This is a genomic window from Silvania sp., from assembly GCF_051656365.1.
In the GTDB taxonomy this organism is placed as follows: Bacteria; Pseudomonadota; Gammaproteobacteria; order Enterobacterales; family Enterobacteriaceae; genus Enterobacter; species Enterobacter hatchlandensis.
On record NZ_JBOGBT010000003.1, the window covers coordinates 1 to 57,671 of the forward strand.

At 55.6% G+C, this 57,671-nt stretch carries 51 protein-coding genes (1 of these 51 running past the window's edge); 16 read left to right on the forward strand and 35 right to left on the reverse strand.

Going from position 1 to position 57,671, the window contains the following annotated elements; translation table 11 throughout:
- Positions 1 to 212 precede the first annotated feature (212 nt).
- Entirely contained in the window at positions 213 to 773 is a 561-nt protein-coding gene (gene gmhB / locus ACRDD5_RS00255; RefSeq protein WP_271282354.1) for a D-glycero-beta-D-manno-heptose 1,7-bisphosphate 7-phosphatase, read from the reverse strand.
- A gap of 187 nt (positions 774 to 960) precedes the next feature.
- On the opposite strand from gmhB, the gene metN reads away from it, so the two are divergent.
- From metN to proS, 6 genes are all read left to right on the forward strand, one after another.
- Entirely contained in the window at positions 961 to 1,992 is a 1,032-nt protein-coding gene (metN, locus tag ACRDD5_RS00260; RefSeq protein ID WP_438675549.1) for a methionine ABC transporter ATP-binding protein MetN, read from the forward strand.
- Positions 1,985 to 2,638 (forward strand): methionine ABC transporter permease MetI, encoded by a 654-nt coding sequence (locus ACRDD5_RS00265; RefSeq protein WP_271282356.1) that lies wholly within the window; start codon positions 1,985 to 1,987, stop codon positions 2,636 to 2,638. The genes metN and ACRDD5_RS00265 overlap by 8 nt, the downstream gene beginning before the upstream one ends.
- 39 nt (positions 2,639 to 2,677) lie before the next feature.
- The gene (gene metQ / locus ACRDD5_RS00270) at positions 2,678 to 3,493 is read left to right on the forward strand and encodes a methionine ABC transporter substrate-binding lipoprotein MetQ (RefSeq protein WP_271282357.1); all 816 of its coding nucleotides are present in this window, start codon (positions 2,678 to 2,680) and stop codon (positions 3,491 to 3,493) included.
- A 107-nt stretch (positions 3,494 to 3,600) separates the two neighbouring features.
- Entirely contained in the window at positions 3,601 to 4,005 is a 405-nt protein-coding gene (rcsF, locus tag ACRDD5_RS00275) for an Rcs stress response system protein RcsF (protein ID WP_271265912.1), read from the forward strand.
- Positions 4,002 to 4,709, forward strand: a complete 708-nt coding sequence (gene tsaA, locus ACRDD5_RS00280; RefSeq protein ID WP_438675550.1) for a tRNA (N6-threonylcarbamoyladenosine(37)-N6)-methyltransferase TrmO — start codon at positions 4,002 to 4,004, stop codon at positions 4,707 to 4,709. The genes rcsF and tsaA overlap by 4 nt, the downstream gene beginning before the upstream one ends.
- Positions 4,710 to 4,821: 112 nt before the next feature.
- Positions 4,822 to 6,540 carry a proline--tRNA ligase gene (proS, locus tag ACRDD5_RS00285; RefSeq protein ID WP_438675551.1) on the forward strand — a complete coding sequence of 573 codons (1,719 nt, stop codon included), beginning with the start codon at positions 4,822 to 4,824 and terminating at the stop codon, positions 6,538 to 6,540.
- A gap of 40 nt (positions 6,541 to 6,580) precedes the next feature.
- Here proS and nlpE read toward each other — a convergent pair whose 3' ends face one another.
- From nlpE to ACRDD5_RS00300, 3 genes are read right to left on the reverse strand one after another with little or no spacing between them, the layout of a single operon-like run.
- Complete coding sequence (gene nlpE, locus ACRDD5_RS00290) at positions 6,581 to 7,279, reverse strand: envelope stress response activation lipoprotein NlpE (RefSeq protein WP_438675552.1); 699 nt, start codon at positions 7,277 to 7,279, stop codon at positions 6,581 to 6,583.
- A gap of 24 nt (positions 7,280 to 7,303) precedes the next feature.
- Positions 7,304 to 7,726 (reverse strand): alternative ribosome rescue aminoacyl-tRNA hydrolase ArfB, encoded by a 423-nt coding sequence (arfB, locus tag ACRDD5_RS00295; RefSeq protein ID WP_438675553.1) that lies wholly within the window; start codon positions 7,724 to 7,726, stop codon positions 7,304 to 7,306.
- On the reverse strand, positions 7,723 to 8,268 hold the full coding sequence (locus ACRDD5_RS00300; protein ID WP_271282362.1) for a YaeQ family protein: 546 nt from the start codon (positions 8,266 to 8,268) through the stop codon (positions 7,723 to 7,725). Before ACRDD5_RS00300 ends, arfB begins: the two co-directional genes overlap by 4 nt.
- Positions 8,269 to 8,466: 198 nt before the next feature.
- Here ACRDD5_RS00300 and ACRDD5_RS00305 point away from each other — a divergent pair, with 198 nt between their 5' ends.
- Positions 8,467 to 8,667, forward strand: a complete 201-nt coding sequence (locus ACRDD5_RS00305) for a YaeP family protein (protein ID WP_271282363.1) — start codon at positions 8,467 to 8,469, stop codon at positions 8,665 to 8,667.
- Positions 8,654 to 8,914: a Rho-binding antiterminator gene (gene rof, locus ACRDD5_RS00310; protein WP_271265919.1), complete on the forward strand. Its 261-nt coding sequence runs from the start codon at positions 8,654 to 8,656 to the stop codon at positions 8,912 to 8,914. Before ACRDD5_RS00305 ends, rof begins: the two co-directional genes overlap by 14 nt.
- 28 nt (positions 8,915 to 8,942) lie before the next feature.
- Here rof and tilS read toward each other — a convergent pair whose 3' ends face one another.
- From tilS to rpsB, 20 genes are all read right to left on the reverse strand, one after another.
- The gene (gene tilS, locus ACRDD5_RS00315) at positions 8,943 to 10,235 is read right to left on the reverse strand and encodes a tRNA lysidine(34) synthetase TilS (protein WP_438675568.1); all 1,293 of its coding nucleotides are present in this window, start codon (positions 10,233 to 10,235) and stop codon (positions 8,943 to 8,945) included.
- Between the two features lie 62 nt (positions 10,236 to 10,297).
- On the reverse strand, positions 10,298 to 10,687 hold the full coding sequence (locus tag ACRDD5_RS00320; RefSeq protein WP_438675554.1) for a VOC family protein: 390 nt from the start codon (positions 10,685 to 10,687) through the stop codon (positions 10,298 to 10,300).
- A gap of 59 nt (positions 10,688 to 10,746) precedes the next feature.
- Positions 10,747 to 12,885, reverse strand: a complete 2,139-nt coding sequence (locus ACRDD5_RS00325; RefSeq protein ID WP_271282366.1) for a lysine decarboxylase LdcC — start codon at positions 12,883 to 12,885, stop codon at positions 10,747 to 10,749.
- Between the two features lie 101 nt (positions 12,886 to 12,986).
- A complete protein-coding gene (accA, locus tag ACRDD5_RS00330) occupies positions 12,987 to 13,946 on the reverse strand; it encodes an acetyl-CoA carboxylase carboxyl transferase subunit alpha (RefSeq protein WP_271282367.1) in 960 nt (319 codons plus the stop codon).
- A 12-nt stretch (positions 13,947 to 13,958) separates the two neighbouring features.
- Positions 13,959 to 17,441, reverse strand: a complete 3,483-nt coding sequence (dnaE, locus tag ACRDD5_RS00335; protein WP_438675555.1) for a DNA polymerase III subunit alpha — start codon at positions 17,439 to 17,441, stop codon at positions 13,959 to 13,961.
- A 33-nt stretch (positions 17,442 to 17,474) separates the two neighbouring features.
- On the reverse strand, positions 17,475 to 18,071 hold the full coding sequence (gene rnhB / locus ACRDD5_RS00340; protein ID WP_271282369.1) for a ribonuclease HII: 597 nt from the start codon (positions 18,069 to 18,071) through the stop codon (positions 17,475 to 17,477).
- Positions 18,068 to 19,216 (reverse strand): lipid-A-disaccharide synthase, encoded by a 1,149-nt coding sequence (gene lpxB, locus ACRDD5_RS00345; RefSeq protein WP_438675556.1) that lies wholly within the window; start codon positions 19,214 to 19,216, stop codon positions 18,068 to 18,070. The genes rnhB and lpxB overlap by 4 nt, the downstream gene beginning before the upstream one ends.
- Positions 19,216 to 20,004 carry an acyl-ACP--UDP-N-acetylglucosamine O-acyltransferase gene (gene lpxA / locus ACRDD5_RS00350; RefSeq protein WP_271282371.1) on the reverse strand — a complete coding sequence of 263 codons (789 nt, stop codon included), beginning with the start codon at positions 20,002 to 20,004 and terminating at the stop codon, positions 19,216 to 19,218. The genes lpxB and lpxA overlap by 1 nt, the downstream gene beginning before the upstream one ends.
- 3 nt (positions 20,005 to 20,007) lie before the next feature.
- Entirely contained in the window at positions 20,008 to 20,463 is a 456-nt protein-coding gene (gene fabZ / locus ACRDD5_RS00355) for a 3-hydroxyacyl-ACP dehydratase FabZ (protein ID WP_006817227.1), read from the reverse strand.
- 102 nt (positions 20,464 to 20,565) lie between these two features.
- Positions 20,566 to 21,591, reverse strand: coding sequence for a UDP-3-O-(3-hydroxymyristoyl)glucosamine N-acyltransferase (lpxD, locus tag ACRDD5_RS00360; protein ID WP_271282372.1), 1,026 nt, complete (start codon positions 21,589 to 21,591; stop codon positions 20,566 to 20,568).
- Between the two features lie 3 nt (positions 21,592 to 21,594).
- Positions 21,595 to 22,089, reverse strand: coding sequence for a molecular chaperone Skp (skp, locus tag ACRDD5_RS00365; RefSeq protein ID WP_271265929.1), 495 nt, complete (start codon positions 22,087 to 22,089; stop codon positions 21,595 to 21,597).
- A gap of 118 nt (positions 22,090 to 22,207) precedes the next feature.
- Entirely contained in the window at positions 22,208 to 24,625 is a 2,418-nt protein-coding gene (bamA, locus tag ACRDD5_RS00370) for an outer membrane protein assembly factor BamA (RefSeq protein WP_271282373.1), read from the reverse strand.
- A 31-nt stretch (positions 24,626 to 24,656) separates the two neighbouring features.
- The gene (gene rseP, locus ACRDD5_RS00375) at positions 24,657 to 26,009 is read right to left on the reverse strand and encodes a sigma E protease regulator RseP (RefSeq protein WP_271282374.1); all 1,353 of its coding nucleotides are present in this window, start codon (positions 26,007 to 26,009) and stop codon (positions 24,657 to 24,659) included.
- Positions 26,010 to 26,020: 11 nt separating this feature from the next.
- Entirely contained in the window at positions 26,021 to 26,878 is an 858-nt protein-coding gene (cdsA, locus tag ACRDD5_RS00380; RefSeq protein ID WP_438675557.1) for a phosphatidate cytidylyltransferase, read from the reverse strand.
- A gap of 12 nt (positions 26,879 to 26,890) precedes the next feature.
- Complete coding sequence (gene ispU / locus ACRDD5_RS00385) at positions 26,891 to 27,649, reverse strand: (2E,6E)-farnesyl-diphosphate-specific ditrans,polycis-undecaprenyl-diphosphate synthase (protein ID WP_271282376.1); 759 nt, start codon at positions 27,647 to 27,649, stop codon at positions 26,891 to 26,893.
- 188 nt (positions 27,650 to 27,837) lie between these two features.
- The gene (gene ispC / locus ACRDD5_RS00390) at positions 27,838 to 29,034 is read right to left on the reverse strand and encodes a 1-deoxy-D-xylulose-5-phosphate reductoisomerase (protein ID WP_271282377.1); all 1,197 of its coding nucleotides are present in this window, start codon (positions 29,032 to 29,034) and stop codon (positions 27,838 to 27,840) included.
- A 94-nt stretch (positions 29,035 to 29,128) separates the two neighbouring features.
- Positions 29,129 to 29,686 carry a ribosome recycling factor gene (gene frr, locus ACRDD5_RS00395; protein ID WP_271282378.1) on the reverse strand — a complete coding sequence of 186 codons (558 nt, stop codon included), beginning with the start codon at positions 29,684 to 29,686 and terminating at the stop codon, positions 29,129 to 29,131.
- 170 nt (positions 29,687 to 29,856) lie between these two features.
- Entirely contained in the window at positions 29,857 to 30,582 is a 726-nt protein-coding gene (gene pyrH, locus ACRDD5_RS00400; protein WP_271265935.1) for a UMP kinase, read from the reverse strand.
- A gap of 151 nt (positions 30,583 to 30,733) precedes the next feature.
- Entirely contained in the window at positions 30,734 to 31,585 is an 852-nt protein-coding gene (tsf, locus tag ACRDD5_RS00405) for a translation elongation factor Ts (protein ID WP_271282379.1), read from the reverse strand.
- 119 nt (positions 31,586 to 31,704) lie between these two features.
- Positions 31,705 to 32,430, reverse strand: a complete 726-nt coding sequence (rpsB, locus tag ACRDD5_RS00410; protein ID WP_271282380.1) for a 30S ribosomal protein S2 — start codon at positions 32,428 to 32,430, stop codon at positions 31,705 to 31,707.
- A 320-nt stretch (positions 32,431 to 32,750) separates the two neighbouring features.
- Here rpsB and map point away from each other — a divergent pair, with 320 nt between their 5' ends.
- The 4 genes from map (at position 32,751) to ACRDD5_RS00430 (ending at position 37,638) form a co-directional block, all read left to right on the forward strand.
- Positions 32,751 to 33,545: a type I methionyl aminopeptidase gene (map, locus tag ACRDD5_RS00415; protein ID WP_271282381.1), complete on the forward strand. Its 795-nt coding sequence runs from the start codon at positions 32,751 to 32,753 to the stop codon at positions 33,543 to 33,545.
- 62 nt (positions 33,546 to 33,607) lie between these two features.
- Positions 33,608 to 36,283 (forward strand): bifunctional uridylyltransferase/uridylyl-removing protein GlnD, encoded by a 2,676-nt coding sequence (glnD, locus tag ACRDD5_RS00420; protein ID WP_438675558.1) that lies wholly within the window; start codon positions 33,608 to 33,610, stop codon positions 36,281 to 36,283.
- A 29-nt stretch (positions 36,284 to 36,312) separates the two neighbouring features.
- On the forward strand, positions 36,313 to 37,137 hold the full coding sequence (gene dapD, locus ACRDD5_RS00425) for a 2,3,4,5-tetrahydropyridine-2,6-dicarboxylate N-succinyltransferase (protein WP_271282383.1): 825 nt from the start codon (positions 36,313 to 36,315) through the stop codon (positions 37,135 to 37,137).
- A 111-nt stretch (positions 37,138 to 37,248) separates the two neighbouring features.
- Positions 37,249 to 37,638 carry a DUF3461 family protein gene (locus tag ACRDD5_RS00430; RefSeq protein WP_012016111.1) on the forward strand — a complete coding sequence of 130 codons (390 nt, stop codon included), beginning with the start codon at positions 37,249 to 37,251 and terminating at the stop codon, positions 37,636 to 37,638.
- A 78-nt stretch (positions 37,639 to 37,716) separates the two neighbouring features.
- On the opposite strand, the gene cdaR is transcribed toward ACRDD5_RS00430, so the two are convergent.
- From cdaR to dgt, 3 genes are all read right to left on the reverse strand, one after another.
- Positions 37,717 to 38,874 (reverse strand): DNA-binding transcriptional regulator CdaR, encoded by a 1,158-nt coding sequence (gene cdaR / locus ACRDD5_RS00435; RefSeq protein ID WP_271282384.1) that lies wholly within the window; start codon positions 38,872 to 38,874, stop codon positions 37,717 to 37,719.
- 156 nt (positions 38,875 to 39,030) lie between these two features.
- Positions 39,031 to 40,470, reverse strand: coding sequence for a serine endoprotease DegP (gene degP / locus ACRDD5_RS00440; RefSeq protein WP_438675559.1), 1,440 nt, complete (start codon positions 40,468 to 40,470; stop codon positions 39,031 to 39,033).
- 130 nt (positions 40,471 to 40,600) lie between these two features.
- Complete coding sequence (gene dgt / locus ACRDD5_RS00445) at positions 40,601 to 42,115, reverse strand: dGTPase (RefSeq protein WP_438675560.1); 1,515 nt, start codon at positions 42,113 to 42,115, stop codon at positions 40,601 to 40,603.
- 83 nt (positions 42,116 to 42,198) lie between these two features.
- Here dgt and mtnN point away from each other — a divergent pair, with 83 nt between their 5' ends.
- From mtnN to ACRDD5_RS00460, 3 genes are read left to right on the forward strand one after another with little or no spacing between them, the layout of a single operon-like run.
- Entirely contained in the window at positions 42,199 to 42,897 is a 699-nt protein-coding gene (gene mtnN, locus ACRDD5_RS00450) for a 5'-methylthioadenosine/S-adenosylhomocysteine nucleosidase (protein ID WP_438675561.1), read from the forward strand.
- Complete coding sequence (gene btuF / locus ACRDD5_RS00455) at positions 42,890 to 43,690, forward strand: vitamin B12 ABC transporter substrate-binding protein BtuF (protein ID WP_438675562.1); 801 nt, start codon at positions 42,890 to 42,892, stop codon at positions 43,688 to 43,690. Before mtnN ends, btuF begins: the two co-directional genes overlap by 8 nt.
- A 16-nt stretch (positions 43,691 to 43,706) precedes the next feature.
- Complete coding sequence (locus ACRDD5_RS00460; protein ID WP_271282389.1) at positions 43,707 to 44,330, forward strand: TRIC cation channel family protein; 624 nt, start codon at positions 43,707 to 43,709, stop codon at positions 44,328 to 44,330.
- A 94-nt stretch (positions 44,331 to 44,424) separates the two neighbouring features.
- Here ACRDD5_RS00460 and erpA read toward each other — a convergent pair whose 3' ends face one another.
- The gene (gene erpA, locus ACRDD5_RS00465) at positions 44,425 to 44,769 is read right to left on the reverse strand and encodes an iron-sulfur cluster insertion protein ErpA (protein WP_271282390.1); all 345 of its coding nucleotides are present in this window, start codon (positions 44,767 to 44,769) and stop codon (positions 44,425 to 44,427) included.
- Positions 44,770 to 44,848: 79 nt separating this feature from the next.
- On the reverse strand, positions 44,849 to 46,225 hold the full coding sequence (gene clcA, locus ACRDD5_RS00470) for a H(+)/Cl(-) exchange transporter ClcA (protein WP_438675563.1): 1,377 nt from the start codon (positions 46,223 to 46,225) through the stop codon (positions 44,849 to 44,851).
- 177 nt (positions 46,226 to 46,402) lie between these two features.
- Between clcA and hemL the strand changes: the two genes are divergently transcribed.
- Entirely contained in the window at positions 46,403 to 47,683 is a 1,281-nt protein-coding gene (gene hemL / locus ACRDD5_RS00475) for a glutamate-1-semialdehyde 2,1-aminomutase (protein WP_271282392.1), read from the forward strand.
- Between the two features lie 108 nt (positions 47,684 to 47,791).
- Here hemL and fhuB read toward each other — a convergent pair whose 3' ends face one another.
- From fhuB to hrpB, 6 genes are all read right to left on the reverse strand, one after another.
- The gene (gene fhuB, locus ACRDD5_RS00480; protein WP_438675564.1) at positions 47,792 to 49,774 is read right to left on the reverse strand and encodes a Fe(3+)-hydroxamate ABC transporter permease FhuB; all 1,983 of its coding nucleotides are present in this window, start codon (positions 49,772 to 49,774) and stop codon (positions 47,792 to 47,794) included.
- Entirely contained in the window at positions 49,771 to 50,658 is an 888-nt protein-coding gene (fhuD, locus tag ACRDD5_RS00485; protein ID WP_418939606.1) for a Fe(3+)-hydroxamate ABC transporter substrate-binding protein FhuD, read from the reverse strand. The genes fhuB and fhuD overlap by 4 nt, the downstream gene beginning before the upstream one ends.
- Entirely contained in the window at positions 50,658 to 51,455 is a 798-nt protein-coding gene (fhuC, locus tag ACRDD5_RS00490) for a Fe3+-hydroxamate ABC transporter ATP-binding protein FhuC (protein WP_438675565.1), read from the reverse strand. The genes fhuD and fhuC overlap by 1 nt, the downstream gene beginning before the upstream one ends.
- A 56-nt stretch (positions 51,456 to 51,511) precedes the next feature.
- Positions 51,512 to 53,767: a ferrichrome porin FhuA gene (fhuA, locus tag ACRDD5_RS00495; RefSeq protein WP_438675566.1), complete on the reverse strand. Its 2,256-nt coding sequence runs from the start codon at positions 53,765 to 53,767 to the stop codon at positions 51,512 to 51,514.
- 236 nt (positions 53,768 to 54,003) lie between these two features.
- Positions 54,004 to 56,541 (reverse strand): bifunctional glycosyl transferase/transpeptidase, encoded by a 2,538-nt coding sequence (gene mrcB / locus ACRDD5_RS00500; RefSeq protein WP_271282397.1) that lies wholly within the window; start codon positions 56,539 to 56,541, stop codon positions 54,004 to 54,006.
- Between the two features lie 97 nt (positions 56,542 to 56,638).
- Positions 56,639 to 57,671, reverse strand: part of the annotated coding region (gene hrpB / locus ACRDD5_RS00505; RefSeq protein ID WP_438675567.1) for an ATP-dependent helicase HrpB (this coding region is incomplete at its 5' end). The annotated region continues 293 nt past the right edge of the window; 1,033 of its 1,326 annotated nt are in view.

Sequence of the window (57,671 nt, forward strand, 5' to 3'; positions counted from 1 at the left end):
CTCACCGTTGCGAGGTGGCGTATATTACGCTTTCCTCTTTCAGAGTCAAGCGTTTATTTTCGCTTTTCTCTTCAACCGAACCGGCTGTTTGTGTGAAGTGATTCACATCCGCCGTGTCGATGGAGGCGCATTATAGGGAGTTCTCCGGCGCTGACAAGCGGAAAAAGACAAATTTATTTCAACCGCTCATCTTTTCGCCATAACGCCTGCTTTTACTGCTTTTTAAGGGTTGCCGGCAGCTCTGCCAGGCTATTAATCACCCAATCAGCTGCGTTTTCTGCTTCGGGCGTGACGGGTTTACCTGTGCGCACCAGAACTTTATGCCCAATACCTGCCGCAGCTGCTGCCTGCATGTCTTCCAGTTTGTCGCCCACCATATAGGAAGCGCTCATATCTATATCAAGAAACTCCTGAGCAGAGATGAACATGCCCGGATGCGGTTTACGGCAATCGCACGTCTGGCGATACTCTTCAACTGTGCCCTGCGGGTGATGCGGACAATAATAGATACCATCCAGGTCGACACCACGATCGGCCAGCGACCAGTCCATCCATTCAGTCAGGGTCTCAAACTGCGCTTCGGTGAATTTACCGCGTGCAATGCCCGACTGATTGGTCACCACCACCAGCGCATAGCCCATCTCTTTTAATTCACGCATGGCTTCTATTACGCCATCAATGAATTCGAATTCATCTATCTCATGCACGTAACCATGATCGACATTAATCGTGCCGTCACGATCGAGAAAAATTGCGGGTACTGATTTCGCCACCGGTTTGCTCCTGAAAAGGGGTGTCTTCGTAGTATCTCATGAATCACTGCGCAATAAAGTGCTCATCACACAGAGTTGGATTGATTTAGACGTCTGGATGCCTTAACATCCATTTTGTTGACGGTCATCGCCCGTATCAGGCAGCAGAAAATGCCACGACTCACTTACAAACGATAAAAATAATCTAATGATTAAACTTTCGAATATCACCAAAGTGTTCCAGCAAGGGAACCGTACCATTCAGGCGTTGAACAACGTTAGCCTGCATGTTCCGGCTGGGCAGATTTATGGCGTCATTGGCGCCTCAGGTGCAGGTAAAAGCACACTCATTCGTTGCGTTAACCTGCTCGAACGTCCAACCGAGGGCATCGTCCAGGTTGATGATCAGGACCTGACCAGGCTCTCCGAAACCGAATTAACCAAAGCCCGCCGTCAGATTGGCATGATTTTCCAGCACTTTAACCTGCTGGCGTCCCGCACCGTATTTGGCAATGTTGCCTTACCGCTGGAGCTGGACAACACGCCAAAGGACGAAATCAAACGTCGCGTGACAGAGCTGCTGGAGCTGGTCGGTCTGAGCGATAAGCATGATGTCTACCCGGCAAACTTATCCGGTGGGCAAAAACAGCGTGTCGCGATTGCACGCGCACTGGCAAGCAATCCAAAAGTCCTGCTGTGCGATGAAGCCACCAGCGCGCTGGATCCGGCCACTACCCGTTCGATTCTGGAACTGTTGAAAGACATTAACCGTCGTCTGGGGCTGACCATCCTCCTTATTACCCATGAAATGGATGTCGTCAAACGCATCTGTGACTGTGTGGCAGTGATCAGTAACGGTGAGCTGATTGAACAAGACACCGTCAGCGAAGTGTTCTCGCACCCGAAAACCCCGCTGGCGCAGCAGTTTATCCAGGCCACACTGCATCTGGATATTCCGGAAGATTATCAGGCACGTTTAAAAAGCACCCCGGAAGCCGACAGTGTTCCGATGCTGCGCATGGAATTTACCGGTAAGTCCGTGGATGCGCCGCTGCTGTCTGAAACCGCCCGTCGCTTCAACGTGAACAACAACATTATTAGCGCGCAGATGGATTACGCCGGCGGCGTTAAGTTCGGCATCATGCTGACAGAAATGCATGGCACGCAACAGGACACGCAAGCCGCTATCGCCTGGCTGCAGGAACATCATGTAAAAGTAGAGGTACTGGGTTATGTCTGAGCCAATGATGTGGTTGCTGGCGCGCGGCGTATGGGAAACGCTGGCGATGACCTTTGTATCCGGCTTTTTCGGTTTTGTGATTGGTTTGCCGGTAGGCGTGCTGCTGTATGTCACCCGCCCGGGTCAAATTATTGAGAACGCCAAACTTTATCGCACCCTCTCGGCGCTGGTGAACATCTTCCGTTCCATCCCCTTCATTATTCTGTTGGTGTGGATGATTCCGTTTACGCGCGTTATTGTGGGCACGTCTATTGGCCTGCAGGCAGCAATCGTTCCTCTGACCGTGGGTGCGGCGCCCTTTATTGCCCGTATGGTTGAGAACGCGCTGTTAGAGATCCCAACGGGTCTGATTGAGGCTTCACGCGCAATGGGTGCTACGCCGATGCAGATTGTACGTAAGGTCTTACTGCCAGAAGCCCTGCCGGGTCTGGTGAATGCGGCAACCATTACACTGATTACCCTGGTGGGTTACTCTGCAATGGGCGGTGCGGTAGGTGCAGGTGGTTTAGGTCAGATCGGCTATCAGTATGGCTATATTGGCTACAATGCTACCGTCATGAATACCGTTCTGGTGCTGCTGGTCGTGCTGGTTTACCTCATTCAATTCTCTGGCGATCGCATCGTCCGGGCTGTTACGCATAAATAACGTTACACAATATAAACTCAACGAGTTAAGGATAAAAACATGGCGTTTAAATTTAAGACCTATGCAGCGTTAGGCGCGCTGATCGGCTCTCTGGCTCTGGTGGGTTGCGGTCAGGACGAAAAAGATCCAAACCACATTAAAGTGGGCGTTATCGTCGGTGCGGAACAGCAGGTTGCAGAAACGGCTGCGAAGGTAGCCAAAGAGAAGTATGGCCTCGACGTTGAGCTGGTAACCTTTAACGATTACGTTCTGCCTAACGAAGCGCTGAGCAAAGGCGATATCGACGCCAACGCCTTCCAGCACAAACCGTACCTGGATCAGCAGATCAAAGATCGCGGCTACAAGCTGGTCGCAGCAGGAAACACCTTCGTCTATCCGATTGCGGGCTACTCCAAAAAAATCAAATCCGTCGATGAACTGCAGGACGGTTCTCAGGTTGCCGTTCCGAACGATCCAACCAACCTTGGTCGTTCCCTGCTGCTGCTGCAGAAAGTGGGCCTGATCAAACTGAAAGACGGTGTTGGCCTGCTGCCTACCGTTCTGGACGTGACCGAGAACCCAAAAAATCTGAAAATTGTTGAACTGGAAGCGCCGCAACTGCCGCGTTCTCTGGACGATGCACAGATCGCACTGGCGGTTATCAACACGACCTACGCCAGCCAGATTAACCTGACCCCAGCGAAAGACGGTATCTTCGTGGAAGACAAAGACTCCCCGTACGTAAACCTGATCGTTACCCGTGAAGACAATAAAGATGCCGAAAACGTGAAGAAATTCGTTGAGGCGTATCAGTCTGATGAAGTTTATCAGGAAGCGAACAAAGTCTTTAACGGCGGTGCAGTTAAAGGCTGGTAATCTGACCTTTGTGTAATATCATTCAGGACGGGCGTTAGCCCGTCTTGTCATTTATGCAGGCAACTGATTCAATAGCTGACGATTTGATTATTCACTGAGGAATTACTATGCGTGCTTTACCGATCTGTCTTTTAGCACTGATGCTGAGCGGCTGTTCCATGCTAAGCAGATCTCCTGTTGAACCTGTTAAAAGCACAGCAACCCCGCCTAAAGCAGAGCCAGAGAAACCGAAAGCGCCGCGCCCTGCGCCCGTCAAAATCTATACCAATGCCGAAGAGCTAGTGGGTAAACCTTTCCGCGACCTCGGTGAAGTCTCAGGCGATTCTTGCCAGGCCAGCAATCAGGACTCTCCTCCGAATATCCCAACTGCGCGTAAACGCATGCAGGTGAATGCCTCTAAAATGAAGGCTAACGCCGTCCTGCTGCACAGCTGTGAAGTGACCAGCGGTACGCCAGGCTGCTACCGTCAGGCCGTTTGCGTAGGTTCAGCCCTTAACGTCTCGGCGAAATGAGCGCTTTCCAGTTCGAGCAGATAGGCGTTATCCGTTCTCCCTATAAAGAGAAGTTTGCCGTGCCGCGCCAGCCAGGTCTGGTGAAAAGCGGCGGTGGCGAACTTCACCTGATAGCGCCTTATAATCAAGCCGATGCCGTGCGCGGACTGGAAGCGTTTAGCCACCTGTGGGTACTGTTTATCTTTCATCAGACCATGGCAGGTGGCTGGCGTCCCACCGTGCGCCCGCCCCGTTTGGGCGGTAACACCAGAATGGGCGTCTTTGCCACGCGATCGACCTTCCGGCCGAATCCGGTCGGGATGTCGCTGGTCGAGTTAAAAGGCATTCGCTGTCAGAAAGATCAGGTAATCCTTGAGCTTGGCAGCCTGGATCTGGTCGACGGCACGCCGGTGGTGGATATCAAACCTTACCTGCCCTTTGCCGAAGCCTTACCGGATGCCCGCGCAAGCTATGCCCAGCAGGCACCGCAGGCGGACATGCCGGTGTACTTTACCGATGCGCTGACCGCACAGTTCGCGCTGCTGGAAAAGCGCTACCCTCGCCTGCAGGATTTTATCGTCGATGTCCTGGCGCAAGATCCCCGTCCGGCCTACCGCAAAGAGGAAGAAGCCGGGAAAACCTACGCCGTTCTGCTGCTGGATTTTAATGTTCGCTGGCGCGTCACCGGGGCAGGCTTCGAAGTGTTTGCCCTGGAAGCGCAGTAATTTTATTGTCCTCTCTTTTGGCATCATGGCCACACTGGTAAACTAAACCACTTTTTTTGTGTCAGGCTGACCTGTCAGCCTGTTCCAATCGTCGAAATGGAACCGTAACAACATGCGTACTAGCCAATATCTGCTCTCCACTCTGAAGGAGACGCCTGCCGACGCCGAAGTCATCAGCCATCAGCTGATGCTGCGCGCCGGGATGATCCGCAAGCTGGCCTCCGGGTTGTATACCTGGCTGCCGACCGGCCTGCGCGTCCTGAGAAAAGTCGAAAACATCGTGCGTGAAGAGATGGATAACGCCGGTGCCATTGAGGTGTCCATGCCTGTGGTTCAGCCTGCTGACCTGTGGGTTGAGAGTGGCCGCTGGGAGCAGTACGGCCCGGAATTGCTACGCTTTGTTGACCGTGGCGAGCGCCCGTTTGTCCTTGGCCCGACTCACGAAGAGGTGATCACCGACCTGATTCGTAACGAGCTGAGCTCTTACAAGCAGCTGCCGCTGAACTTCTATCAGATCCAGACTAAATTCCGCGACGAAGTACGCCCTCGTTTTGGCGTCATGCGTTCCCGTGAATTTGTGATGAAGGATTCATACTCCTTCCATACCTCACAGGACTCGCTGCAAGAGACCTATGACAAGATGTACGACGCGTACAGCAAAATCTTCACCCGCATGGGTCTGGATTTCCGTGCAGTGCTGGCCGACACCGGCTCCATCGGCGGCAGCGCGTCCCATGAATTCCAGGTTCTGGCGCAGAGCGGCGAAGACGATGTGATCTTCTCCGACACCTCCGACTACGCGGCTAACATCGAGTTTGCCGAAGCGCTGGCACCAAAAGCGCCACGCGCAGCGGCTACCCAGGAGATGACCCTGGTTGATACGCCAAACGCCAAAACCATCGCCGAGCTGGTTGAGCAGTTCAATCTGCCGGTTGAGAAAACCGTTAAAACCCTGCTGGTGAAAGCGGTTGAAGGCAGCAGCTACCCGCTGGTTGCCCTGCTGGTGCGTGGCGATCACGAGCTGAATGAAGTGAAAGCAGAAAAACTGCCGCAGGTTGCCAGCCCGCTGACCTTCGCGACCGAAGCGGACATCCGCGCGGTAGTGAATGCCGGCCCAGGCTCTCTCGGCCCGGTTAATCTGCCTGTTCCGGTGGTTATCGACCGTACCGTTGCCGCGATGAGCGATTTCTCTGCCGGTGCGAACATCGACGGTAAACATTACTTTGGCATTAACTGGGATCGCGACGCGGCGACGCCAGAAGTGGCCGATATCCGTAACGTGGTCGCAGGCGATCCAAGCCCGGATGGCCAGGGCGTGCTGCAGATCAAACGCGGCATCGAAGTCGGTCACATCTTCCAGCTGGGCACCAAGTATTCCCAGGCGCTGAACGCAGCGGTACAAGGTGAAGACGGTCGTAACCAGACACTGACCATGGGTTGCTACGGGATCGGGGTTACGCGCGTCGTAGCTGCGGCAATCGAGCAGAACCATGACGAGCGCGGGATCGTCTGGCCGGACAACATTGCACCGTTCCATGTGGCGATCCTGCCAATGAACATGCACAAGTCCTACCGCGTGCAGGAGCTGGCAGAGAAGCTGTACAGCGAACTGCGTGCGCAGGGTATCGAAGTGCTGATGGACGACCGTAAAGAGCGTCCGGGTGTGATGTTTGCTGATATGGAACTGATCGGTATTCCGCATACCGTCGTTATTGGCGACCGTAATCTCGATAATGAAGAAATCGAGTACAAATACCGTCGCAACGGCGAGAAGCAGATGATCAAAACCAGCGAAATCCTTGATTACCTGGTGAAAGCCATCAAGGCATAAGCCGCAAAAAACCCCGCTGATGCGGGGTTTTTTATATCAGCTATTTGCTGTCGCAGTTTTTGCCGGGCTCAAAGCGAGCATCTCTGTCTGGCACCAGCGTTTTAACGCTTTCTCCGCTATCCGGATTCGGCTCCAGAGTAAAATGGCCGTTTACCGTCAACAGCACCGGTTTGCTATCACTGCCACGCGCCGCCGCATAATCCCGTTCCAGCTGAGCGTTATTGGTCACGCTCACCTTTTTACCGGTCATACAGTCGGTGAATATCGCAGCATCCGCCATATAGAAATACATCCCCCGCATCGCCATCGACGTGGACGGCAGCGCAGCGGTCACTGGTTCAAGCGTGTAGTTCAGCTGCGAATCAATAGGATTACCTTCCCGATCCAGCATCTCCAGCGCCGCGCCTTTAGCCCGGAAATAGTGTTTCTCGCCATCGGTCGCCGTCAGCACCAGCTTATCAGCCGTTCGCGCCCAGCTGCCATAAGTGGCAAAAGAGGATGGGGCTTTTGCGCCCTGATAATGCTGGTTCATTACCCAGGTACCGTCTTTTTCCAGAAACAGCGAGGTTTCAATCCCTTCACAATCGGCACAGGGCAATACACCGCGCCAGCTTTGCTGCATCGGCTTTAACGCTTCCATCTGACCTGACGCCAGCGCCTGCACTTCCGTACGGTTATGGCATCCCATCAGGACCAACAGCGCACCTGCTGCCATCACTGAAAATATCGCTGTTTTCACCCTAAATTCCTTATCTATTCCCGACTAATCCTGTGGGCGGCGCACTTTGCCACGCAGCGACTTCACCGTCGATTTCTGCGATTTCGAGGACAGGCGACGCTCTTTTGATGCACGTGTCGGACGGGTTGCCCGACGACTTTTTTGTACCGTCGTTAACTCTTGTATTACCGCCGCCAGCCGGGAAAGCGCCGCTTCACGGTTCATCTCCTGGCTGCGGTACTCCTGCGCCTTAATAATAATCACCCCATCGCTGGTGATGAGATGGTGGCTGGCGACCAGCAGACGTTCTTTATAATACTCTGGCAGGCTGGATGCCCGAATGTCAAAGCGCAGATGGATAGCCGTTGAGGCTTTATTCACATGCTGCCCGCCCGCGCCCTGTGCACGGATCGCTGTAATCTCGACCTCGCTATCAGGAAGGGTGACCGTTCGGGACAGGACAATCATGAACGTGACTGCCAGGCTTCAAGATGAATTTCCAGATTATTCTCAGCATCCGATAACCAGATGGCGCCGTCCTGGATCGTTGCCTGCAGGATCATGGTCCGCCCGGCAAATGCGCTCAGCTGAGCCAGCTGTTCATCATCCAGATACCAGACCGACAGATTGGAGAACTGCGCGCATTTGTTCTTGTGCTGTTGCCACCAGATTTCCGCCGCGCGGCTGTTATAGGCAAACAAGGCCACTTCACCCGACTGGGTGCAGGCTTTCTTGATCCGCCGCTCATCCGGCAGGCCGAGCTCAATCCAGAGATCAATCCCCAGATGATCGTTAAGCTGCCAGGCTTCCGGTTCGTCTTCCGCACTCAGCCCACGGGTGAATTGCAGCCGCTCGTTGGCATACTTAATCCATGCCAGCAGGCGCAGCATCATGCGCTCCTGGGTTTCAGAGGGGTGACGCGCCAGCGTCAAAGTCGCATCCAAAAACTGGTTGCGATCTAAATCCGCCACATTGACCGTGGCTTTGTAAATTGTCGCTTTAAGCGCCATCAGAGAACTCCTTTCGAATCAGGTGCGCATTGTAGCGAAATATCAATAAAAAGGCTGTTATCGCCTCGCGAATGTCTGCGACATCAAGCTGCTGATATTGCTTAAATGAGTATGGTATAGTCACCTTGCTAAACCGAGTTTATCTTCGTAGGCTTAAGGGTATCTCACAGTAAAGTCAGTGCGCTGGCAGGAGGGGATGTGAATAATTATTGTGAGCTAATTCGCAAACGGTATGCGGAAATTGCCAGCGGCGATCTGGGGTATATCCCTGATGCGTTGGGCTGTGTATTGAAAGTTCTGAATGAAGTCGCATCGGATGATACGCTTTCAGAGTCGATCAGAGAAAAAGCGGCATATGCTGCTGCGAATTTACTGGTGAGCGATTATGTCAATGAATGATACCTATCAACCCATCAATTGTGATGACTATGACAACCTCGAACTTGCCTGCCAGCACCATTATATCCTGGCGCTGGCACTTAAAGATGGCGAGGTTCTGAAGGCGAAGGCGAGCGATCTGGTCTCCCGTAAAAACGTGGAGTACCTGGTGGTGGAAGACGGCGGCGCAACGCGCGAACTGCGTCTCGATAAAATTGCCAGCTTCAGTCATCCCGAAATCGGCACCGTCGTGGTGAGCGAGTCCTGATGTGTGTGACGGGCGGCCCTGCTGCCCGTTACGCTTTCCACTCCAGCTGTACGCCCTTCCCCGTCTCAGCCACGCCATCCAGAGTCACGAACGTCCCTGCCGCAGCCACCAGCGTCTCGCCGTAAAACAGCAGCGGCGTGGTATCGCGCAGCCAGGGTGCAACGTTCAACTCCTGCCAGATTTTTTTAATCTTACGCCCACCGTTCCGCCCGACGATGTGCAACGTCCCGCTGGCACGAAAACGCACCGTGACCGGCTCATCGGGCTGAGGCAGACGCAGATTACCACCCGCCGTGAGGGACAGTGTTCCCAGCCCCTGCGGTAACATCAGCGGCTCGAGCGGGTGTTGCCAGGCAATAACCCGGTCGGCCAGCGATGGCTGGCATTTCACCCACCACAGCCGATCGCGAAAACGTCTGATTTCAGCCTCACCGGAACGCAGGCGCGGGGCGGCATCTTCCCGGGCCAGCGCCACTTCGTCCCAGAGACGGTTCAGCAGCGCGCGCGAGGGCATCAGTGCCCCATGCGTAGCAATCCAGCGCCGAAGAATGGCCGCCCGACGCACGGCACTCATTGTCCGCAGCGGTGCAATAGCCAGCGACCCGTCGTCAGAGAGTAATGACGCCAGCTCCTCGGCCAGCAGTTCATCCAACAGCTGTTCCTGCTCTGCGCAGAGTTCGGCACTGCGGGTGGTGGCTTGCGCAAAATGCGGCCAGCGTGCGGTCAGCAGCGGCAGCACGCGCAGGCGCAGAAAATTGCGGTCATAACCATCATCCTGATTGCTTTCATCCTCAATCCAGCGCAATCCCTGACACTGCGCCCAGTCCAGGAGCGATGCACGCGTCTCGCTGAGCAATGGGCGAAGCTGTTCGGTACCAGCAAAACGTGCCCGCGCAGGCATGCCCGACAGTCCTGCCGGGCCGCTGCCGCGTTTAAGCGCCAGCAGGAAGGTTTCGCACTGATCGTCCAGATGCTGCGCCGTAACCAGCGCTTCGTCAGGTAACAGCGCATCGTGAAAAGCGGCATAGCGCGCTTTCCGCGCCTGCGCCTCAATGCCCAACCCCTCTTCGGCCAGCGTCACCCGCACCACAATCAAGGGGATATTCCATTCGCGGCAGAGGGTTTCGCAGTGGCTGGCCCAACTGTTGGCGTCCGGGCTCAGGCCGTGATGAATATGAATAGCACGCAGCTCGAGGCCTGGCTCCTGTTCTCGCATACGCATCAGGCGATGCAGCAGCACGGTGGAATCCAGCCCACCGCTAAACCCCACCAGCAGACGGCGGTACGGGTCGATAGCGTGATGAAGATCGGGTGTGGTCATCGTCATTGTTTATGCAGGAAGATGCCCGGCAAATTACCGGGCATTGCGACGAGAGGCAAGCGTTACTGCTGATACAGCTCCAGCGGCAGGCCATCCGGATCGTTGAAAAAGGTGAAGCGCTTATCGGTAAACGGATCGATGCGAATGGCTTCGCATTTTACGCCATGCGCTTCAAGATGCAGCACCGCCTCGTCGATGTCATCTACGCTGAAGGCAAGGTGACGCAGACCGCAGGCTTCCGGCCGGGACGGGCGCGCCGGCGGGAAAGGGAAAGAAAACAGCTCAATAACATACTGGCCGTTCAGCGCCAGATCGCCCTTCCAGGAGTCGCGCTCTTCGCGATAAAACTCACTCTGCAGAGTAAAACCCAGCGTATCGCAGTAGAACGCCTTACTGACGGCGTAGTTGGTCGCAATAATTGCAATATGGTGAACCTGCTTTAAACCCAGCATAGCCTCTCCTTTTTAGTGTGCCTGAACGGTATATCTGAAAGCCCTTAGCGCGCAAGCGGTCACTGCGCTTTTAGGACCCTTACCCGGTAGATGCCGTTTTCGTCGCGTTTTGCGCCGTGAATATCCGTTTCGAAGCCTGGATAATGGCGGCCAATAGAGCAAAGCATCAACAGAAAATCGAGCACCGCCCGGCTCTGTTCGGTGATCATCTCTCCAGGCATCAACAGCGGTACGCCCGGGGGGTAAGGCAGGATCATATTAGCGGAGATCCTGCCCACCAGATTTTCCAGTTCCACCGTTTCGACATCACCCCGCACCTGACGCTGCCAGGCTTCGTGCGGGGTGAGCTTCATCTCCGGCAGGACGTCAAAGGCCTGCAACATCAGGCGCGGCAGATCGTGCTGGCGGATCAGGCGGTGGATCCCTTGCGCCAAATCCTGGATGCGCATATTGCGGTAATAATCAGGATCCTCGGCATACAGATCCGGCAGCATATTCCTGACCCGTAAATTAAGATCGTACGCGCGCTTGAACTCCATCAGCCCACGCAGCAGACCCATCGCCCGGGTCTTATCGATGCCGATACTGAACAGAAATAGCAGATTGTAAGGGCCAGTTTTTTCTACCACCACGCCGCGTTCATCGAGGAATTTCGCCACCAGCGCCGCCGGGATCCCCTCGTCACTCATCACCCCCTGCTCGTCCATGCCCGGCGTCAGGATCGTCACTTTGACCGGATCGAGGAACATATGATCCGCATCGGCATCGCGAAAGCCATGCCAGCTCTCTCCCGGCGCCACCGGCCAGCACTCGGCTTCTTCGATATCGTTCGGCTGCCAGATATCGAAGAACCAGCCGTCGGCTTCATCCTTGAGGCGCTGCACCTCTTTACGAAAATGCAGAGCCCGTTCAACCGAGCGATTGATCAGCCGTTTACCCGGATTACCGCGCAGCATCGCCGCCGCGGTTTCAATCGAGGCCACCAGAGGATAGCTCGGTGAAGTGGTGGTATGCATCATAAAGGCTTCGTTGAAGGTCTCTTCATCGTAGTCACCCTTAATGTGGATCAGCGAGGCCTGCGAAAAGGCCGCCAGCATTTTGTGCGTAGACTGGGTTTCAAAGAACACTTTTCCCGGTACCCGCTCGCCGCTCATCCCGCTTTTCCCGGCATAAATCGGGTGGAAATTGGTGTAAGGCACCCACGCTGAGTCAAAATGAATGGAGGGAACATCCAGCGTTTGTTTCACCCAGTTAGTGTTATACAGCAGGCCGTCGTAGGTGGAGTTGGTGATCACCGCATGCACCGGCCAACTCGCCCCGGGAACCGAGGCCACTTTATCTTCGATGGCAGCATGAGAAAATTCACGCCGTGGGATCCCGCCGAGAATGCCCAACGCGTTACGCGTGGGTGATAGCCAGAGCGGAATTACGTCGCTCATCATCAGCAGATGGGCCAGCGATTTGTGGCAGTTGCGGTCAATCAGCACCGTACTCCCGACCGGAGCAGCATACATGCCGACAATCTTGTTCGATGTCGAGGTACCGTTGGTGACCATGTAGCTCTGCTCCGCCCCAAAGGTGCGCGCAATGTACTCCTCTGCCTCCAGATGCGGGCCGGTATGATCCAGCAGCGATCCGAGCTCGGTGACCGAGATCGACACATCCGCTTTTAACGTATTCCCACCAAAGAAATCATAAAACAGGCACCCCACCGGACTTTTTTGATAGGCGGTGCCCGCCATATGGCCCGGCGTACAGAAGGTATATTTCCCCTCTTTGACGTAGGTGAAAAGCGCGCGGGTAAACGGCGGCGTGATGTTATCCAGATACTCGCCGGTATATTGCTGAATGCGGGTCGCAATGTCGTCCGCTACACCCAGTGAATACTCGAAAAACCACAGCGCCATGCGCATATCGTGCGCGCTGACATCCATCGTGGAATGGGTATTGATAAAGGCATACAGCGGCAGGTATTCATTGAGTCGATTAATATCGCTGCACAGCTCCAGATCGTACTCGTCCCAGTCGAAAATGACGCCGCAGATACGCGGATTATGTTCGATGAATTTCAACAGATCGGCACTGTTCTGCGGCCAGATGAGTTGATAACCACGTGAAGCTAACGCCTGCTCCAGCTCCTTGATGGGTTCGTCTTTATAAAAGACGCCGTGCGGCCCCATAATGGCAATGATGTTCACGGTATACCTCCTTTAAAAACATTCACTAAGCATAGTTGAGGTAAACGTCAGACATAAAAAAAGCCGCAACAGTGTGCGGCTTTTTGAGATTAATGCGCGGCTTACGCGTAGCCGTAGCTCATCAGACGGTGGTAACGACGGTTAAGCAACTCTTCTTTGTTCAGCACGTCGAGGTCGGCGAGATCCGCCAACAGCTGTGCTTTCAACGACGCAGCCATAACTTCTGGCTTACGGTGTGCACCACCCAGCGGTTCTGGAATGATAGAGTCGATAAGCTTCAGCTCTTTCAGACGCGGAGCAACAATGCCCATCGCTTCTGCAGCCAGCGGGGCTTTATCGGCACTTTTCCACAGAATGGACGCACAGCCTTCCGGGGAGATAACGGAATAGGTGCTGTACTGCAGCATATTCACTTTATCGCCCACGCCAATCGCCAGTGCGCCACCGGAGCCACCTTCACCGATAACGGTGCAGATAACCGGTACGCTCAGACGTGACATTTCGCGCAGGTTGCGGGCAATCGCTTCGGACTGGCCGCGCTCTTCAGCCCCCACGCCTGGATAAGCTCCCGGCGTGTCGATGAAGGTGATGATTGGCATGTTGAAACGCTCGGCCATCTCCATCAGACGCAGTGCTTTACGGTAACCTTCCGGAGCTGGCATCCCGAAATTGCGGCGAATTTTTTCTTTGGTTTCGCGCCCTTTCTGGTGGCCAATGATCATCACCGGACGACCGTCGAGACGCGCAATACCGCCGACAATAGCTTTATCGTCGGCATAGGCACGGTCGCCTGCCAGTTCGTCGAACTCATCAAATGCCAGGCGGACATAATCCAGGGTGTACGGACGCTGAGGATGGCGCGCCAGTTGGGCAACCTGCCATGCGCCAAGATCGGCAAAGATTTTGCGCGTCAGTTCTACGCTTTTTTCACGCAGACGATGCACTTCTTCGTCGATGTTAATATCCAGTTTTTCATCCTGACGGCTCACGGCGGTCAGAGAATCGATTTTCGCTTCCAGCTCTGCAATCGGCTGTTCGAAATCAAGGAAATTCAGACTCATAGTATTCCTGTATTAGTCAAACTCCAGTTCCACCTGCTCCGAACCAATAAGGCCACGGAGATCGTTGAGTAAACGATCGCTCGGAGAGACGCGCCACGTTGCACCAAAGCGCAATCGCGCACGTGCATCCGCCCTCTGATAGTAGAGATGTACTGGAATGGTCCCCGAACGATGGGGTTCCAGAGACTGACGGAGTCGGTTTAAAAGCTGGTCATCAATTTGCCTGTCCGTCAGCGAGATAGCAAGCCCGCGAGCATATTTTTCCCGGGCTTCGTCAATATCCATCACTTCACGGGCCATCATTTTAAGCCCGCCACTGAAGTCATCAAAGCTGACCTGTCCGCTGACGATAAGTATGCGGTCGTTTTCCAGCAAATGCTGGTATTTTTCCAGTGCTTCCGTGAATAACATCACTTCCAGCCGCCCGGAGCGGTCATCCAGCGTACAGATACCGATACGATTGCCGCGCTTGGTGACCATAACCCTCGCGGCAATGACGAGCCCAGCCGCCGTGGTCATTTTACCACGTTCGGTCGGATGCATGTCTTTAAGCCGATAGCCGCCGACATAACGCTCAATTTCTTTCAGATACTGGTTGATCGGGTGTCCGGTCAGATACAAACCTAACGTTTCACGCTCGCCTTCCAGTACCGTATGTTCTGGCCACGGTTGGCAATTGGCATAGGATTGCTCGATTTGTTCCGGCTCATCTGCCAGCACGCCAAACATATCCGCCTGACCAATGGCTTCGGCTTTAGAGTGTTGGTCGGCCGCCTTCAGGGCATCGGCCAGCGAGTTCATCAGCGCAGCGCGATGCGGCCCCAGGCGGTCGAACGCCCCGGACATAATCAGCTTTTCCAGAACCCGACGATTAAGCTTTTTGATATCGGTTCGCGCACACAGGTCGAACAGCTCGCGGAAATAACCGCCCTGGTTACGCGCTTCGATAATAGCTTCGATGGGACCTTCGCCCACGCCCTTAATCGCGCCAATGCCGTAAACAATTTCCCCGTCGTCATTCACGTGGAAGTGATACTGACCCGAGTTAATATCCGGCGGCAGGATTTTGAGCCCCATGCGCCAGCACTCATCGACCAGACCGACCACCTTCTCGGTGTTGTCCATATCGGCGGTCATTACCGCGGCCATAAACTCGGCCGGGTAGTGCGCTTTCAACCACAGCGTCTGGTAAGAGACCAGCGCATAGGCTGCGGAGTGCGACTTGTTAAACCCGTATCCGGCAAATTTCTCTACCAGATCGAAGATTTTCATCGCCAGTTCGCCATCAACGCCGTTTTTCTTTGCCCCTTCTTCGAAGGTACCGCGCTGCTTGGCCATCTCTTCCGGCTTTTTCTTACCCATTGCACGGCGCAGCATATCCGCGCCGCCAAGGGTGTAACCGGAGAGTTCCTGGGCGATCTGCATGACCTGTTCCTGGTACAGGATGATGCCATAGGTCGGTTCCAGTACCGGCTTCAGGCATTCGTGCTGCCACTGAACATCCGGATAGGAGATCTCTTCCCGCCCGTGCTTACGGTCGATAAAGTTGTCCACCATCCCCGACTGCAGCGGGCCCGGACGGAACAGGGCCACCAGGGCGATCATATCTTCGAAGCAGTCAGGCTGCAGACGTTTAATCAGATCTTTCATGCCGCGGGATTCAAGCTGGAATACCGCCGTGGTTTCCGAGCGCTGCAGCATGTCGAAGCTTTTCTTGTCATCCAGCGGGATCGCCGCGATATCAATCGGCTCCAGGCCCTGTTTGGCGCGGCGCGGGTTGATCATCTTCAGCGCCCAATCGATGATGGTAAGCGTACGCAGGCCAAGGAAGTCGAACTTCACCAGACCGGCATATTCCACATCGTTCTTGTCGAACTGGGTGACCGGATGCGACCCGGTTTCGTCGCAGTACAGCGGCGCGAAATCGGTAATTTTCGTTGGCGCGATCACCACCCCACCGGCGTGTTTACCGGCGTTACGGGTGACCCCTTCCAGCTTGCGCGCCATGTCGATCAGCGCTTTAACTTCTTCGTCTGCTTCGTAGATTTCCGGCAGCTGCGGCTCAGCCTCAAAGGCTTTCGCCAGCGTCATGCCAGGATCGGGCGGCACCAGCTTGGAAATGCGATCCACAAAGCCGTACGGATGACCCAGCACGCGGCCCACATCGCGAATAACCGCTTTCGCCGCCATCGTACCGAAGGTAATAATCTGCGATACCGCGTCGCGGCCGTACATCTCGGCCACGTGATCGATTACCTGGTCGCGTTTCTCCATGCAGAAGTCGACGTCGAAGTCGGGCATTGAGACACGTTCCGGGTTCAGGAAGCGTTCAAACAGCAGGTCAAATTCCAGCGGATCGAGATCGGTAATTTTCAGCGCGTAGGCCACCAGCGATCCCGCACCCGAACCACGCCCAGGTCCTACCGGTACGCCGTTGTCCTTCGACCACTGGATAAACTCCATTACGATCAGGAAGTAGCCCGGGAATCCCATCTGGTTGATAACCTGAAGTTCAATCTCCAGACGTTCATCGTAAGGGGGGCGCTTCTCATTGCGTTCAGCTTCATCCGGGAACAAAAATTCGAGACGATCTTCCAGCCCTTCCTTCGATTTCAGGACCAGGAAATCTTCCGTCGTCATTTCACCGGTCGGGAACTGCGGCAGGAAGTACTCACCCAGACGGACGGTCACGTTACAGCGTTTGGCAATTTCTACGCTGTTTTCCAGCGCTTCCGGAATATCGGAAAACAGCTCGCACATCTCGTCTTCGCTGCGCATGTACTGCTGCGGCGAATAGTTACGCGGTCGCTTCGGATCGTCGAGGGTAAACCCATCGTGGATAGCAACGCGAATTTCGTGCGCATCAAAATCGTCGGCATTGATAAAGCGCACATCGTTAGACGCCACTACCGGTAAGCCGCGCGCCTCTGCAAGCGCAACGGCGCCATGCAGATAGTTCTCTTCATCCGGGCGACCAGTACGGATCAACTCCAGATAGAAGCGATCCGGGAAGTACTGTTGATAAAAATCGACGCACTGTTCCGCCAGAGCCATGTTGCCGCGCAGCAGACACCTGCCGACGTCACCCATTCTGCCGCCGGAGAGCAGCAGCAGTCCTTCGCTCAACTCCGCCAGCCATTCCCGGTCAATCCACGGGCCGAGCGCCCCGTAACCGCGCTGATAGGCGCGCGAGATCAGCAGCGTCAGGTTCTGGTAGCCGTCGTTATTCATCGCCAGGACGGTGATTTGCGTCATTTCATCGGCGAGCAACTCGCTCTGAACGTGAAAGTCGGCGCCTATCACCGGCTTTAATCCGGCACCGTGCGCCGTTCCGTAGAACTTAACCAGACCACACAGGTTGGTAAAATCGGTGATCGCCAGCGCGGGCATGCCAAGCGCGGCCGCCTTTTTCACCAGCGGCCCGGTCTTTGCCAGCCCATCAATCATGGAATAGTCGCTGTGCACCCGCAGGTGTACGAAACGTGGTTCAGCCATCTTCAGATTCCGCGTTACTTAGTGCGTCTTGACTCAGGACACCCGTCCCAGTGCGCGTTTCACCGGCCCAAAACTGCGGCGGTGGTGTTCAGTTGCGCCATGTTCAGCCAGTCTTTCCAGATGGAAAGCGGTAGGATACCCCTTATGCTGGGCGAAGCCATACTGGGGAAAAGTGAGGTCGAGCGCAGCCATTTCTGCATCGCGCGTGACTTTTGCCACGATCGAGGCGGCGCTGATTTCTGCCACGCGACTGTCGCCTTTCACCACTGCCATAGACGGCATCGGCAATGCGGGACAGCGGTTGCCGTCGATCAGCACGTATTCCGGGGCGATCTTCAGCCCGGCCACAGCGCGTTGCATCGCCAGCATCGTGGCGTGCAGAATGTTTAGCTCGTCAATTTCATGCGGTTCGGCACGGCCCAGACTCCAGGCCAGCGCTTTCTCGACGATCTCATCGAACAGCGCCAGACGGCGCTTTTCGGATAATTTTTTAGAGTCATTAAGACCCATAATCGGACGGGCAGGATCGAGGATCACCGCCGCGGTGACAACAGCCCCCACCAGCGGCCCACGGCCCACTTCATCCACACCCGCCACCAGATGGGTATGCGGATAAACAAATTCCATCATTTTGCTAACTCCAGCACCGCGTCAGCCGCCTGCTCATCGGCATTACAGCGGATCTGCAGATGCAGTTCCCGGAACGTGTCGTGCATTTCATGGCTGGTTTTACCGTCCGCCAGCAGCGGCAATAGCGCAGCGGCGAGCGCCTGCGGCTGGCACTCATCCTGCAGCAACTCTTTCACCAGCTCGCGTCGGGCCAGCAGATTTGGCAGTGAAACGTAGTCCGTTTTCACCAGCCGTTTTGCCAGCCAGAAGGTGAACGGCTTCATACGATAGCCCACCACCATCGGGCATTTCGCCAGCATGCATTCCAGCGCGGCGGTCCCGGACGCCAGCAGCGCGGCATCGCTGGCCACCATTGCTTCGCGGCCTTTGCCATCCAGCAGATGAACCTGCAGGTCGGGCGCGACCTCCGCTTTAATACGCTCAAACTGCTCGCGACGCTTGGCATTCACCAGCGGCACGACCACTTGCAGATCAGGGTAAGTCTGGCGCAGAATTTGTGCCGTTTTCAGGAAATCTGCGCTGAGCATTTCCACTTCGGCGCCGCGGCTACCCGGCAGTAACGCCAGGCAGTGGGCATTATGCGGAATGCCAAGCACGTCGCGGGCGGCGTTTTTATCCGGATCCAGCGGCATGGCGTCAGCCATTGTGTGGCCGATAAAGCGGCACGGCACGTTGAATTTATCGTAAAACGCTTTTTCGAAAGGCAGGAAGGCCAACACCAGATTCGTCGATCTGCCTATTTTGAAAACGCGTTTCTGTCGCCACGCCCAGACGGACGGACTGACGTAATGGATGGTTTTGATCCCCTGCTTTTTCAGATTCCCTTCGAGGGTAATATTGAAATCAGGTGCATCAATGCCGACGAAGACATCGGGCTTGAGTTCGGTAAAGCGGCGCGTCAGATCGGCACGGATGTGCAGCAAACGGCGCAAGCGCCCCAGCACTTCGACGATGCCCATCACTGCCAGCTCTTCCATTTCGTACCAGGCTTCGCACCCTTCCGCTTGCATCAGCGGACCGGCGACGCCGACAAAGCGCGCGTTGGGAACGCGCGCTTTGAGCGCACGAATAAGACCTGCCCCAAGAATATCGCCGGAGGTTTCTCCGGCGACAAGGGCGATCGTAAGCGGGCGACTATCGACCATTAACGAATCAGACCGCGAGTTGAGCGTGCGAAGAATTCCACAAACGCATTCACTTCAGGGTGCTGTTTCGCCAGTTCGGCGATTTCCGGCTTGGCTTCTTCTAACGTTTTACCGTTACGGTACAACTGCTTGTACGCGTTACGGATCGCCAGAATCGCTTCACGGCTAAAGCCGCGACGCTTGAGGCCTTCGACGTTGACGCCAAACGGCGTCGCGTGGTTGCCCTGGGCAATCACATACGGCGGAACGTCCTGCGCCACACCGGAGCAGCCGCCAACCATTACGTGCGCACCGATGATGCAGAACTGATGCACCGCGGTCATGCCGCCAATGATGGCATGATCGTCAACTGATACGTGACCCGCCAGCGTTGCATTGTTGGCGAGAATACAGCGGTTACCGATAGTACAGTCATGCGCAACATGCACGTTGACCATAAACAGGTTGTCGCTGCCCACCTTCGTCAATTCACCGCCTTGTACTGTGCCACGATGAATGGTGACGCTTTCGCGAATGCGGTTACGATCGCCAATTTCCACACGGGTTGGTTCGCCAGCATATTTAAGATCCTGGTTTACTTCACCGATGGAGGCGAACTGATAGATCTCGTTATCGCGGCCAATGGTCGTATGACCATTCACGACAACGTGAGATTTCAGTACGGTACCCTCACCAATTTCGACATGGGGTCCAACAATACAAAAAGGACCAATGTGAACGTTAGCACCAATAACGGCACCCTCTTCCACAATGGCGGTTGGATGAATAAAGGCGGTTTTATCAATCACGTATCAGGCCTCCCGGCTACGCGCACACATCATGGTAGCTTCGCAAACAACCTTGCCGTCAACCAGAGCTACGCCTTTGAAGCGAGTCAGGCCGCGACGCGTTTTTTCAAAAGTCACTTCCATGATCATCTGATCACCAGGTACAACCGGGCGCTTGAAACGCGCTTCGTCGATACCTGCGAAGTAATACAGTTCACCCGGCTCCAGTTTACCCACGCTTTTAAACGCCAGAATACCGGTAGCCTGAGCCATCGCTTCCAGGATCAGTACGCCCGGGAAGATAGGTTTACCAGGGAAGTGTCCCTGGAAGAATGGCTCGTTTACAGAGACATTTTTCACTGCGCGCAGAAAACGACCTTCTTCAAAATCCAGCACACGGTCAACCAGTAAAAACGGGAAGCGGTGCGGCAGAAGTTCTAAAATCTCTTCAATATGCAGAGTATGAGTGTCAGTAGTCAAAATACTCTTCCTGTCAAAATATCTGAATGGCAATAATAACACGGCCTGCCGGTTTATAAGAAAGCCGACAGGCCGAGAAGTATGCGTTAAATGGATGAACGCTTAGTCTTGTTGATCGATTTTGCGCTCAATGGCCTTGAGGCGCTTGCTCATATCATCAATATTCATCACCAGGGCAGCTGTTTTACGCCACGCCTTGTTAGGCTGCAGCGGAATGCCTGAGGAATAAACGCCCGGTTCGGTGATAGGACGCATAACCATGCCCATTCCCGTGACCGTGACTTTGTCGCATATTTCCATATGCCCGTTAATCACGCTGGCGCCGCCAATCATGCAATAACGGCCAATTTTCAGGCTGCCAGCCATAATGACGCCACCGGCAACTGCGGTATTGTCGCCAATCACAACGTTATGTGCAATCTGGCACTGGTTATCGATGATAACACCATTACCGATAATCGTGTCATCCAGCGCACCACGGTCAATAGTGGTACAAGCGCCGATTTCAACACGATCGCCGATGATCACCCGGCCAAGCTGGGGGATCTTCACCCAGTTACCGCGATCGTTGGCGTAGCCGAAACCATCCGAACCAATAACGGTACTGGACTGGATCAGGCAATGTTCACCGATTTCAATCTCGTGATACACCGAGACATTGGCCCACAAGCGAGAGCCGGCACCGATTTTGGTTTTTTTACCCACGAAGCAACCGGCACCAATGACGACGTTATCGCCCAGCACCACGTCGGATTCGATCACAGCATTTGCGCCAATCGATACGTTGTTACCCAGCTGCGCCGTCGGGTCAATCACCGCACTTGGGGCGATGTTTTGCGCCGGCTGCGGCGTGGTATCCAGAATTTGTGCCATACGGGCATACGTCAGGTAGGGGTTCTTCACTACCAGCGCAGCACCTGCGGCAAACGGCAAATCGTCCTGCGTCAGTACGACAGCAGACGCCTGGCAAAGCGCCAGATGTTCACGGTACTTCGGGCTTACCATGAAGGTGATGTTGCCTGCTTTAGCAGATTGCATGGACGCAACAGCGGTGATGACGATATCGCCATCACCGTGTAATTCTGCATCCAACTGCTGAGCTAAATCAGCGAGTCGAATTGAAGGCATTACTTATTTAACCTGTTTCAGGACATCAGCGGTGATGTCTTTAACATCGCTGCTGTTGAATGCAACAGCATTCGCATCAACCACCAGATCGATGCTCTGATCGGCAGCAACTGCTTTCACAGCGGACTGGATGCGGGTGACCAGCTTGCCACGTTCTTCGTTAGAACGACGCTGACGATCCTGCTCAAATGCCTGCGCTTTCTGAGAGAAGGTCTGGCGCTGAGCCATCACGTCTTTCTCCAGCTTGCTGCGGTCGCTCGCTTTCATGGTAGAACCATCGCGCTGCAGACGCTGCATTTTAGTTTGCAGATCTTTTTCCATACCCTGCAATTCGCCTGCACGGCCTTTGAACTCGTTTTCCAGTGTTGCAGAAACGCCAGTTTTCTGCGCAACCTGCTGGAATAAGTTACCCATATTGACGATCGCAATTTTGTCCGCTGCCTGAGCAGAAGTTACCATCGCTAAACCGAGACCTGCAGCTAATAACCACTTTTTCACAATTAACTCCTTACCATCCCATTGGTACCCGAAGGTACCGTTCTTTGCGTGGCAAGGCGATCGTGCGATCGCCAGTTGTCATCGCTACACTGCCAACGCATTCCTTTGCGGCGGGCAATTACCAGGTTTTACCAATGTTAAACTGGAATTGTTCCGCTTTGTCCCCTTCGTATTTCTTGAACGGCTGGGCGTAGGAGAAGACCAACGGCCCCAGCGGTGACATCCATTGTAGTGCGAGACCCGCAGACATACGAATATTGCTCGGATCGCTGTAGTCAGGGATGCCTTCGTTTCTCATCTGCTCGGTGTTATCCCAGTTAGTATCCCACACGGTACCCGCATCTAAGAAGAACGAGGTACGGACTGAGTTGGCATACTTATCGCTGATAAACGGCGTAGGCGTGATGATTTCGAGGCTGGCAACGCCCATGGCGTTCCCGCCGACGGCATCATCAGAACGGCAAACTTCTGAGGATGACGGCTTATCGCAGTTATCCGTGTCATTGCCGCCATTGTAGACCGCTTTCGGACCAATGTTATTGGACTGGAAGCCGCGCACCGTGCTCGAACCACCGGCATAGAAGTTTTCATAGAATGGCATTTCTTTGCCACCCAGACCGTCACCATAGCCCCAGCGCGTACGACCCAGAACAACCCACTTGTGGTCGTCATCAATTGGGAAGTAGGACGCGGTATCCAGCGTCAGCTTGTAGAACTCGTTGTCAGAACCTGGAATGGTCACTTTACCGTTCAGGTTGACGCGCGAGCCTTCGGTCGGGAAGAAACCACGGTCGAGTCGGTTATAGGTCCAGCCGTAGTTAAACGTGAAGTCATCCGCAGCAAAACCGTTGTCGTCGTTGTTCAGACTCGCAGGTTGCCCAATCGAGTCGAGATAACGCCACATCGCCACCTGAGGCTGCATATTGGACAGGTCGTTATGCACATAACCTAAGCCCGCACGCAGGGTGTTGTATTCGTTAATTGGGAAGCCGAGCGTTCCATCCATACCATAACTTTTGTTGGTATAGGAGGAGAGGTCTGCGTCATCCGCTTTAAAGTCGTTATAGAAAATACGACCGCCCAGACTCACACCGTCAACGGTGAAGTACGGGTTAGTGACGGAAAGCTCAGAGTAGGTCTGGTAGTCGTTCTTGGTTCCGTTGATACCAACGGAATAGCCCGTACCTAACCAGTTATCCTGCTGTACGCCAACCTGGAAGCTGATACCGCTCTCGGTGCCGTAGCCAACACCAAAGTTAAAGCTACCGGTGTTACGTTCTTTAACCTTGTAGACCACGTCTACCTGATCCGGTCTGCCCGAGACACGCTGCGTGTCGGTGTCGACGGTTTCAAAGTAGCCCAGACGGTTCAGACGCTCTTTACCCTGGTCAACCAGGTCGCTGCCCAGCCACGCCCCTTCCATCTGGCGCATTTCGCGACGCAGGACGGAATCTTTGGAGGTGCTGTTGCCTTCAAAGCGAATCTTACGCACGTAGAAACGGTTGCCCGCATCGACGTTAACGTGGAGCTTAACGGTTTTATCCGTATCGTTGATTTCAGGCTGAGTCTGCACGCGCGGGTAAGCATAACCATAACGGCCGAGCAGCTTTTTAATGCTGTCTTCCATTTTAGTCACTTTCGCACCGCTGTAGAGTTCCCCCGGCTGCAGTTTCGTCAGGGTCTCGATCTCTGCAGAGTGGCCCGCCAGGTTACCGCTCACTTCAACACCCGACAGCTTGTACTGATCGCCTTCGGTGATGTTAACCGTGATGTAGATACCTTTCTTGTCCGGGGTCAGACTCACCTGGGTAGAATCGATATTGAAGCGCGCATAACCGCGGTCCAGATAGTAGCTGCGCAGGGTTTCTAAATCGCCCGCCAGCTTCTGTTTCTGGTATTTGCGGTCACCCACCACGTTCCACCACGGCACTTCGTCGCGCAGCTGGAAGGTTGAGATCAGCTCATCAGTGCTAAACGCGTGGTTGCCCACGATGTTGATCTGCTGAATCTTCGCCGAGACGCCTTCCTGGAACACCAGCTTCAGGTCAACACGGTTACGTGGAAGCGGAGTCACCACCGCTTTTACGCTTGCGCTGTATTTACCGACGCTATAGTAGAAATCTTCCAGCCCTTTCTCGATATCAGACAGGGTGGTGCGATCCAGAGATTCGCCAACACGGACACCAGAGGCTTCAAGGTTTTGCTTGAGCATATCGTCTTTCACCGACTTGTTGCCGGAGAACGTGATACTGGCAATCGTCGGGCGCTCTTTTACCTGAACCAGCAGCGTATCACCATCGCGCAGGACGCGAACGTCCTCGAAGTTGCCAGTGGCAAACAGCGCGCGAATGGTATTACTAATATCTTCATCATTAACCGTGTCGCCCTGGCGCACTGGCATACTGAGGAGGGCCGCACCAACGGCGACACGCTGTAGGCCTTCGAAATGAATATCCTTCACTACGAACCCTTCAGCACCGTATACGGTCGCGCTGCTAAACAGCAGCGACGCTATGAGCAACTTTTTCATCGCCATCGTTATTATGCGTTCTTCCTAACTATCTCTCTTACAACCGAGAGAAATCATTGAAAAGTGCAAGTCCCATTAACAGCACCAGTAGAATCGAACCAATGCGATAACTAAAGTCTTGAACTCGCTCGGATACCGGCCCGCCTTTTAGCTTCTCAATCGCTAAAAACAACAGATGACCCCCGTCTAAAACGGGAAGTGGGAACAGGTTGATTATTCCGAGGTTCACGCTAATGAGCGCAAGAAACATCAGATAGTAAATCACCCCGAACTCTGCTGACATCCCAGCCCCCTGAGCGATCGAAATCGGCCCACTGAGGTTGTTCAGTTTTACGTCACCGGTAATCAATTTCCCCAACATTTGCACGGTCAGTTTCATCAGTTGCCATGTTTTATCCGTGGCTTCAAGGATGGCGCTGAACGGCCCATACTGGCGTATTGTCTTGTACTCATCAGGCAGCGGGATCACTTTTGGCACCACGCCCGCAAACCCTTCCGCCTTACCGCTTCCCGGTTTCGTATCCGGGATCAGCGTTAACGCGAGGGGACTCCCCTGCCTTTCTATCTCCAGCGCCAGCGGCGTACCGGGATTATCACGCACCAGAGTAACAAAGGTCATCCACTGCGTTAAAGGCTGACCATCGACTTTAACGATCCTGTCGCCCGCTTGCAAACCTGCTTTACGCGCCGCGGAATCCGCCTGCACTTCTGCCAGCACCGGTTCAATCTGCGCGCCTCGCGGTCGGATGCCTAACGCAGCGACCGGATCTTCTTTATCAGGTTCAAACGCCCACTGGCGCAGATTCAGAATTTTATCCTGACGCTGCTCGGAGCCAAAGGGAGAAACGCTGACAGTCGTCTGCTCATCGCCAATTTTGGCGACCAGCTGAAGCCTGACGGCATCCCAATCAGGGGTTTCGATGCCATCAATCGCTTTAAGTTCCATGCCCGGATTAATTTGCGCGCTTGCAGCGATTGAGTTGGGTGTAATTTCACCCACAACCGGACGCACGCCAGGGACACCGATGATAAACACCAGCCAGTAAGCGAAGATAGCGAAGAGGAAGTTTGCAATGGGACCCGCCGCAATAATCGCGGCGCGCTGACCAATGGTTTTGTTGTTGAACGCGTAGTGGCGCATTTCGGGTGCGACCGGCTCTACGCGTTCATCCAGCATTTTGACGTAGCCGCCTAACGGGATAAGGGCAATAACGAATTCTGTGCCACGGCGATCGGTACGACGCCAAAGCGCCTTACCAAAGCCAATGGAAAAGCGCTCTACCCGCACGCCACAGCGCCGAGCAACCCAGAAATGGCCAAATTCATGCACTGTGATAAGTACACCGAGTGCAACGATGAATGCTGCCAGATTCCAGAGAATGCTAAGCATAAAACCTTCCGTTAAATCGTCCCAAATACCAGTAAGAACAGGCATGCAAACACAGGAACTGCCGCCGTCAGGCTGTCTATGCGATCCAGAATACCACCGTGTCCCGGAATCAGATTGCCGCTGTCTTTAATCCCTGCTTCACGCTTAAACATACTTTCGGTCAAATCACCCAGCACGGAAGCCAGCGCAGCGATGATAGAACAGACCAGCAGCGTTGTCGGCGCAACCTCGAGGTTCGCCCATTCGCCATAACCCCAGGAAATGATCGCTGCGGTAAACAGGCCACCGATAAATCCCTGCCAGGTTTTCCCCGGAGAGACCTTCGGTGCCAGCTTATGTTTGCCAAACAGTTTACCAAACATATAGGCCCCAGAGTCAGCACCCCAGACGAGAATCATGACATAAAGCAGCCACAATGCCCCACTGTACGGGTTATCGTCGTAGTGCCAGGTGCGGAGTGCGAGCATTCCCCAGAAGAAAGGGACAATGGTGAAGAGCCCGAAAATCAGGCGCAGCACTTTAGAGTGACGCCATAGCGAAGCAGAGCCCGGATAGAAGAGGACCAGCAGCAGCGCGGCCAGCCACCATACCAGCGAAAGCCAGAGCGAACCGGCAATCAGCGGCTGATGAATATTGTGATGGTACTCTGGCAGCATAAATAGCATTAGCGCCAGCATCAGGCCGCACAGTACGGCCAGCCATACCCGCTGAGAACGCGAGGTAAAACCGCTAAATTGCCCCCATTCCCACGCGGCCAGCATGCAGACCACCAGGGTGACAATAGCGAATCCCACCGGAGGCAGTAAAAACAGCGCCGCGATGACAACAGGTATTAACACAAACGCAGAAATCAGGCGATACTTCAGCAAAAGCTACCCCCATCAGGCGTTTTCGCCACCAGGCTCGGTACCACCAAAACGTCGATCTCGATTGGCAAAGGCATGCAGCGCACCTTCAAAGTCTTGTTCATCAAAATCGGGCCAAAGAACATCCGTAAAGTAAAGTTCAGCGTAGGCGATTTGCCACAGCAAAAAGTTACTGATTCGGTGCTCTCCCCCTGTCCTAATTACCAAATCCACGGGCGTGAGTTCACTCATGCAGATTTGCTTACTCAGCGCCTCTTCATCAATTTGGTCCGGCCTTAATAGCCCTTCCTGAACCTGCTCAGCCAGATGCCGAACGCCCTGGACAATATCCCAGCGCCCGCCGTAATTCGCCGCGATATTGAGCGTTAATCCGGTATTTTGCCCGGTCAATGCTTCCGCTTTACGAATACGTTCCTGCAAACGTGAGTTAAAACGACTGGTATCGCCGATAATACGCAGGCGAACGTTGTGGCGGTGCAGGCTTTTTACTTCGCTGTCGAGCGCCCACACGAACAATTCCATCAACGCGCTTACTTCCTGCGCAGGTCGATTCCAGTTTTCACTGCTGAAAGCATAGAGCGTTAACGCGTCAATGCCGCTATTGGCGGCAAAAGAGACGGCGCGGCGAACGGATTTCGCCCCAGCTTTATGCCCAAAGGCTCGGATCTTCCCTTGTCTTTTCGCCCAGCGGCCGTTGCCATCCATAATGATTGCTACATGACGACAGCCATGAGCTGGCACGTTTTCGCTTATTGGTTGATTCGCAGACAACATAACGCGTTTTTGGTCCCTGAAAGGATTTAACGGTACTCAGGAATACTGAAGCCTTTACGTAAAAAAGCCGTGTCAAACCACGGCTAACCTGACTGCATAACCTCAACTACCCGCAATCAAGTGGCGCAGACTATATCACTGAAGCCCAACGCTAACAAATAGCATGACCGCTAGTGGGTGGAATATCACTAGCTTGCGAGCCGTGTCACCGCTTTTTGCGCAGTCATTCTGGCTTCGGCATCGACGGTCAGCACGTCATCCACGCTTTGCGGTTCACGTAAATCCATCGCCTCAAGCACGGACAGATTCAGCGCAGCAATATCCGTAAAGCGGATCCGCTGATCGAGGAAGGCCGCGACGGCAATCTCATTTGCCGCGTTCAGCGCCGTCGTCGCCGCCTGCCCCTGCTCAAAGGCTTGCATTGCCAGCTTCAGGCACGGATAGCGCTGATAATCCGGCGCGCTGAAGGTCAACGAACTTAGCTTGCAGAAATCGAGCGGCTTAACGCCAGAGATGACCCGGTTTGGCCACGCCATCGTATGGGCAATCGGGGTACGCATATCCGGCTCACCCAGCTGCGCCATTACGCTGCCATCCAGATAACGCACCATGGAGTGGATCACCGACTGCGGGTGGATCAGCACTTCCATCTGCTCTGCCGAGGCGTTAAACAACCAGCGGGCTTCAATGTATTCCAGACCTTTGTTCATCATGGTAGCGGAGTCGACAGAGATTTTTCGCCCCATCGACCAGTTCGGATGACGGCATGCCTGATCGGGCGTCATCGTGACCAGTTCAGACAGCGGCGTATCCCGGAACGGGCCACCAGACCCGGTAAGCAGAATAGAAGAGACCCCATTCTGCTCAAGGGAAGCGTACCCCAGGTTTTGCTGAAAAGGTTGCGGTAAACTCTGAAAAATGGCGTTATGTTCGCTATCTACCGGCAAAAGTCGCGCACCGCGCTGCTTGACCGCTTCCATGAACAGACGTCCGCAGGTGACCAGCGCTTCTTTGTTGGCCAGCAGAACCGTTTTACCGGCATCAATGGCCGCCAGCGTCGGCAGCAGGCCCGCAGCACCGACAATCGCCGCCATCACCTGATCCACCTCATCCAGCGCCGCCATCTCGCAGGCCGCCCGTTGACCACTCAACACCTCGGTCTGACAGCCATTAGCGGCCAGCAGCACTTTCACCTGGCGAGCACTCTCCTCGTCGTCCATTACCGCATAGCGCGGCGAAAACTCCAGACATTGCTCAACCATACGCTGAACGTTTTTTCCGGCAACGAGTGCGGTCACGGTGTAGTGTTCAGGATTATGGCGAACGACGTCGAGCGTGCTGCAACCGATAGACCCGGTTGAGCCGAGGAGAGTTAATTGCTTCATGAATTGTCCGGAAGTAGTGAAGTCAGCAAAGCAAAACGCCGCCAGCAAAGCCCATGGGCCTTCTGAACGGCGTTTTATCAGATTACGGCAGAAATCAGAACTGCATCAGTTCCGCTTCTTTATCAGCCAGCGCCGCATCAAGTTTCTTGATTGCTGCGTCAGTCAGTTTCTGTACGTCGTCCTGAGAACGGCGATCGTCATCTTCGCTGATCTCTTTGTCTTTCAGCAGCGCTTTCACTTTGTCGTTTGCATCACGACGCACGTTACGCACGGCTACGCGAGACTGCTCGGCTTCACCACGAACCACTTTGATCAGTTCTTTACGACGCTCTTCGGTCAGCGCTGGCAGTGGAACGCGAATGTCAGCGCCCGCTGAGCTTGGGTTCAGACCCAGGTCGGAAGCCATGATCGCTTTTTCAACAGCCGGACCTAACGAACGATCGAAGACGTTGATTTTCAGCGTACGGGTATCTTCTACCGTTACGCTCGCCAGCTGACGCAGCGGGGTTGGCGTACCGTAGTAAGGTACAACGATGCCATCCAGCAGGCTCGGAGAAGCGCGGCCAGTGCGCACTTTGCTGATTTGGTTTTTGAACGCTTCTACGCACTTGTCCATGCGTACTTCAGCATCTTTTCTGATCTCGTTAATCACGTTACGAATCCTTGAAAACTTGTCTCAGGCAGACTATCCGCCAGCACCACTGTTAAAAGATGTGCTAAGTATAGCCCTGTTTAATTCATGACAACGCCTGGGGGCGCGTCCAGATAAGAAACCACAATAAAGTAGAGCGGAATCTTACCTGTATTTATCGCCGACGGAAATTACTCCGTGATCAAAGTGCCTTCTTTTTCACCCATCACCACGCGACGCAGTGCACCTGGTTTATTCATATTGAAGACACGAATCGGCAGTTTGTGGTCACGAGCCAGCGTGAAGGCAGCAAGATCCATGACTTTCAGCTCTTTATCCAGCACTTCGTTGTAGGTCAGCTGTTCGTACATGGTTGCCGTCGGATCGATAGCCGGATCGGCGGTAAACACGCCGTCCACTTTGGTCGCTTTCAGCACGACGTCTGCTTCAATTTCGATACCGCGCAGACAGGCAGCGGAGTCGGTAGTGAAGAACGGGTTACCCGTACCGGCAGCGAGGATCACCACGCGGTTATTGCGCAGCAAGCTGATAGCTTCGGCCCAGCTGTAGTTGTCGCAGACGCCATTCAGCGGGATAGCAGACATCAACCGCGCATTGACATAGGCGCGATGCAACGCATCACGCATAGCCAGGCCATTCATGACCGTTGCCAGCATGCCCATGTGGTCGCCCACAACGCGGTTCATGCCGGCTTTCGCCAGACCAGCACCACGGAAAAGGTTACCACCGCCAATGACTACGCCAACCTGAATGCCCAGTTCAACCAGTTCTTTGATTTCCTGCGCCATGCGATCAAGGATGCTTGCGTCAATACCGAAGCCTTCCGACCCCTGCAGCGCTTCGCCACTCAGCTTAAGGAGAATACGTTTGTAAACGGGTTTTGCATTGGTAGCCATTTTTCTTTCCTGGGACTGTCAACGATTGAGATAGGGGATAATTCTGGCGACATGATATATCGCATTTCAGCACAGTAACTATAGGTACCAGGCTGATTTACACATAATGCACACAAAAAGAAGCCGCCCTCAGGCGGCTTCTTTTCGCTGATTAAGACTGCTTGGACATTGCAGCAACTTCTGCTGCGAAGTCAGTCTCAACTTTCTCGATGCCTTCGCCCACTTCAAAGCGGATGAAGCCAGTTACGTCAGCATTGCGCTCTTTCAGCAGCTCAGCAACTGATTTGCTTGGGTCCATTACGAATGGCTGGCCAGTCAGAGAAACTTCGCCGGTGAATTTCTTCATGCGGCCTTCAACCATTTTCTCTGCGATTTCTTTTGGCTTGCCAGACTGCATGGCGATGTCCAGCTGAACCTGGTACTCTTTTTCTACAACGTCAGCAGACACGTCTTCTGGCTTAACGAATTCTGGCTTGCTTGCAGCGATGTGCATTGCCAGCTGTTTAACCAGCTCTTCGTCAGCGCCTTTAGCAGCAACCAGAACACCGATACGTGCACCGTGCTGGTATGAACCCAGTACGTCGCCTTCGAGAGAAGCAACACGACGGATGTTGATGTTCTCACCGATTTTAGCAACCAGCGCAACACGTTCTTCTTCGAACTGTGCTTTCAGAACTTCAACGTCAGTGATTTTGCCAGCGATTGCTGCATCCAGAACTTTGTTAGCAAATGCCTGGAAACCACCATCTTTAGCAACGAAGTCAGTCTGGCAGTTAACTTCCAGAATGATGCCGTAGGTGCCGTCGATTTTGGTGATGATCACGCCGTCAGCTGCAACGTTACCTGCTTTTTTCGCCGCTTTGATCGCGCCGGATTTACGCATGTTTTCGATTGCCAGCTCGATGTCGCCATTCGCTTCAGTCAGTGCTTTTTTGCAATCCATCATGCCTGCGCTAGTACGTTCACGCAGCTCTTTTACCAGGGATGCGGTAATTTCAGCCATTCTTAAATCCTCGGGAGAGATGACCTGCCCGGTTCCAGGAACCGCACAGGTTTAAAAGTGAAAAAGGGGCCATTAAGAGGCCCCTATCCATACACGGTACTAATAAGGGTAGGACCTTATTATTCAGCTTCTACGAAGCTTTCTTCCGCCTGAGAAGCCAGATCCTGGGAACGGCCTTCACGAACGGTAGCAGCAACTGCGCTCAGGTATAGGGTTACAGCACGGATTGCATCGTCGTTACCCGGGATAACGAAATCAACGCCGTCTGGATCGGAGTTGGTATCAACGATAGAAAACACTGGGATGCCCAGGTTGTTTGCTTCTTTGATTGCGATGTGTTCGTGGTCAGCGTCGATTACGAACAGTGCGTCCGGCAGGCCGCCCATATCTTTGATGCCGCCCAGGCTGTTTTCCAGCTTGTCCAGCTCACGAGTGCGCATCAGCGCTTCTTTTTTGGTCAGCTTTTCGAAAGTACCGTCCTGAGACTGGGTTTCCAGATCTTTCAGGCGCTTGATAGACTGACGAACGGTTTTCCAGTTAGTCAGCATACCGCCCAGCCAGCGATGGTTCACGAAGAACTGGTCGCAGCTGTTAGCAGCTTCTTTCACAGCTTCGCTTGCAGCGCGCTTAGTACCAACGAACAGAATCTTACCTTTACGGGAAGAGATCTTGTTCAGCTCAGCCAGGGCTTCGTTGAACATTGGTACAGTTTTCTCAAGGTTGATGATGTGAACTTTGTTACGCGCGCCGAAGATGAAAGGCTTCATTTTCGGGTTCCAGTAACGGGTCTGGTGACCAAAGTGAACACCAGCCTTGAGCATGTCGCGCATGGAAACAGTTGCCATGTTAAAACCTCTATTTAAATAGTTGGGGTTAAGCCTCCACGTATCCCATATTACCGACCCCAAAGGGCACCCCGGAATATGTGTCGATACGTGTGTGTTATTACACAAAGTGAGATTTGTCGCTCCCGTCCAGCCTGTGTATCTGAGATGGATCGGAAGTCCGGCGCGCTTTATACCATAAATCAGCGCCTGAAACCAACAATTGTTGGCGGTGTGTGCTGTCAATGATTCTCAATTTGGCAGCACCTGCGCCTGACTGATACCATTGACAACACTTAGACTAGTATTGTCGAAAAAATCGACACTGATGGACAGATTACATGGCTATCTCAATAAAGACACCTGAAGAAATTGAAAAGATGCGCGTCGCCGGTCGTCTGGCCGCCGAAGTGCTGGAAATGATCGAACCGTACATCAAACCGGGTATCAGCACCGGCGAACTGGATCGTATCTGCAACGACTACATCGTGAATGAGCAGCAGGCCATTTCCGCCTGCCTCGGCTATCACGGCTTCCCAAAATCCGTCTGCATCTCACTGAACGAAGTGGTGTGCCACGGTATTCCGGATGACGAAAAACTGCTGAAAGATGGCGACATCGTTAACATCGACGTGACCGTCATTAAAGACGAATACCACGGCGACACCTCTAAGATGTTCATCGTCGGTAAACCGACCATTCTGGGCGAACGCCTGTGTAAAGTGACCCAGGAGAGCCTCTACCTGGCACTGAAGATGGTCAAACCAGGCATTCGCCTGCGCACCCTCGGCGCGGCGATCCAGAAGTTCGTTGAAGCCGAAGGCTTCTCCGTGGTACGCGAATACTGTGGTCATGGCATCGGTCGTGTCTTCCACGAAGAGCCACAGGTCCTGCATTATGATGCGGATGACAGCGGCGTGGTGCTGCAGGCGGGCATGACCTTCACCATCGAGCCGATGGTCAATGCAGGCGATTACCGTATTCGCACCATGAAAGACGGCTGGACGGTGAAAACCAAAGACAGAAGCTTGTCTGCTCAGTACGAGCATACTATTGTGGTGACAGACAACGGCTGCGAAATTCTGACGTTACGCAAGGATGACACCATCCCGGCGATACTCTCGCAAGACGCATGATAAGAAGCCGGCAAATGCCGGCTTTTTTAATGGCTATCGTTTTTTCTTATGGGTGGCGCGCAATGAGTAACCTTTTACCCGAGCAGTACGCCAATACGGCACTCCCCACCCTTCCCGGCCAGCCGGATAATCCCGGCGTCTGGCCGTCACCCGAGCTGACCTGTCCGGGTATCAAAGCGCATATCGACACGTTCCAGCGCTGGCTGGGCGACGCCTTTGACAGTGGGATCTCCGCCGAAGCGCTTATCGAAGCGCGTACCGAGTTTATTGACCAGCTGCTGCAGCGGCTATGGATTGATTACGGCTTTGCTCAGCTAGGCGACGTGGCGCTGGTCGCCGTCGGCGGCTATGGCCGCGGCGAACTGCATCCCCTCTCGGATATTGATCTGCTGATCCTTAGCCGTAAAAAGCTGCCGGATGAACAGTCGCAAAAAATTGGCGAGCTGCTGACCTTACTGTGGGATGTGAAGCTCGAGGTCGGCCACAGCGTGCGCACACTTGAAGAGTGTCTGCTGGAGGGCTTATCCGATCTGACGGTCGCTACCAACCTGATTGAATCACGTCTGCTGATTGGCGACGTGGCCCTGTTACTGGAGCTGCAAAAACACATCTTCAGCGACGGGTTCTGGCCTTCGGAGAAGTTTTTCGCCGCCAAGGTCGAAGAACAACAAACCCGCCACCAGCGCTATCACGGCACCAGCTATAACCTGGAGCCCGACATCAAAAGCAGCCCTGGTGGCCTGCGCGACATCCATACCCTGCAATGGGTGGCCCGCCGCCATTTTGGCGCCACCTCGCTGGATGAGATGGTCGGCTTTGGTTTTCTGACAGAAGCCGAACGAACCGAGTTAAATGAGTGCTTACACCTGCTGTGGCGCATCCGTTTTGCCCTGCATCTCGAAGTGACGCGCTACGACAACCGCCTGCTGTTCGATCGTCAGCTCAGCGTCGCCCAGCGTCTGCACTACCGCGGCGAAGGCAACGAACCGGTTGAGCAGATGATGAAAGACTTCTTTCGCGTCACTCGCCGGGTGGGTGAACTGAATCAGATGCTGTTGCAGCTGTTCGATGAGGCGATTCTGGCCCTGACGGCTGATGAAAAACCGCGCCCGATCGATGACGAATTTCAGCTGCGCGGCACCCTGATCGACCTGCGTGACGAGACGCTGTTCATCCGCAAGCCGGAAGCGATCCTGCGGATGTTCTACGCCATGGTGCGTAACAGCACCATCACCGGGATCTACTCCACGACATTGCGCCACCTGCGCCATGCTCGTCGCCATTTGACTCAGCCGTTATGCTATATCCCGGAAGCACGCTCGCTGTTTTTGAGCATGCTGCGCCACCCTGGTGCGGTCAGCCGCGGGTTACTGCCGATGCACCGTCACAGCGTGCTCTGGGCCTATATGCCCCAGTGGTCGCACATTGTCGGCCAGATGCAGTTTGACCTGTTCCATGCCTATACCGTCGATGAACATACCATCCGCGTCATGCTGAAGCTGGAGAGCTTCGCCAAAGAGGAGACGCGCAGCCGCCATCCGCTCTGCGTAGAGCTGTGGCCGCGCCTCACCAACCCGGAGCTGATCCTGATTGCCGCCCTGTTTCACGATATCGCTAAAGGCCGCGGGGGCGATCACTCGGTGCTGGGCGCAGAGGACATACTGAAATTTGCAGAGCTTCACGGGCTCAACTCGCGTGAAACCCAGCTGGTTGCGTGGCTGGTGCGCCACCACCTGCTGATGTCGGTCACGGCGCAGCGTCGTGACATTCAGGATCCCGAGGTCATCAAACAGTTCGCCGAAGCTGTCCAGACGGAGAATCGCCTGCGTTTTCTGGTTTGCCTGACGGTTGCGGACATCTGCGCGACCAACGAAACGCTGTGGAACAGCTGGAAGCAGAGCCTGCTGCGTGAGCTCTACTTTGCCACCGAGAAGCAGTTACGTCGCGGCATGGAGAATACGCCGGACATGCGCGAGCGCGTACGTCACCATCAGATGCAGGCCCTGGCGCTGTTGCGGATGGAAAATATCAACGAGGAGGCGCTGCATCTGATCTGGGCCCGCTGTCGCGCCAACTATTTTGTGCGCCACAGCGCTAACCAGTTGGCCTGGCACGCCCGTCATCTGCTGCAGCACGATCTGAGCAAGCCGCTGATCCTGCTCAGCCCGCAGGCAACGCGCGGCGGAACAGAGATCTTTATCTGGAGCCCTGACCGGCCTTATCTTTTCGCTGCGGTATGCGCTGAACTCGACAGGCGTAATCTCAGTGTTCATGACGCCCAGATCTTCACCACCCGCGACGGGATGGCGATGGACTCCTTTATTGTACTGGAACCGGACGGCAGCCCACTGTCAGCCGATCGTCACGAGCCGATTCGCTACGGGCTGGAGCAGGCGATCACTCAGCACAGCTGGCAGCCACCACAGCCGCGACGCCAACCAGCCAAATTGCGCCATTTCACCGTCGATACCGAGGTCAATTTCCTACCCACGCACACTGACCGAAAATCGTTCCTGGAGCTGATCGCCCTCGACCAGCCGGGTCTGCTGGCGCGGGTCGGGCAGGTTTTTGCCGATCTCGGAATTTCGCTGCATGGCGCCAGAATTACAACCATTGGCGAGCGAGTAGAAGATTTATTTATAATCGCCACAGCCGACCGCCGTGGCCTTAATAATGCGCTGCAGCTGGAAGTGCAACAACGGTTGACAGCAGCCCTCAATCCAAACGATAAAGGGTAGTGTTTTTTTTAATTGGAAAGAGTTTAACAATGCAGCAGTTACAGAACGTTATTGATTCCGCTTTTGAGCGTCGCGCCGAGATTACCCCGGCGAATGTGGATACCGTGACCCGTGAAGCGGTTAACCAGGTTATTTCTCTGCTGGATTCCGGCGCGCTGCGTGTAGCCGAAAAGATCGACGGTCAGTGGGTAACCCATCAGTGGCTGAAGAAAGCGGTACTGCTCTCTTTCCGTATTAACGATAACCAGGTTATCGACGGTGCGGAAAGCCGCTACTTCGATAAAGTGCCAATGAAATTCGCTAATTACGACGAAGCGCGTTTCCAGAAAGAAGGTTTCCGCGTGGTTCCACCGGCAGCCGTTCGTCAGGGTGCGTTTATCGCGCGTAACACCGTGCTGATGCCGTCCTACGTGAACATCGGCGCTTACGTTGACGAAGGCACCATGGTAGATACCTGGGCGACCGTTGGTTCTTGCGCGCAGATCGGTAAAAACGTCCATCTCTCCGGCGGCGTTGGCATCGGTGGCGTTCTGGAGCCGCTGCAGGCGAACCCAACCATCATCGAAGATAACTGCTTCATTGGCGCACGTTCCGAAGTGGTGGAAGGCGTGATCGTTGAAGAAGGCTCAGTGATCTCGATGGGTGTTTACATCGGCCAGAGCACTCGCATTTACGATCGCGAAACCGGTGAAGTGCATTATGGCCGTGTACCGGCAGGTTCCGTGGTGGTCTCCGGCAACCTGCCATCGAAAGATGGCAAATACAGCCTGTACTGCGCGGTTATCGTCAAGAAAGTGGACGCAAAAACCCGCGGTAAAGTGGGCATCAACGAACTGCTGCGCACCATCGATTAATCGGTTATAACAAAAAGCGGGGGCAACCCCGCTTTTTTTGTATCTGAGGGTGGCGAAAGTAGATTTTTTCGTGAATTATTCATGGGTTATGTTGAGATCAAGGGTACCGCTATGTACGATAATCTGAAAAGTCTGGGCATTACTAATCCTGATGAAATTGACCGTTACAGCCTCCGTCAGGAAGCCAATAACGATATCCTGAAAATCTATTTCCACAAGGATAAAGGCGAATTTTTCGCCAAGAGCGTAAAGTTTAAATACCCGCGCCAGCGTAAAACTGTCGTCGCCGATGGCGTCGGTCAGGGTTACAAAGAAGTGCAGGAAATCAGCCCCAATCTGCGCTACGTGATTGATGAACTGGATCAGATTTGTCAGCGCGATCGCACAGAGGTTGATCTTAAGCGTAAGATCCTTGATGACCTGCGTCATCTGGAAAGCGTCGTTACCCACAAGATCAGTGAAATTGAAGCCGATCTTGAGAAGTTGACCCGTAATAAATAAGTCGCGACTTCGGCCTTCTCGCGCAAGGAGAGGGTGTAAACACTAAAAACGGTAACCCAGGTTACCGTTTTGTTTTACCTACCGCTGTTCGTCTAACTGCAACGCGACATACAGCAATAGCCTGTCGTCGAAATTCCCCAGATCCAGCCCCGTCAATTCCGAAATGCGGTTCAGGCGATATTCCAGCGTATTGCGATGAATAAACAGCGCCTTCGAAGTCGCCAGCGGCTGCACGTTGTGGCGAAACCAGGCCTGCAGTGTACGACGCAACAGCCCGTTGTTATCCATCGCTTTCAGGCGCACCAGCGGGCGCGCCAGCTCATTGGCCTGCCAGCCGCCGCGCAGGCTGTCGAGCAGCACCGGCAGCATCAAATCCTGATAAAAATAGCTGCGGTTCTCGGGCATACGCTGCTTGCCGACCATCATGGTGGTGCGGGCGGTACGCCACGAACGCGCGATGCTCCCCGGGCCGGTAAAATAGTTACCTAATGCCACCCGAAAGCGCAGTTGCCCGTTCTCTTTCATTCGCGCAATCAGCTGTTCGACCCGACGCCGATGATCTTCTGCATCCCAGCGTCCAAACGGGTTCAACGCCGGTTTCAGTACTACCATTTCGGTGAGTGAGACGATTGCCACCAGGTTGTTACGCTCCGGCGTGGCCAACGCATTCTGCAGCTGCTGCAGCTCGACCATGGCACTGTCGACGCCCAGCTGTCCGCTGTCGACCTCAATGACCGCCACCACGCGGGGCTGATTAAGGTCAATGCCCAGACGCTGCGCCCATTCAGTCAGCGCGGGAGTATGTTCTTCTGCCTGAATCAGGTTCATCACCAGCTCTTCACGCAGGCGGCTGTCCTGCGCCAGCAGGTGCATCAGCCGAGATTGTTCCAGCATCATCTCGGCGGTCATGCACACCAGCTCACCGTATTTGCGCAGTGATTCCGGCTCGCCGGTCAGGCCGATCACTCCGACAATTTCGCCTTCCAGACGCAGCGGCAGGTTAATCCCCTGACGCACGCCGTGCAGATGCCGCGCCACCGCATCGTCGATGTCTACCACCCGCCCCTGAGAGAGCACCAGCAGCGCACCTTCGTGCAATTCCCCAATACGCTCGCGATCACCGCTGCCAATGATCCGCCCACGTGCATCCATTACGTTGATATTGGTATCGATGATGCGCATCGTTCGCGCCACGATATCCTGCGCCATTTTGGTATCAAGATGCCAGCCAGCCATATCGCCCTCCTCTGAGCAGAGCTCAAGCATAAGGAAGAATAGTCAACGCTGCATTGTGCGAATGCACAAACTGACGGGGAGAAGTATGGACTTGTGGAAGGGTTCACAGAATAGGAAAAAGCCCCTGCTTCCTGGCGGAAACAGGGGCTGAACAGATTACTGCATCAGCAGATAGAGCGAGGTATCGCCACGCTGAATATTCAGCGCCAGCACCGTCGGTTTGCTGTCGAGGATCTTACGCAGTTCAGCAATGTTTTTAATCGGCTGCTGGTTAGCACCAATAATCACATCGCCTTTCTTCAAGCCGATACGGGCAGCCGGGGTGTTAGCTTTTACGTTATTCACCGCCACGCCTTTGTCCTGGCCTTTGTTGCTCATATCCGCGCCTTCGATCCCCTGGAAGATGGTGCTGGAATCAACCTGATTCTGGCTGCTCTGCTGCAGTTCAAGGTTCACGGTAACCGGCTTACCTTCACGCAGCAGGCCCAGCGTCACTTTGCTGCCGACCGGCATCGAGCCTACTTCCGCACGTAGCGCCGCAAAGCTGCTGACCGGCTTGCCGTTCAGGGTGGTGATCACGTCACCGGCCTTGATCCCCGCTTTCGCCGCCGAAGAGTTTGGCATCACCTGGCTGACAAAGGCACCACGCTGGGCATCCACCTTCATCGCTTTCGCCAGCTCGGAGTTCAGCTCGGTGCCGAGAATACCCAGCTCACCGCGTTTCACCTGACCAAACTCAACCATCTGCGCGGTCAGGTTTTTCACCATATTGCTCGGGATAGCAAAACCGATCCCGATATTGCCGCCGTCCGGGGCAAGAATCGCGGTATTAATCCCGATCAGCTCCCCGTTCAGGTTGACCAGTGCACCACCGGAGTTACCCCGGTTGATGGCGGCATCGGTCTGGATAAAGTTCTCGTAGTTTTCCGCATTCAGGCCGCTACGGCCCAGCGCGGAAACAATCCCGGAGGTAACCGTCTCGCCCAGGCCGAACGGGTTACCGATCGCCACGGTATAATCCCCCACGCGCAGGGCGTCGGAGTCAGCCAGCTTAATCGCCGTCAGGTTTTTCGGATCCTGAATCTGGATCAGCGCAATATCAGAGCGCGGATCTTTACCCACCATTTTGGCGTCAAGCTTACGCCCATCGCTCAGCTGCACTTTGATGCTGCTGGCGTTGTCCACCACGTGGTTGTTGGTGACGACATAGCCCTTAGCGGCGTCGATGATAACACCCGAGCCCAGCGCCATAAATTTCTGCTGCTGGCCGCCGCCGTTGGCGCCTTCATCCCCTGCTCCACCACCCTGACAGAACGGCGAGCTCTGGAAAGGCGAACCCTCCTGGCAGAACGGCGAATTATCGCCGAAGAACTGCTGGAAGTTACGCGGCATGCGCGGCGTATTGACGGTGGTACTGCCTTCCACGTTGATACTGACGACCGACGGCATGACTTTTTCTAACATCGGTGCCAGGCTGGGCATCTGCTGCGCGCTGCTCGCCGAAGACGCGGTCTCGGCTGCGATAGCAGACAGAGGAGACAGCGCTAAACCTAAACTTAAAGCCAGTGCACTCATTGCTAATGTGGTTTTTTTCATGTTTCTTAATCTCGATTTACAGGTCACGCACAATTGCTGTGTATATCAGATTCATTTCTTTGCACGAAGTTCCGGTATTAAGTTTCTGGAAAAAGTAAAAATTTATTGTTCGTCTTTACAAAACTCCGCCTTATTCCACCGCCATCAGTTTGCGGTATTCATCCCATGCATACAAATCGGTCATCCCGCTGATATAGTCCTGGATCAGACGACAGCGATAATAAAACTCAAGCACGGGCCAGTCAGGCTGCTGCCGGTCAAATTTGCTGACCGCTTCCACGTAGGCCAGACGATGGCGGGGAGAAAGTTTATGAAATAAGCGCGATTCAATCGGCAAGCGACGCACCCGCTCCTTTTCCACCAGCTCGCTAAAGGCCTCGACGGATAATTGTAGCAGCGGACTGTAGATGTCGAGCAAGCCGCTGATGACGCGATATCCCTGTAATTCAAGCTGCTCAACCTCCGGATGACTGAAGACATGGCGCACAGCGACATTTTTATACAGTTCAAGAAGTTGGCTGTAGCTGCTGTCGTCCTCAAGCAGCGCATGGTTAAATTCGCCCTGATAAATCTGCGCCATATTGTCAATAAAACGCTCAGCGGCGTAAGGCACCAGCTTATTTAAAGTATTCACGCGTAAATACATAAAGAACTGATCTTCCGTACTGCGACTCAGGGTATTGGAACGTGATTTTTCCCAGGCATTTTCGACCACCTGCGAGAACAGCGAGCCTTTCTTATGCGTTCCCCAGGCATCATAAAGGTGCTGATAAAGTTCCTCGACGCTGAATATTCTTTTCTCGACGGCGTCCTCCAGATCGGCTACGCAATAGGAAATGTCGTCCGCTGCTTCCATAATCCAGGTCAATGGAAAACGACCATGGGGCGTCAGGGAGAGTTCTTGACGCAGCCTGTCGATATAACTCTCTTCAGAGAAATAATAGCCGGGTTTTTTCATCAAATAATTATGCGTGGCGGGCGGTTCACCTTGCCACCATGCGGGACGGGTATATTTGAGGATGCAGCCCACCTGCGCCCAGGTAAGGTTCATGCGCATCAGCGAATGCACCAGACGGATGCCCTGGGCATTGCCTTCAAAGTGGCACAGATCCTGACGGACTTTGCGACGCAGATCGTTCAGCCCCTCTTCTCCTTCGCGCAGGCGCAAAGCCGGGATCGCACAGCGATCGCTACTCAGCGGCTGGCTGGCGGCATCCGAGGGAAACAGGCGCTGACGGAACCAGTCGTTGATCGCCGCTTCGCCAAAATGACCGAAGGGCGGGTTGCCAATGTCGTGCATCAGGCACGCCATCTCAACGATGCTTTCAAACGGCCCGGTCAGTTCTCCCAGCCCGTAGGGTTCCAGCAGACGCTGCTCTTTCAGGCGGCTCAAAATCTCTTTCGCGATATAGCGTCCCACCTGCTGCACTTCCAGCGAGTGGGTCAGGCGCGTGCGTACCGCGGCGTTACGTTCGAGGGGAAAGACCTGGGTTTTTTGCTGTAGACGACGGATCGCCGGGGAGTTGACGATACGTCCGCGGTCGCTTTCGAAGATCCTCAGGATCTCATGCTCGCTCTTATCCCCTTGTGGGGAGCGATAGCGACGGTGCCAGTTAATCTTGGTGCGAAAATCAATCTGTATCATGTGCTCTCCCGCGCGGAAAATACGATTCCCCTAAAGCGCATGATAGACTATGCCTTCAAACATGGCACATCGCGAGTAAATCTATGAAAATCGGTATTATTGGAGCAATGGAAGAAGAAGTTACGCTGCTGCGTGACAAAATCGAAAACCGTCAGACCCTCTCTCTGGGCGGCTGTGAGATTTACACCGGCCTGCTGAACGGAACTGAAGTTGCTCTGCTGAGATCCGGTATCGGTAAAGTCTCTGCCGCACTGGGCGCCACGCTGCTGCTGGAGCGCTGCAAGCCGGACGTGATCGTCAATACCGGCTCTGCGGGTGGCCTGGCGCCAACGCTGAAAGTGGGCGATATCGTGGTGTCTGACGAAGCACGCTATCACGATGCCGACGTCACCGCGTTCGGTTACGAGCTGGGCCAGCTTCCGGGCTGTCCGGCAGGCTTTAAAGCCGATGACCAGCTGATTGCCGCCGCTGAAAGCTGCATCACAGAGCTGAACCTCAACGCCGTGCGCGGCCTGATTGTCAGCGGCGATGCGTTTATCAACGGTTCCGAAAACCTGGCGAAAATCCGTCAAAACTTCCCTCAGGCCGTTGCCGTTGAAATGGAAGCCACCGCCATTGCCCATGTTTGCCACAACTTTAAGGTGCCGTTTGTGGTGGTTCGCGCCATCTCCGACGTGGCCGATCAGCAGTCTCACCTGAGCTTCGACGAGTTCCTCGTGGTTGCGGCCAAACAGTCCAGCCTGATGGTTGAGACACTGGTACAGAAACTGGCGCGTGGCTAAGCCCCTTTTCAGGGCGCTTATTGCGCTGTTTCTACTGACACCGGCGTGGCTTCTGGCCGCGCCGCGTGTTATCTCCCTCTCCCCTGCCAATACCGAACTGGCCTTTGCCGCCGGAATCACCCCTGTTGGCGTCAGCAGCTTTTCCGATTACCCTCCCGAAGCAGAGCACATCGAGCAGGTGGCAAGCTGGCAGGGTATGAACATCGAACGGATAGTAGCCCTGAAACCCGATCTGGTGCTGGCCTGGCGCGGCGGCAATGCGGAACGTCAGGTGAATCAGCTTTCATCGCTCGGCATAAAAGTACTCTGGATTGACGCCACCCGCGTCGAACAGGTCGCGCAAGCCCTGCGCGATCTCGCCCCCTGGAGCCCGACCCCTGAAAAGGCCCGGCTGGCCGCGCAGCAGCTGCTTGATGAGTTTACGGCCCTTAAAGCCCACTACGGCGCACAGCCGAAAAAGCGCGTCTTCCTGCAGTTTGGCGAGCTCCCCTTATTCACTACCAGCCAGGGATCGCTGCAGCACCAGGTACTGGAAGTCTGTGGCGGAGAAAATATCTTTGCCGCCAGCCGCGTCCCCTGGCCGCAGGTAAGCCGCGAACAGGTACTGGCGCGCCAGCCGCAGGCCATCGTCGTGGCCGGTTCTGCGGGCGACATTCCTCGAATCGAACGGTACTGGCAAAGTCAGTTAAAAATACCGGTGATTGCCCTTAAGAGTGACTGGTTTGAACGCGCAAGCCCGCGTATTATCCTCGCCGCAAAACAACTCTGCTCTGCGCTGTCGCAGAGCCACTAATTTCTCGAGGATTACGATGCTCGTTTATTGGCTGGATATTCTTGGCACAGCCGTTTTTGCCATTTCCGGCGTTTTGCTGGCCGGTAAATTACGCATGGATCCCTTTGGGGTGCTGGTACTGGGCGTGGTGACGGCCGTAGGGGGCGGGACCATCCGCGATATGGCGCTCGACCACGGTCCGGTATTTTGGGTCAGGGATCCCACCGATCTGGTGGTGGCGATGGTGACCTGCCTGCTGACCATTGTGCTGGTACGTCAGCCGCGTCGCCTGCCAAAATGGGTCCTGCCAGTATTGGATGCGGTCGGCCTGGCGGTGTTTGTCGGAATTGGCGTCAACAAAGCCTTTATGGCCGGTACCGGACCGATGGTGGCTATCTGTATGGGCGTGCTGACCGGCGTGGGCGGCGGCATTATCCGCGATATTCTGGCGCGTGAAGTGCCGATGATCCTGCGAACGGAAATCTACGCAACGGCCTGCATTATTGGCGGGATAGTCCACGCTACGGCGTTCTACACTTTTGGCATTGAGCTCGAAACGGCGGCGATGATCGGGATGGTGGTGACGCTGGGGATTCGACTGGCGGCAATCCGCTGGCACTTAAAGCTGCCGACGTTTGCGCTGGATGAGAACGGCCGGTAATAAAGCAAAACGGTAACCTTAGAGTTACCGTTTTTAGTTTCAGCTCCCTCTCTTCTTAGGAGAGGGCTGGGGCAAGGGCACCCAGACCGCATCTTTAGATGCTGAACGACGAACCACACCCACAGGTGCTGGTCGCGTTCGGGTTGGTCACCACAAAGCGGGAACCTTCCAGCCCTTCGGTATAATCGACAGCCCCACCCACCAGATATTGCAGACTCATCGGGTCAACAACCAGTGAAACGCCCTGCTTCTCAATGGTCATATCACCGTCGTTAATCTGATCGTCAAAGGTGAAACCATACTGGAAGCCGCTGCAGCCGCCGCCAGTAATATACACGCGCAGTTTCAGATCCGGATTGTCTTCGTCGGCAATCAGGGTTTTCACTTTACTGGCTGCTGCTTCTGTAAACTGCAACGGCAGCGCTACGTCATCACTCATCTTATGCTCCCATGAATACTACCAGTGGGCAAAAATCACCCAATGCTTATTGTCATTATCTAATACCCTGGTAATCCAATCAAGTATTCTGCTTCGCCAGGGTGCGGGCAAGGATCGTGGAGTATAGCGGTTTTCCACCCAGGAATTGGGCTAATAGTGTCGCGCCAAGGCAAGTAATGATCATTGGCAAAATGAGCTGATAATTATCGGTCATTTCCAGTACCAGCACGATGCCAGTTAACGGCGCACGCAACGACGCCGCCAGCAGCGCCCCCATCCCGGCAATGGCAAAGGTGCCTGCATCAAGGTGATAGGCCGGAAAACCCACCGTAGCCGCCATACCAAAGGCCGACCCCAGCAAAGTGCCTAACGCCAGCATCGGGGCAAAGATCCCGCCCGGCGCACCGGAAGAAAAGCACAGCAGCGTTGTCGCCACCCGGACGATAAACAGCACCAGCAGCAGGCTCACGCTAAAATTCCCGGCCGTAGCGATCGGGATAAGATTAAACCCGCCGCCTGCGGCCTCGGGCAGGATCATCCCCAGCACGCCACACATGCCGCCCAGTAGCCCGCCGACCAGCACCCATTTTGTCGTATTCCCACCATGAATGCGCTGAAACAGATCCTGAGTCCGCAGTATAAGGGTGTTAAACAGCGGCCCCACTACGCCAAAAATCATGCCGAGGATCAGATACAGCCAGAGGGTGTTTACCGGGGCATTGCTGAGCTTACCGACCTCGATCACCGCCGCTTCGCCATTGAACAGGCGGAAAACGATGCTCGACATGATAACGCCCGTAAATACCGCTTTAATCGAGATCAGACTATAGCGAAACTGCGCGCGCATCTCTTCGATGATAAACAGGATCCCCGCCAGCGGGGCGTTAAAGGCGGCGGACAGCCCCGCCGCGGCCCCCGTGGCCAGCAGGGTATGCCGGGCTTCGGCGCTGCGCATACGAAACAGATCCCCCACCATGCGCCCAATATTACCGCCGATCTGTACCGTCGGCCCTTCACGGCCCAGCACCATGCCCGCGCCGAGCGTGCCCATCCCACCAATGAATTTCACCGGCAGCACCCGCCACCAGCGCACCGGCCGCAGCTCTTCCAGCGCACCTTCAATCTCAGGAATACCCGACCCGCCCGCCTCCGGGGCATATTTACGCACCAGAAAGTAGCCCACCATCGCCAGCAGGGCAGACAGTAAAAAGGCCATCGGCCAGACCAGCAGCGGACGATCCGCCCAGCCCGCCAGCGTGCCGACACGCCAGTACAGCACCGCATTGACGGCTTTTTCAAAAGCCACGCCAACCAACCCTGCGAGCGTGCCGACCAGCGCGGCCATCAGCAAAATGGCCAGCGGTGTTTTATCCCGGTTCAGCAGACGGCGGATCCTGACTCTGCGCCAGAGCCGCGCATGTTGCTGCATTTCATAAGAGGGAGCGTCAGTTTTCATCAGATAATCAATTATGAGTATGTCAGGGAAAGGACGGCATTTTAAAGGCCATCGCCGCCCGCGTCGCAACAATTTAATTAATGAATAGTAGGTTTAAAGTGCGCAAAGGTGCATAACCCGGCGCGAATCACTTAGAATAGCGAGCTACATTCTTTTCCCGAAACCAGGAACGACGCCATGAGCAAGTCTGAAACTCTTTACAGCGCGGCCCGCGAACTTATCCCTGGCGGTGTGAACTCCCCCGTACGTGCTTTTACCGGCGTGGGCGGTACACCGCTGTTTATCGAACGTGCCGATGGCGCGTACCTGTACGATGTGGATGGCAAAGCCTATATCGACTACGTCGGCTCCTGGGGCCCGATGGTGCTTGGCCATAACCACCCGAGTATCCGCAATGCGGTGATTGAAGCAGCCCAGCGCGGCCTGAGCTTCGGCGCGCCAACCGAGATGGAAGTGAAAATGGCCGCGCTGGTGACCGAACTGGTGCCGACCATGGATATGGTGCGCATGGTGAACTCCGGTACCGAAGCGACCATGAGCGCCATCCGTCTTGCCCGTGGCTTTACCGGTCGCGATAAAATCATCAAGTTCGAAGGCTGCTACCACGGCCACGCCGACTGCCTGCTGGTGAAAGCCGGCTCGGGTGCGCTGACCCTCGGCCAGCCGAACTCCCCGGGCGTACCGGCAGACTTCGCGAAGCATACCCTGACCTGTACCTATAACGATCTGGACTCCGTGCGCGCCGCTTTCGAGCAGTATCCGCAGGAGATCGCTTGCATTATCGTTGAGCCGGTGGCGGGCAACATGAACTGCATCCCGCCGCAGCCGGGCTTCCTGCAGGGTCTGCGTGCCCTGTGCGACGAGTTTAATGCGCTGCTGATTATCGACGAAGTGATGACAGGTTTCCGCGTCGCACTGGCGGGTGCGCAGGCGTATTACGACGTGGTGCCGGATCTGACCTGCCTTGGCAAAATCATCGGCGGCGGTATGCCGGTAGGCGCGTTTGGCGGGCGTAAAGAGGTGATGGATGCGCTGGCCCCAACCGGTCCGGTGTATCAGGCGGGTACGCTGTCGGGTAACCCGATTGCCATGGCCGCCGGGTTTGCCTGCTTGAACGAAGTGGCGCAGCCGGGTATTCATACCACCTTGACTGAGCGTACTACCCAACTGGCCAACGGTCTGCTGGAGGCTGCAGAAGATACCGGTATTCCGCTGGTGGTAAACCACGTTGGCGGCATGTTCGGCATCTTCTTCACTGAAGCCAAAACCGTGACCAGCTATCAGGATGTAGTGAAGTGCGACGTTGAGCGCTTCAAGCGCTTCTTCCACCTGATGCTGGAAGAGGGTGTCTATCTGGCACCGTCGGCGTTCGAGGCAGGCTTTATGTCGGTCGCGCACAGCGAAGAGGATATCAACACTACTCTCGACGCGGCGCGTAAGGTGTTTGCCAAGCTCTGATAACGTTGTTTGCCGGGTGCGGCATGATGCCCTCACCCCAGCCCTCTCCCACAGGGAGAGGGAGAAAACACTAAAAACGGCAACCAGATGGTTGCCGTTTTGCATTTGTTACCGGCTCTGCTTACGCAGCAGATAGATAAAGTACGGCGCACCGATAAAGGTCGACAGCAGCCCTGCCGGGATCTGATACGGGAACAGCACCATCCGTCCGCACCAGTCGGCAAACACCAGCAGTATTCCCCCGGTTAACGCCGACATCACCATGTGCGGCATCGTCCGACGAAAACCCATCATCCGCGCAATATGTGGCGCCATCAGGCCGATAAAGCTCAGCGGGCCAATGGTCAGGGTGGCGGTCGCGGTCAGACAGGCCGCCAGCAGCAGCAGGCCGATACGCGAGGTGCTCAGCGCCATCCCCACCGAACGGGCTGTATCGCCCCCCAGCGGCAGCACCGTTAACCAGCGACGGCACAGGGGAACAATCGCCAGCAGGACGATCATCGCGATGCCGGTGCGCACTACCTGCTCGGTGGTGGCGTTATAGGTTGAACCGGAAATCCAGGTCAGAATCTGCGCCATCCGCGGATCGCCGCTGGCCTGCAGCATCATCAACAGCATGGTGAAGGCGGTACTTAACGCCATCCCCGCCAGCAACATCCGATGTGGCGAGAATCCACCGCGCCCGGCAGCAATCATGATGATCAGCAGCGTCACCGCCGCGCCGATACTGCCCGCTGGCATCAGCCAGCCGAAGGCATTCCCCGGCACAAAGAACAGCATCAGCACCACGCCAAACGCCGCACCGGAGCTGATCCCCAGCACTTCCGGGCTCGCCATTGGGTTGCCGGTCAGGCGCTGAATAATGCACCCCGCCACTGCCAGCATCACCCCGGCGATCAGCGCGGCAAAAATACGCGGCGCGCGCCACGGCATCAGCTCGTCGAGCATCGTCCCGCTCGCCCAGTGCCAGCCCTGCGCATCGCGACCAAACGTCAGCGCGGCTATCACCGCCAGCAACAGTACCGCACCGCCCGCCAGCGCATACCCGAGGACATGCTGACGCTCCGCACTCACTTTATCCCCGCCGTTCATGGCCGGGGTATTCATGCTGCGCAGGCGCGGCAGCAGCCACAGCAGCAGCGGTGCACCAATCAGTGCCGTTACTGAACCGGTCGAGACTTCCATCCACACCCGCATCAGCCAGAGGATCACCTGATCGGAGAGCCAGAGGATCAGCGCCCCAATCAGCGGGGCCAGGATCAGGCGGGATAGCAAGCGTCGTGCGCCGAGCATTTTTGCCAGCAGTGGCGCAAACAGGCCGATAAAACCAATAATGCCGACCGCATTGACCAGCAGGGCGCTGATGACAATCGCCAGCGTTAACGCCGCCAGCCGCGCCAGCGACAGCGCCAGCCCGAGGTTGCGCGCCACGCCGTCATCCAGCCCCATTAAGGTCAGCGGGCGCAGCAGCAGCAGGGTCAGCAGCACGCCACCAAGTAGCTGTGGCCACAGGCGCTGAACGATACTCCAGTCGGTCTGCGTCAGCGTCCCGGTGCTCCACAGGAACATGCTCTGGAGCTGATCGTGATGGAAGATGACCAACAGCTGATTGACCGCGCCGCAGTACAGGCTCACCACCAGCCCCGCGAGGATCAGCGTCACCGGCGACAGGCGCTTGCCCCACGCCACGCCAAACACAATTGCCCCCACCACGCAGGCCCCCACCAACGCCGCAAACTGCGGTGCCAGCGCGCCCGGCAGCGACCACAGGGTGATGATGGTCATCCCCAGTTGAGCCCCGGTTGCCACGCCAAGGGTGGTCGGCTCCGCCAGCGGATTACGCAGCACCTGCTGGAAAAGCACCCCCACCAGCCCAAGGCCTGCCCCCACCAGCAGCGAGATCGCCAGTCGTGGCATCAGGCTGTAGTGGAACAGCATCTGCTGAATATTGTCGATATCAGGGGCAACTAACGCGCTGCTCCACTGCGCGCGCGGCAGGGCCAGATTGAGATTAGACCAGGTCAAACCCAGCGCCAGAACCAACAGCGCGGCCATTAGCAGCGCCGGGAACAGGGCTATCCGTGATTTCATGCCTGACCTCCCAGCGCATTATCCAGCACGCGGGCAAAGTGCATCGCCGACAGCGTTGCCCCGTAGAACCACACCGCAGGCACGCGCTTCACGCGCTGCTGGCGAACAAACGGCATCGCCTGCCACAGCGGCGTCGCCATTAAGGCCTGCATTTCACGCTCGTTGCCGTGGTCGAAACAGAGCACGTCCACATCGCGGAACATGGCCAGGCGATCGATCCCCACTGCGGTACTGCCCCAGAAGGTCATCTCCCCTTCCCAGGCGTTTTTAATGCCATAGCGATCCAGCACTTCCTGGAACAGGCAGTTATTGCCAAACACCAGCATATGACGCGCGTCGAGCAGAGTGACCATCAGCAGCGGGCGATCGCCCCGGCCTGCAAAACGCGGCTTGAAGCTGTCAATCACACTGTCGAAATGATCGAGATGCGAGCGGGCGGCCGCGTCCATATTCAACAGTTGCGCCATCTCGGTTAAGGATTTGCGGGCATTAGCCAGCGGTTTTTTTCCGTCGCTAAAGGCGAACCCACGCCCCGGTGCAATCCGCGCCAGCTTCTCTTCCGACGGGCCATAGCCCGCCGACCATACGAGGTAAGAGGGTTTCATCTGGGTCAGCAGTTCGAGATTGGGTTCGGTACGCAGGCCGATATCGATAACCGACGCGGGCAGACGAGGTTCGTTCACCCACAGGGTGTAGTTGGGAATATCGGCCACGCCGTAGGGGGTGACGCCGAGCGCCAGCAGCAGTTCAACCGGCAGCCACTCGAGGGCCACAATACGATGCGGATCGATGGCGGCGGCATGCGCCGTGCCCATTTTCCACAGCAGCGGCGAAAGCGCCATAGCCGTCAACAGCCGACGGCGGCTAATCAGTAAATCAGACATCAATAGACAAAGCTCACCGGCGCCGCACCGGCCGGATGCGGCAGAATTCCCATCGGAATTCCGTAAATGTGTTCCAGCGTGTCACTGCGCATCAGCTCAGCAGGCGTGCCCTGGGCTATCATATCGCCGCCGCGCAATGCCACCAGATAATCGCAGTAACGCGCCGCCATGTTGATATCGTGCAGCACGGCAATCACCGTTAATCCGCGCTGCTGGCTTAAGCGGTGCACCAGCGCCAGCACGTCCACCTGATGGGCAATGTCCAGCGCCGAGGTGGGTTCATCCAGCAGTAAGCAGCGGCTGTCCTGCGCCACCAGCATGGCGATCCATGCGCGCTGGCGCTCGCCGCCGGAAAGACTGTCCACCAGACGATGGGCCAACGGCTTGAGCCCCACCAGCGAAATGGCTTCTTCCACTTTCTCACGGTCGGCGACGCCAAAACGCCCTAACGCGCCATGCCAGGGATAACGCCCAATCGCCACCAGTTCCCGTACGGTCATTCCTTCCGCCTGCGGCAGCTGCTGTGGCAGATAAGCCACTTTGCGCGCAAATGCCTTGCTGTTCCAGCTCTCCAGCGGCTGTCCGTCCAGCAGAATATCCCCTTCTGACGGCGGCTGATGACGGCCGAGCATTTTCAGTAATGTGGATTTGCCGGAGCCGTTATGACCGATAAGGCCTGTGACTTTGCCTGCGGGGAAGGTCAGCGAAAGCGGATGCAGCAGCGTGCGTCCGGGAACACGAAAGGAAGTACCGTCTAGCGCAAAGGTGGTGTCAGATTGCGGTTTGTTATCCTGCATGGTGGCCAACTTAAGTAAAGGGCACGAAAAGCCGTGCCCAAAAGAGAGAATGAAGATTAGAAGCGGAAGGTCGCCGTGGCAACCACCTGGCGTTCAGCTCCCCAGAAACAGCCGTAGGTGTTGAAGCAGCTGGCAACGTATTCACGATCAAACAGGTTGTTCACATGGATCGCGACGTTAGAGCCCGCCATGCCAACACGCGCCAGATCGTAACGGACCAGTGCATCCACAACGGTGTAGCTACCCACTTTGAAGCTGTTCGCCGGATCGCCATAGCTGGAACCAGAGTAACGACCACCGGTACCCAGCGTCAGGCCAGAGAGCGCACCTTCATACAGGGTATAATCCGCCCACAGGGATGCCATATGTTCTGGAACCTGTGCCGGGGTGTTGCCTTTGTAGTTGGTATCCGTGGTGTACTCGACGTCGGTGTAGGTGTATGACCCGACCACGTTGACGCTGGCAGACAGCGCGGCTTTAGCTTCAATTTCAACACCACGGGCGCGGATCTCGCCACCCTGAACCGAGAAGAACGAGCCCGCAGGGTCGGCCATCAGGTTGTTGGTTTTGGTCAACTGATAGAGCGCCCCGGTCAACACAATCGGACGATCGTTCGGGACGTATTTCACACCCGCTTCGTACTGCTTACCTTTAGACGGTGCAAAAATATTGCCGTCAGCACCCAGGGTGGAAGCCGGTTCGAAGGATTCGCTATAGCTGAAATATGGCGTTACACCGTTATCGAACAGGTAGTTAACCCCGCCGCGCCAGGTGAACTCTTTATCATCCCGGGAATCTTCTGTCGCAAGAACACGGTTCAGAGAGTCCTGCTTCGCCCAGTCGTAACGACCGCCAAGGGTGACCAGCACTTTCTCCCACTGCATCTGATCCTGCACGTACAGGCCAGTCTGCTTCTGTTTGTTCAGCACCTGATACGCGCCTGATGGGCCTGGGTGGGCGCCAAAATCGAAGTCGCTGCGGTCCAGGTTATAGATATCGGACGGCGCAACGGAACCGGCATAACCAAACCAGGAATCGATGTCGTTACGCATACGCATAAAGTCAACGCCGGTCAGCAGCGTGTGATCGACAGAACCGATGGCAAACTTGCTCTGCAGCTGGGTATCGACGGTGAAGTTCTGCAGTTTTTCGTTATCAATCACGTACTGACGGGTCAGGGTATGATCCCACTGCGACTGAGGAACGCTGGCGCAAGGGCTGGTGGCCGGGTTGCTCGAATACATCGGATCGGAGCACATGCCGTAGCCATACACGCTGTTTTGCGAGGTTCTGTTTTCGGCGTAACGCAGGTTCTGACGCACGGTAAAGGTGTCGTTGAATTCGTGGTCGAAGCTGTAACCCACCATCTTCTCGTTACGAGAGTAGGTGTTGTTGTCTGCACCTTCGTTGAAATCCGTGGACAGACGCTTGCCGTTTGGCAGCTCGGTTACGGTGCCCTCTTTTGGCAGCCATCCGTAGTAACCGGTTTCTGGCTCGTTCTGGAAATAGGACAGGAAGGTGAAGTTAGTTTTGTCATCCGGGCGCCAGCTGAATGCCGGGGCGATGGCATAACGTTGCTCTTCTGCCCCCTTCTGCTGGGCGTTGGCGGAGCGCGCCAGGCCGGTTAAACGATAGGAGTAAACGCCATCGTCATCCAGCGCGTCGCTGAAGTCAAAGCCGGTCTGGAACAGGCTGTTGGTGCCCGCTTTAAACTGAATCTCTTTTAGCGGTTCAGTGGTTGGGCGCTTACTGACCATGTTCAGCAGGCCGCCCGGGTTGCTCTTTCCGTACAGAACGGAAACCGGACCGCGCATCACTTCAGCACGTTCCAGCATATACGGGTCAACGACCGCATCGTTATAGAAGTTACCCTGCATCTTCAGGCCGTTCAGATAGTTATTCTGACTTTGGCCGTCGGCGGCAAAGCCGCGGATGATCAGGTAATCATAGGTGTTCGATGCGCCACGGGTGCCCACGGCAACGCCTGGGGTGTAGCTGAGCGCCTCTTTTACCGATTTAGGCTGATGTAACGCCATCTCTTCGGCGGTGACAACGGAAATCGACTGCGGCACCTTTTGGATCGGGGTGTCGGTTTTGGTCGCTGTCGCCGACTGGCGTGCCGCGATGGTCGCCGCTGGACCCCAGGCACTCTCCTGAGGCGCAGGCGCTGCGGTTACGGTGATGGTTTCTTCTTTTTTAGGGGTTTCAGCAGCCTGGGCATAAGCAGACATGCCGCTAACCGCTGTGGCTACAACAACTGCGATTTTACGCAGTGAAGGATTCATTGGCTGAGCAGTTTTTGAAAGCGCCATTGGTATCTCTCTGAGCAAGAGTGAATGATAACGTAAACGAGAATTATTATTATGACCGCAGCATATTATGCGAAACATTCCCGGCATAGCAAGTGGTATGCGGCCCTACAAGAATTGAGGGTATAAGAAATAATCAATGGGCATTGAAGGGTTAATAAACAGGGATATTGCTGTTGGGGAGATGTTGGTTTGAGGTGAAGAGATTCCCTCTCCCGCAGGAGAGGGAATGATGCAGGTTAGTTACCGCCGAACATGTCCTTGATCCAGCCCGCGACACCGTCGCTGTCTTTCTTCTCATTCTGCTGCTGCGGCTGTTGTTGTTGCTGCTGCTGCGGCTGTTGAGGCTGAGAAGACTGGTCAAACGGGTTGCCCGTTGGCTGTGGCGCTGGCGCCTGACACAGGGAGTCCGGGTTCGCGGTCCAGACCGGCACACTGCGCATCCCGCCGCCACACACGAAGTTGCCCGACTCGTCCACGCCCATATCGACGATATCTTCCGGTGGTGTCAGGGTTAACGGCACCGGCGACTGGTTAGCCAGATAGCGCTGATAAATCGACATCGCCCCGCTGGCGCCGTATAGCTTCGTCGGCTGGTTGTTGTCACGACCAACCCAGGTGATCACCACTTCACGCCCGTCGATGCCCGCAAACCAGGTATCAACGTTGTTGTTGGTGGTCCCGGTTTTACCGGCCAGATGCAGACCCGGATACTTCGCGCCAAGCTGGCGACCGGTTCCGCGCTGCACCACCTGCTGCATGGTCCACAGCGTCATGTACGCGGCCTGCGCCGGGACGGCACGTTCGGCCTGCGGGAAGCTCTGGTAAAGCGCCGTGCCATCTTCGGCAATCACGGAACGCAGCGCAGAGAGCTGGGCGCGGTTACCGCCGCTGGCGATGGTCTGGAACGCCTGCGCCACTTCGATAGGCGTCAGGTTCAGGGCCCCGAGCAGCATCGCCGGTACCGGGTGCAGCTGATCTTTCGGCACGCCCAGCTTCAGCCAGGTATCCGTCACCGCTGGCAAGCCCAGCGCCATCCCGAGGTTGACCGTCGGCACGTTCATCGAACGCGTCAGGGCGTCCACAAGCATCACCTGACCGCTGTACTGTTTGTCGTCATTCTGCGGCGACCACACCTGGCCATTTGGCTGGCGCAAAGCAATCGGCGCATCGGCGATCCAGGTGTTCAGACGATACTGGTTCGGCTGGCTCAGGGCGGTGAGATAGGTCGCCGGTTTCGCCAGCGAGCCAATTGAACGGCGCGCCTGCATCGCACGGTTATAGCCCGCAAACTGAGGCTCTGCCCCGCCGACCATTGCCCGCACTTCGCCGCTGTTACGATCGACTACCACCATCGCGGTTTCCAGATCGCTCAGCTTGCGCTGTTTTTTCAGCGCCGGGATACCTTCTACCGCCGCCTTCTCTGCAGCATCCTGCGCCACAGAGTCGAAGGTGGTGAAGATCTTCACGCCGGAGAGATCTTTAACCTTATCGCCAAGCTTGGTCTGCAGCTCCTGACGCACCATCTGCATAAAGGCAGGCTGCGGGGAGATTACGCCGCCGCGGGGCTGGACGCCTAACGGACGCGCGCTGAGCATGTCGTACAGCTCCTGGTCGATCACCTGCTGCTGCTGCAGCAGACGCAGAACCAGGTTACGCCGCTCCAGCGCCAGCTTAGGGTTACGCCACGGGTTGTAGATCGACGCACCCTTCACCATGCCCACCAGCAGCGCCTGCTGGTCGAGGCTTAGCTCTTCCACCGGACGGCCAAAGTAGTACAGGCTCGCCAGCGGGAAGCCGCGAATTTCATTGTCGCCACTCTGACCGAGATAAACCTCGTTCATGTACAGCTCAAGAATGCGATCTTTGCTGTAACGGGCGTCCATCAGCACCGCCATGTACGCTTCGTTGGCTTTACGCCAGTAGGAGCGCTCGCTGGAGAGGAACAGGTTCTTCACCAGCTGCTGGGTCAGGGTACTCGCCCCCTGCACCGTCCGCCCGGCGGTGACGTTTGCCAGCACTGCGCGGCCAATGGAGTACAGGCTCACGCCGTCGTGCTCGTAGAAGTGGCGGTCTTCGGTGGCCAGCAGGGTATCCACCAGCAAATCCGGGAAGCCATTACGTGCAACAAACAGGCGCTGCTCGCCGTTTGGCGAAGAGAGCATGGTGATCAAACGCGGATCGAGACGGAAGAAACCGAACTGACGGTTGTTATCCAGGTTCTCAATAGTATCGATATGATCGCCATCGAAGGTCAGACGCGCGCGCACCTGCCCCTCTTTGCTGTCCGGGAAGTCAAACGGACGGCGGATCATCTCAATGCTTTTCGCCTGCACCGTAAACTCGCCGGGACGGGTCATCTTCGTCACCTGGCGATACTGGGTCGCCTCAAGCAACTTGACCATCTCGTTCTTGCTGATGGTCATTTCCGGCTCGAGGTTAACCATCCGACCATACACAGCGGCCGGCAGCTGCCAGACTTTTCCATCAATACGGCTGCGGATCTTCTGGTCCAGATAGACGCCATAGATCGCCATCAACACCACAAAAACAATAAACAGCTTCAGCAGTAGCCACAGCCAGCTACGCTTGCCGCGCGGCTTGCTGCCCTTGCCTTTTCCTTTCGTTTTACGCGGCACGGGCTCTTCATCCTGATACTCATTTTCAACATCATCGTCGTAATCCTCATCTCTGAGTGGACGACGGCCTGCTTTCTCTTTCGCCGGACGTGAGGGTTTTCCTTTACGTCCAATCGGTTCGCGGTCATTCCCCGCCATGCTTTCTCTCCGCAACTATCAGGCGCAAGGGCCCGATTCTCAGCTCTTCCTCCTGGTGGAGGAAGAAGAAATCTCTCAAATTGACCCGTTATCCGGCCTACGAATACTTTTTAGTGCGTCGGGTGGGTGCTGTATTCGCCGGATCGTCCGGCCAGACGTGTTTGGGATAGCGCCCTTTCATCTCTTTTTGCACTTCGCGGTAGCTCCCTGCCCAGAAGGCAGCCAGATCGCGCGTGATCTGCAGCGGGCGCTGCGCCGGGGAGAGCAGCTCCAGCACCAGCGGAATGCGCCCTTCGGCGATCGCAGGCGTCGTCGCCTCCCCAAACATCTCCTGCATCCGTACCGCCAGCGCCGGAGGATTATCCTCATGATAGCGAATGGCGATTCGGCTTCCGGTCGGCACAGTGTAATGCTCCGGCAGCAAACTCACCAGCCGTTGACGCAATGACCAGTCTGCTAAATTCTGTAACGCGGCCTTAACATCCAGCGCTTTCAGGGCGCGCAGTGAATGTACACCCTGCATTTGCGGCAGCAACCACTGCTCCAGCGTTGCCAGCAGCGAGGCGTCATCGACGGCGGGCCAGTCATACTCCGGGAGCCACTGCGCAGCACAGTGCAGGCGGAGACGATACTGCTCCGCGTCCGGCGTCCAGTTCAGCACGCGGAGGCCTTTATCGCGGATGCCGTTGAGCATCGCCTGGTGCAGCTCCTCTTCTGAGGGTTTTGCCAGTGCCCGGACGCCGATCGTCAGGCGGCCAATCTGGCTGCGGCGCAGCGCTTTCAGCGTTCCCTGGGCATCATCCCACTCTACCGTGTCAGACTGGGTCACCAGCGCCGGACAGTCCGCGATCAGGGCGTCGATATCCAGCGCAACGGCCTGCAAAATGCGGGCATCCGGCGACTGGCTCCCCTGCAACAGCAGCGGGGCAATCAGCCACTCATGGCGGGTCATGGCGTCATCGCTTTGCAGCATCGCCCCCATGCCGTTCGCCAGTTGATAGCGGCCATCAAGCCCGCGTCGGCGGGCAATCCTGTCGGGAAAGGCCTGCGCCAGTAGCGCGGGCACCCGGTCGCTGTCCGGCACACCGCCGCGACTGCTCAGGCGCTGGCTCAGCTGCCGGGCACGCTGC

Excerpts from the sequence above, each read along its gene's own strand:
- ACRDD5_RS00430 (WP_012016111.1), top strand. The coding sequence starts at position 37,249 with ATGTACGATAATCTGAAAAGTCTGGGCATTACTAATCCTGATGAAATT.
- tsaA (WP_438675550.1), top strand. The coding sequence starts at position 4,002 with ATGAGCGCTTTCCAGTTCGAGCAGATAGGCGTTATCCGTTCTCCCTAT.
- arfB (WP_438675553.1), bottom strand. The coding sequence starts at position 7,726 with ATGATTGTCCTGTCCCGAACGGTCACCCTTCCTGATAGCGAGGTCGAG.
- proS (WP_438675551.1), top strand. The coding sequence starts at position 4,822 with ATGCGTACTAGCCAATATCTGCTCTCCACTCTGAAGGAGACGCCTGCC.
- glnD (WP_438675558.1), top strand. The coding sequence starts at position 33,608 with ATGAGTAACCTTTTACCCGAGCAGTACGCCAATACGGCACTCCCCACC.
- rof (WP_271265919.1), top strand. The coding sequence starts at position 8,654 with ATGTCAATGAATGATACCTATCAACCCATCAATTGTGATGACTATGAC.
- fhuC (WP_438675565.1), bottom strand. The coding sequence starts at position 51,455 with ATGCAGGATAACAAACCGCAATCTGACACCACCTTTGCGCTAGACGGT.
- ACRDD5_RS00300 (WP_271282362.1), bottom strand. The coding sequence starts at position 8,268 with ATGGCGCTTAAAGCGACAATTTACAAAGCCACGGTCAATGTGGCGGAT.
- fhuA (WP_438675566.1), bottom strand. The coding sequence starts at position 53,767 with ATGGCGCTTTCAAAAACTGCTCAGCCAATGAATCCTTCACTGCGTAAA.
- erpA (WP_271282390.1), bottom strand. The coding sequence starts at position 44,769 with ATGAGTGATGACGTAGCGCTGCCGTTGCAGTTTACAGAAGCAGCAGCC.
- fhuD (WP_418939606.1), bottom strand. The coding sequence starts at position 50,658 with ATGTCTGATTTACTGATTAGCCGCCGTCGGCTGTTGACGGCTATGGCG.
- rcsF (WP_271265912.1), top strand. The coding sequence starts at position 3,601 with ATGCGTGCTTTACCGATCTGTCTTTTAGCACTGATGCTGAGCGGCTGT.
- pyrH (WP_271265935.1), bottom strand. The coding sequence starts at position 30,582 with ATGGCTACCAATGCAAAACCCGTTTACAAACGTATTCTCCTTAAGCTG.
- rnhB (WP_271282369.1), bottom strand. The coding sequence starts at position 18,071 with ATGATGGAATTTGTTTATCCGCATACCCATCTGGTGGCGGGTGTGGAT.
- dapD (WP_271282383.1), top strand. The coding sequence starts at position 36,313 with ATGCAGCAGTTACAGAACGTTATTGATTCCGCTTTTGAGCGTCGCGCC.
- ACRDD5_RS00265 (WP_271282356.1), top strand. The coding sequence starts at position 1,985 with ATGTCTGAGCCAATGATGTGGTTGCTGGCGCGCGGCGTATGGGAAACG.
- ACRDD5_RS00320 (WP_438675554.1), bottom strand. The coding sequence starts at position 10,687 with ATGCTGGGTTTAAAGCAGGTTCACCATATTGCAATTATTGCGACCAAC.
- ispU (WP_271282376.1), bottom strand. The coding sequence starts at position 27,649 with ATGTTGTCTGCGAATCAACCAATAAGCGAAAACGTGCCAGCTCATGGC.
- cdaR (WP_271282384.1), bottom strand. The coding sequence starts at position 38,874 with ATGGCTGGCTGGCATCTTGATACCAAAATGGCGCAGGATATCGTGGCG.
- hemL (WP_271282392.1), top strand. The coding sequence starts at position 46,403 with ATGAGCAAGTCTGAAACTCTTTACAGCGCGGCCCGCGAACTTATCCCT.
- dgt (WP_438675560.1), bottom strand. The coding sequence starts at position 42,115 with ATGATACAGATTGATTTTCGCACCAAGATTAACTGGCACCGTCGCTAT.
- fhuB (WP_438675564.1), bottom strand. The coding sequence starts at position 49,774 with ATGAAATCACGGATAGCCCTGTTCCCGGCGCTGCTAATGGCCGCGCTG.
- mtnN (WP_438675561.1), top strand. The coding sequence starts at position 42,199 with ATGAAAATCGGTATTATTGGAGCAATGGAAGAAGAAGTTACGCTGCTG.
- accA (WP_271282367.1), bottom strand. The coding sequence starts at position 13,946 with ATGAGTCTGAATTTCCTTGATTTCGAACAGCCGATTGCAGAGCTGGAA.
- mrcB (WP_271282397.1), bottom strand. The coding sequence starts at position 56,541 with ATGGCGGGGAATGACCGCGAACCGATTGGACGTAAAGGAAAACCCTCA.
- metN (WP_438675549.1), top strand. The coding sequence starts at position 961 with ATGATTAAACTTTCGAATATCACCAAAGTGTTCCAGCAAGGGAACCGT.
- bamA (WP_271282373.1), bottom strand. The coding sequence starts at position 24,625 with ATGGCGATGAAAAAGTTGCTCATAGCGTCGCTGCTGTTTAGCAGCGCG.
- rpsB (WP_271282380.1), bottom strand. The coding sequence starts at position 32,430 with ATGGCAACTGTTTCCATGCGCGACATGCTCAAGGCTGGTGTTCACTTT.
- metQ (WP_271282357.1), top strand. The coding sequence starts at position 2,678 with ATGGCGTTTAAATTTAAGACCTATGCAGCGTTAGGCGCGCTGATCGGC.
- clcA (WP_438675563.1), bottom strand. The coding sequence starts at position 46,225 with ATGAAAACTGACGCTCCCTCTTATGAAATGCAGCAACATGCGCGGCTC.
- tsf (WP_271282379.1), bottom strand. The coding sequence starts at position 31,585 with ATGGCTGAAATTACCGCATCCCTGGTAAAAGAGCTGCGTGAACGTACT.
- lpxB (WP_438675556.1), bottom strand. The coding sequence starts at position 19,216 with ATGGTCGATAGTCGCCCGCTTACGATCGCCCTTGTCGCCGGAGAAACC.
- rseP (WP_271282374.1), bottom strand. The coding sequence starts at position 26,009 with ATGCTTAGCATTCTCTGGAATCTGGCAGCATTCATCGTTGCACTCGGT.
- degP (WP_438675559.1), bottom strand. The coding sequence starts at position 40,470 with ATGAAAAAAACCACATTAGCAATGAGTGCACTGGCTTTAAGTTTAGGT.
- map (WP_271282381.1), top strand. The coding sequence starts at position 32,751 with ATGGCTATCTCAATAAAGACACCTGAAGAAATTGAAAAGATGCGCGTC.
- ispC (WP_271282377.1), bottom strand. The coding sequence starts at position 29,034 with ATGAAGCAATTAACTCTCCTCGGCTCAACCGGGTCTATCGGTTGCAGC.
- ACRDD5_RS00460 (WP_271282389.1), top strand. The coding sequence starts at position 43,707 with ATGCTCGTTTATTGGCTGGATATTCTTGGCACAGCCGTTTTTGCCATT.
- tilS (WP_438675568.1), bottom strand. The coding sequence starts at position 10,235 with ATGACCACACCCGATCTTCATCACGCTATCGACCCGTACCGCCGTCTG.
- dnaE (WP_438675555.1), bottom strand. The coding sequence starts at position 17,441 with ATGGCTGAACCACGTTTCGTACACCTGCGGGTGCACAGCGACTATTCC.
- lpxD (WP_271282372.1), bottom strand. The coding sequence starts at position 21,591 with ATGCCTTCAATTCGACTCGCTGATTTAGCTCAGCAGTTGGATGCAGAA.